Source organism: uncultured Neglectibacter sp., assembly GCA_937958185.1.
Lineage (GTDB): Bacteria > Bacillota > Clostridia > Oscillospirales > Acutalibacteraceae > Acutalibacter.
Genome location: CALFFN010000013.1, coordinates 1 through 55,522 on the forward strand (window position 1 = coordinate 1; position 55,522 = coordinate 55,522).

The 55,522-nt window shown below is 53.1% G+C and carries 59 protein-coding genes, 1 tRNA gene and 4 pseudogenes (1 of these 64 cut by a window edge); 58 read left to right on the top strand and 6 right to left on the bottom strand.

What is annotated here, in order from left to right:
- Window positions 1-138: 138 nt before the first annotated feature.
- The gene (locus tag AB8996_RS03450) at window positions 139-984 is read right to left on the bottom strand and encodes an AraC family transcriptional regulator (protein WP_369297580.1); all 846 of its coding nucleotides are present in this window, start codon (window positions 982-984) and stop codon (window positions 139-141) included.
- 132 nt (window positions 985-1,116) lie between these two features.
- Here AB8996_RS03450 and AB8996_RS03455 point away from each other — a divergent pair, with 132 nt between their 5' ends.
- The 6 genes from AB8996_RS03455 to AB8996_RS03480 all read left to right on the top strand — a co-directional run bounded on the left by AB8996_RS03455 (window position 1,117) and on the right by AB8996_RS03480 (window position 7,640).
- Window positions 1,117-2,181, top strand: coding sequence for a uroporphyrinogen decarboxylase family protein (locus tag AB8996_RS03455; protein WP_369297581.1), 1,065 nt, complete (start codon window positions 1,117-1,119; stop codon window positions 2,179-2,181).
- A gap of 88 nt (window positions 2,182-2,269) precedes the next feature.
- Window positions 2,270-2,902 carry a corrinoid protein gene (locus tag AB8996_RS03460; protein WP_369297717.1) on the top strand — a complete coding sequence of 211 codons (633 nt, stop codon included), beginning with the start codon at window positions 2,270-2,272 and terminating at the stop codon, window positions 2,900-2,902.
- Window positions 2,903-2,917: 15 nt separating this feature from the next.
- Window positions 2,918-3,910: a uroporphyrinogen decarboxylase family protein gene (locus AB8996_RS03465; RefSeq protein ID WP_369297582.1), complete on the top strand. Its 993-nt coding sequence runs from the start codon at window positions 2,918-2,920 to the stop codon at window positions 3,908-3,910.
- Between the two features lie 33 nt (window positions 3,911-3,943).
- Window positions 3,944-4,501 carry a DUF2284 domain-containing protein gene (locus tag AB8996_RS03470; protein ID WP_369297583.1) on the top strand — a complete coding sequence of 186 codons (558 nt, stop codon included), beginning with the start codon at window positions 3,944-3,946 and terminating at the stop codon, window positions 4,499-4,501.
- Complete coding sequence (locus AB8996_RS03475; RefSeq protein WP_369297584.1) at window positions 4,494-5,963, top strand: ASKHA domain-containing protein; 1,470 nt, start codon at window positions 4,494-4,496, stop codon at window positions 5,961-5,963. The genes AB8996_RS03470 and AB8996_RS03475 overlap by 8 nt, the downstream gene beginning before the upstream one ends.
- Before the next feature lie 234 nt (window positions 5,964-6,197).
- The gene (locus tag AB8996_RS03480) at window positions 6,198-7,640 is read left to right on the top strand and encodes a MerR family transcriptional regulator (protein WP_369297585.1); all 1,443 of its coding nucleotides are present in this window, start codon (window positions 6,198-6,200) and stop codon (window positions 7,638-7,640) included.
- Window positions 7,641-7,742: 102 nt separating this feature from the next.
- On the opposite strand, the gene AB8996_RS03485 is transcribed toward AB8996_RS03480, so the two are convergent.
- Window positions 7,743-8,663 (bottom strand): nucleoside hydrolase, encoded by a 921-nt coding sequence (locus tag AB8996_RS03485; protein WP_369297586.1) that lies wholly within the window; start codon window positions 8,661-8,663, stop codon window positions 7,743-7,745.
- 134 nt (window positions 8,664-8,797) lie between these two features.
- Here AB8996_RS03485 and AB8996_RS03490 point away from each other — a divergent pair, with 134 nt between their 5' ends.
- The 15 genes and pseudogenes from AB8996_RS03490 to AB8996_RS03560 form a co-directional block, all read left to right on the top strand.
- Window positions 8,798-10,150, top strand: a complete 1,353-nt coding sequence (locus AB8996_RS03490; protein ID WP_369297587.1) for an MATE family efflux transporter — start codon at window positions 8,798-8,800, stop codon at window positions 10,148-10,150.
- Window positions 10,151-10,154: 4 nt separating this feature from the next.
- On the top strand, window positions 10,155-10,736 hold the full coding sequence (locus tag AB8996_RS03495; protein WP_369297588.1) for a 4'-phosphopantetheinyl transferase superfamily protein: 582 nt from the start codon (window positions 10,155-10,157) through the stop codon (window positions 10,734-10,736).
- Window positions 10,737-10,897: 161 nt separating this feature from the next.
- On the top strand, window positions 10,898-11,554 hold the full coding sequence (locus AB8996_RS03500; RefSeq protein ID WP_369297589.1) for a DUF4830 domain-containing protein: 657 nt from the start codon (window positions 10,898-10,900) through the stop codon (window positions 11,552-11,554).
- 122 nt (window positions 11,555-11,676) lie between these two features.
- Window positions 11,677-12,411 carry a pseudouridine synthase gene (locus tag AB8996_RS03505; RefSeq protein WP_369297590.1) on the top strand — a complete coding sequence of 245 codons (735 nt, stop codon included), beginning with the start codon at window positions 11,677-11,679 and terminating at the stop codon, window positions 12,409-12,411.
- A 155-nt stretch (window positions 12,412-12,566) separates the two neighbouring features.
- Window positions 12,567-13,679: an ABC transporter ATP-binding protein gene (locus tag AB8996_RS03510; RefSeq protein WP_369297591.1), complete on the top strand. Its 1,113-nt coding sequence runs from the start codon at window positions 12,567-12,569 to the stop codon at window positions 13,677-13,679.
- A 293-nt stretch (window positions 13,680-13,972) separates the two neighbouring features.
- Window positions 13,973-15,058 carry a PucR family transcriptional regulator gene (locus AB8996_RS03515; RefSeq protein WP_369297592.1) on the top strand — a complete coding sequence of 362 codons (1,086 nt, stop codon included), beginning with the start codon at window positions 13,973-13,975 and terminating at the stop codon, window positions 15,056-15,058.
- Window positions 15,059-15,277: 219 nt separating this feature from the next.
- Window positions 15,278-15,931: pseudogene (gene ftsE, locus AB8996_RS03520) on the top strand (cell division ATP-binding protein FtsE); the annotation flags it as partial.
- A 248-nt stretch (window positions 15,932-16,179) separates the two neighbouring features.
- The gene (gene ftsX, locus AB8996_RS03525) at window positions 16,180-17,091 is read left to right on the top strand and encodes a permease-like cell division protein FtsX (RefSeq protein WP_369297593.1); all 912 of its coding nucleotides are present in this window, start codon (window positions 16,180-16,182) and stop codon (window positions 17,089-17,091) included.
- 34 nt (window positions 17,092-17,125) lie between these two features.
- Entirely contained in the window at window positions 17,126-18,238 is a 1,113-nt protein-coding gene (locus AB8996_RS03530; protein ID WP_369297594.1) for a murein hydrolase activator EnvC, read from the top strand.
- A gap of 117 nt (window positions 18,239-18,355) precedes the next feature.
- A complete protein-coding gene (gene greA / locus AB8996_RS03535; protein ID WP_369297718.1) occupies window positions 18,356-18,844 on the top strand; it encodes a transcription elongation factor GreA in 489 nt (162 codons plus the stop codon).
- 92 nt (window positions 18,845-18,936) lie between these two features.
- Window positions 18,937-20,436, top strand: a complete 1,500-nt coding sequence (gene lysS, locus AB8996_RS03540) for a lysine--tRNA ligase (protein WP_369297595.1) — start codon at window positions 18,937-18,939, stop codon at window positions 20,434-20,436.
- A gap of 606 nt (window positions 20,437-21,042) precedes the next feature.
- A pseudogene (locus AB8996_RS03545) lies at window positions 21,043-21,236 on the top strand (helix-turn-helix domain-containing protein).
- Complete coding sequence (vanR, locus tag AB8996_RS03550; RefSeq protein WP_369297596.1) at window positions 21,229-21,930, top strand: VanR-ABDEGLN family response regulator transcription factor; 702 nt, start codon at window positions 21,229-21,231, stop codon at window positions 21,928-21,930. The pseudogene AB8996_RS03545 and the gene vanR overlap by 8 nt, the downstream one beginning before the upstream one ends.
- 1 nt (window position 21,931) lies before the next feature.
- Window positions 21,932-23,044 (top strand): sensor histidine kinase, encoded by a 1,113-nt coding sequence (locus AB8996_RS03555; protein WP_369297597.1) that lies wholly within the window; start codon window positions 21,932-21,934, stop codon window positions 23,042-23,044.
- 363 nt (window positions 23,045-23,407) lie between these two features.
- Window positions 23,408-23,941, top strand: a pseudogene (locus tag AB8996_RS03560) (D-alanyl-D-alanine carboxypeptidase family protein); the annotation flags it as partial.
- A 134-nt stretch (window positions 23,942-24,075) separates the two neighbouring features.
- On the opposite strand, the gene AB8996_RS03565 reads toward AB8996_RS03560, so the two are convergent.
- The gene (locus AB8996_RS03565) at window positions 24,076-25,254 is read right to left on the bottom strand and encodes an SAM-dependent methyltransferase (protein ID WP_369297598.1); all 1,179 of its coding nucleotides are present in this window, start codon (window positions 25,252-25,254) and stop codon (window positions 24,076-24,078) included.
- A gap of 129 nt (window positions 25,255-25,383) precedes the next feature.
- On the opposite strand from AB8996_RS03565, the gene AB8996_RS03570 reads away from it, so the two are divergent.
- From AB8996_RS03570 to AB8996_RS03615, 10 genes are all read left to right on the top strand, one after another.
- Window positions 25,384-26,121 (top strand): AAA family ATPase, encoded by a 738-nt coding sequence (locus AB8996_RS03570; RefSeq protein ID WP_369297599.1) that lies wholly within the window; start codon window positions 25,384-25,386, stop codon window positions 26,119-26,121.
- Window positions 26,122-26,252: 131 nt separating this feature from the next.
- On the top strand, window positions 26,253-26,867 hold the full coding sequence (locus AB8996_RS03575) for a formate/nitrite transporter family protein (RefSeq protein WP_369297600.1): 615 nt from the start codon (window positions 26,253-26,255) through the stop codon (window positions 26,865-26,867).
- A gap of 30 nt (window positions 26,868-26,897) precedes the next feature.
- Window positions 26,898-27,665 carry a hypothetical protein gene (locus AB8996_RS03580; protein ID WP_369297601.1) on the top strand — a complete coding sequence of 256 codons (768 nt, stop codon included), beginning with the start codon at window positions 26,898-26,900 and terminating at the stop codon, window positions 27,663-27,665.
- Window positions 27,666-27,668: 3 nt separating this feature from the next.
- On the top strand, window positions 27,669-29,237 hold the full coding sequence (cimA, locus tag AB8996_RS03585; protein WP_369297602.1) for a citramalate synthase: 1,569 nt from the start codon (window positions 27,669-27,671) through the stop codon (window positions 29,235-29,237).
- Window positions 29,238-29,267: 30 nt separating this feature from the next.
- Window positions 29,268-30,527, top strand: a complete 1,260-nt coding sequence (gene leuC, locus AB8996_RS03590) for a 3-isopropylmalate dehydratase large subunit (RefSeq protein ID WP_369297603.1) — start codon at window positions 29,268-29,270, stop codon at window positions 30,525-30,527.
- 13 nt (window positions 30,528-30,540) lie between these two features.
- A complete protein-coding gene (locus tag AB8996_RS03595; RefSeq protein ID WP_369297604.1) occupies window positions 30,541-31,116 on the top strand; it encodes a hypothetical protein in 576 nt (191 codons plus the stop codon).
- 30 nt (window positions 31,117-31,146) lie between these two features.
- The gene (locus AB8996_RS03600; protein WP_369297605.1) at window positions 31,147-31,497 is read left to right on the top strand and encodes an inorganic pyrophosphatase; all 351 of its coding nucleotides are present in this window, start codon (window positions 31,147-31,149) and stop codon (window positions 31,495-31,497) included.
- Window positions 31,498-31,522: 25 nt separating this feature from the next.
- Window positions 31,523-32,248: a DUF3788 family protein gene (locus tag AB8996_RS03605; RefSeq protein ID WP_369297606.1), complete on the top strand. Its 726-nt coding sequence runs from the start codon at window positions 31,523-31,525 to the stop codon at window positions 32,246-32,248.
- A gap of 18 nt (window positions 32,249-32,266) precedes the next feature.
- The gene (leuD, locus tag AB8996_RS03610) at window positions 32,267-32,755 is read left to right on the top strand and encodes a 3-isopropylmalate dehydratase small subunit (RefSeq protein WP_369297607.1); all 489 of its coding nucleotides are present in this window, start codon (window positions 32,267-32,269) and stop codon (window positions 32,753-32,755) included.
- 229 nt (window positions 32,756-32,984) lie between these two features.
- Window positions 32,985-33,956 carry a sugar phosphate isomerase/epimerase family protein gene (locus tag AB8996_RS03615; RefSeq protein WP_369297608.1) on the top strand — a complete coding sequence of 324 codons (972 nt, stop codon included), beginning with the start codon at window positions 32,985-32,987 and terminating at the stop codon, window positions 33,954-33,956.
- A gap of 69 nt (window positions 33,957-34,025) precedes the next feature.
- Here AB8996_RS03615 and AB8996_RS03620 read toward each other — a convergent pair whose 3' ends face one another.
- A complete protein-coding gene (locus AB8996_RS03620; protein ID WP_369297609.1) occupies window positions 34,026-34,559 on the bottom strand; it encodes a helix-turn-helix domain-containing protein in 534 nt (177 codons plus the stop codon).
- 174 nt (window positions 34,560-34,733) lie between these two features.
- Between AB8996_RS03620 and AB8996_RS03625 the strand changes: the two genes are divergently transcribed.
- Window positions 34,734-36,203, top strand: coding sequence for an FAD-dependent oxidoreductase (locus tag AB8996_RS03625; RefSeq protein ID WP_369297610.1), 1,470 nt, complete (start codon window positions 34,734-34,736; stop codon window positions 36,201-36,203).
- A gap of 478 nt (window positions 36,204-36,681) precedes the next feature.
- Here the strand turns inward: AB8996_RS03625 and AB8996_RS03630 are convergent.
- A tRNA-Leu gene (locus tag AB8996_RS03630) sits at window positions 36,682-36,768 on the bottom strand.
- Window positions 36,769-36,938: 170 nt separating this feature from the next.
- On the opposite strand from AB8996_RS03630, the gene AB8996_RS03635 reads away from it, so the two are divergent.
- The 17 genes and pseudogenes from AB8996_RS03635 (at window position 36,939) to AB8996_RS03715 (ending at window position 48,995) form a co-directional block, all read left to right on the top strand.
- The gene (locus tag AB8996_RS03635; RefSeq protein WP_369297611.1) at window positions 36,939-37,898 is read left to right on the top strand and encodes an ROK family protein; all 960 of its coding nucleotides are present in this window, start codon (window positions 36,939-36,941) and stop codon (window positions 37,896-37,898) included.
- A gap of 3 nt (window positions 37,899-37,901) precedes the next feature.
- Window positions 37,902-38,945 (top strand): aldose epimerase family protein, encoded by a 1,044-nt coding sequence (locus AB8996_RS03640; protein WP_369297612.1) that lies wholly within the window; start codon window positions 37,902-37,904, stop codon window positions 38,943-38,945.
- 77 nt (window positions 38,946-39,022) lie between these two features.
- A complete protein-coding gene (locus tag AB8996_RS03645) occupies window positions 39,023-39,439 on the top strand; it encodes a bis(5'-nucleosyl)-tetraphosphatase (protein ID WP_369297613.1) in 417 nt (138 codons plus the stop codon).
- A gap of 116 nt (window positions 39,440-39,555) precedes the next feature.
- Window positions 39,556-40,431: pseudogene (locus tag AB8996_RS03650) on the top strand (stage III sporulation protein AA); the annotation flags it as partial.
- Window positions 40,432-40,492: 61 nt separating this feature from the next.
- On the top strand, window positions 40,493-40,951 hold the full coding sequence (locus tag AB8996_RS03655) for a stage III sporulation protein AB (RefSeq protein WP_369297614.1): 459 nt from the start codon (window positions 40,493-40,495) through the stop codon (window positions 40,949-40,951).
- 36 nt (window positions 40,952-40,987) lie between these two features.
- Window positions 40,988-41,182: a stage III sporulation protein AC gene (gene spoIIIAC, locus AB8996_RS03660; protein ID WP_322182743.1), complete on the top strand. Its 195-nt coding sequence runs from the start codon at window positions 40,988-40,990 to the stop codon at window positions 41,180-41,182.
- Window positions 41,183-41,184: 2 nt separating this feature from the next.
- The gene (locus AB8996_RS03665) at window positions 41,185-41,574 is read left to right on the top strand and encodes a SpoIIIAC/SpoIIIAD family protein (RefSeq protein WP_369297615.1); all 390 of its coding nucleotides are present in this window, start codon (window positions 41,185-41,187) and stop codon (window positions 41,572-41,574) included.
- Between the two features lie 25 nt (window positions 41,575-41,599).
- A complete protein-coding gene (locus AB8996_RS03670) occupies window positions 41,600-42,724 on the top strand; it encodes a hypothetical protein (protein ID WP_369297616.1) in 1,125 nt (374 codons plus the stop codon).
- The gene (locus tag AB8996_RS03675; RefSeq protein ID WP_369297617.1) at window positions 42,721-43,191 is read left to right on the top strand and encodes a hypothetical protein; all 471 of its coding nucleotides are present in this window, start codon (window positions 42,721-42,723) and stop codon (window positions 43,189-43,191) included. Before AB8996_RS03670 ends, AB8996_RS03675 begins: the two co-directional genes overlap by 4 nt.
- Window positions 43,181-43,732, top strand: a complete 552-nt coding sequence (locus tag AB8996_RS03680) for a hypothetical protein (RefSeq protein WP_369297618.1) — start codon at window positions 43,181-43,183, stop codon at window positions 43,730-43,732. The genes AB8996_RS03675 and AB8996_RS03680 overlap by 11 nt, the downstream gene beginning before the upstream one ends.
- Before the next feature lie 54 nt (window positions 43,733-43,786).
- On the top strand, window positions 43,787-44,341 hold the full coding sequence (locus AB8996_RS03685) for a SpoIIIAH-like family protein (RefSeq protein WP_369297619.1): 555 nt from the start codon (window positions 43,787-43,789) through the stop codon (window positions 44,339-44,341).
- A 175-nt stretch (window positions 44,342-44,516) separates the two neighbouring features.
- On the top strand, window positions 44,517-44,924 hold the full coding sequence (gene nusB, locus AB8996_RS03690) for a transcription antitermination factor NusB (protein ID WP_369297620.1): 408 nt from the start codon (window positions 44,517-44,519) through the stop codon (window positions 44,922-44,924).
- A gap of 3 nt (window positions 44,925-44,927) precedes the next feature.
- Window positions 44,928-46,136, top strand: a complete 1,209-nt coding sequence (xseA, locus tag AB8996_RS03695) for an exodeoxyribonuclease VII large subunit (RefSeq protein ID WP_369297621.1) — start codon at window positions 44,928-44,930, stop codon at window positions 46,134-46,136.
- A gap of 22 nt (window positions 46,137-46,158) precedes the next feature.
- Window positions 46,159-46,371 (top strand): exodeoxyribonuclease VII small subunit, encoded by a 213-nt coding sequence (gene xseB / locus AB8996_RS03700; protein ID WP_369297622.1) that lies wholly within the window; start codon window positions 46,159-46,161, stop codon window positions 46,369-46,371.
- On the top strand, window positions 46,361-47,239 hold the full coding sequence (locus AB8996_RS03705) for a polyprenyl synthetase family protein (protein ID WP_369297623.1): 879 nt from the start codon (window positions 46,361-46,363) through the stop codon (window positions 47,237-47,239). The genes xseB and AB8996_RS03705 overlap by 11 nt, the downstream gene beginning before the upstream one ends.
- Window positions 47,239-48,144: an RluA family pseudouridine synthase gene (locus AB8996_RS03710; RefSeq protein ID WP_369297624.1), complete on the top strand. Its 906-nt coding sequence runs from the start codon at window positions 47,239-47,241 to the stop codon at window positions 48,142-48,144. Before AB8996_RS03705 ends, AB8996_RS03710 begins: the two co-directional genes overlap by 1 nt.
- Window positions 48,129-48,995, top strand: a complete 867-nt coding sequence (locus tag AB8996_RS03715; protein ID WP_369297625.1) for a zinc dependent phospholipase C family protein — start codon at window positions 48,129-48,131, stop codon at window positions 48,993-48,995. The genes AB8996_RS03710 and AB8996_RS03715 overlap by 16 nt, the downstream gene beginning before the upstream one ends.
- A 143-nt stretch (window positions 48,996-49,138) precedes the next feature.
- Here AB8996_RS03715 and rpmB read toward each other — a convergent pair whose 3' ends face one another.
- The gene (gene rpmB / locus AB8996_RS03720) at window positions 49,139-49,327 is read right to left on the bottom strand and encodes a 50S ribosomal protein L28 (protein WP_369297626.1); all 189 of its coding nucleotides are present in this window, start codon (window positions 49,325-49,327) and stop codon (window positions 49,139-49,141) included.
- A gap of 171 nt (window positions 49,328-49,498) precedes the next feature.
- On the opposite strand from rpmB, the gene AB8996_RS03725 reads away from it, so the two are divergent.
- The 9 genes from AB8996_RS03725 to AB8996_RS03765 form a co-directional block, all read left to right on the top strand.
- Window positions 49,499-50,194: a site-2 protease family protein gene (locus AB8996_RS03725; RefSeq protein ID WP_369297627.1), complete on the top strand. Its 696-nt coding sequence runs from the start codon at window positions 49,499-49,501 to the stop codon at window positions 50,192-50,194.
- 3 nt (window positions 50,195-50,197) lie between these two features.
- Window positions 50,198-50,926: a ScpA family protein gene (locus tag AB8996_RS03730; RefSeq protein WP_369297628.1), complete on the top strand. Its 729-nt coding sequence runs from the start codon at window positions 50,198-50,200 to the stop codon at window positions 50,924-50,926.
- Window positions 50,926-51,474, top strand: coding sequence for an SMC-Scp complex subunit ScpB (scpB, locus tag AB8996_RS03735; RefSeq protein ID WP_369297629.1), 549 nt, complete (start codon window positions 50,926-50,928; stop codon window positions 51,472-51,474). Before AB8996_RS03730 ends, scpB begins: the two co-directional genes overlap by 1 nt.
- A 243-nt stretch (window positions 51,475-51,717) precedes the next feature.
- A complete protein-coding gene (locus tag AB8996_RS03740) occupies window positions 51,718-52,161 on the top strand; it encodes a hypothetical protein (RefSeq protein WP_369297630.1) in 444 nt (147 codons plus the stop codon).
- Window positions 52,158-52,634, top strand: coding sequence for a GerW family sporulation protein (ytfJ, locus tag AB8996_RS03745; protein WP_369297631.1), 477 nt, complete (start codon window positions 52,158-52,160; stop codon window positions 52,632-52,634). Before AB8996_RS03740 ends, ytfJ begins: the two co-directional genes overlap by 4 nt.
- A gap of 53 nt (window positions 52,635-52,687) precedes the next feature.
- Window positions 52,688-53,818 carry a D-alanyl-D-alanine carboxypeptidase family protein gene (locus AB8996_RS03750; RefSeq protein ID WP_369297632.1) on the top strand — a complete coding sequence of 377 codons (1,131 nt, stop codon included), beginning with the start codon at window positions 52,688-52,690 and terminating at the stop codon, window positions 53,816-53,818.
- Between the two features lie 41 nt (window positions 53,819-53,859).
- Window positions 53,860-54,684 carry a pseudouridine synthase gene (locus AB8996_RS03755; RefSeq protein WP_369297633.1) on the top strand — a complete coding sequence of 275 codons (825 nt, stop codon included), beginning with the start codon at window positions 53,860-53,862 and terminating at the stop codon, window positions 54,682-54,684.
- Window positions 54,602-54,988: a hypothetical protein gene (locus AB8996_RS03760; protein ID WP_369297634.1), complete on the top strand. Its 387-nt coding sequence runs from the start codon at window positions 54,602-54,604 to the stop codon at window positions 54,986-54,988. Before AB8996_RS03755 ends, AB8996_RS03760 begins: the two co-directional genes overlap by 83 nt.
- A 141-nt stretch (window positions 54,989-55,129) precedes the next feature.
- A protein-coding gene (locus AB8996_RS03765; RefSeq protein ID WP_369297635.1) for a YicC/YloC family endoribonuclease crosses the window boundary here: on the top strand, window positions 55,130-55,522 show its 5' end (the start). 486 nt of this gene lie beyond the right edge of the window; the window shows 393 of its 879 coding nt (coding positions 1-393); it begins with the start codon at window positions 55,130-55,132; the stop codon falls past the right edge of the window.

Here is a 55,522-nt window from a genome sequence, read left to right on the forward strand (position 1 = left end):
GCCCCTTCAGGGGCGAAGTCCGTAATTGCCCCTTCTAGGGGATGTGCAAACCACCAGTTCTACTGGTGGTTTTGATTATATCAGGAAGAGGGAAAAGGAAAAGCGCAGCCTTGACAGGGCACGGGGGCTTGCCGCGGGTTACTTTCCCATGGTTTGCTCCTGATATTGTACCGGCGTGCAGCCGTATCGCTTATAAAAGCTGCTGATAAAGTGGCTGGAGGAGGAAAATCCTACCAGGGAAGCGATCTCCTTGACCTGTAATTCGCTGAATTTTAGAAGCTCCGCCGCGGATAACAGCCGGTACTTCATCAGATACTGATGGGGGGTGCAGCCGTTTTCCCGTTTGAAGATACGGGTGAGGTGTGCCGTGGAAATAAACAATGACCCGGCAATGTCCTCAATGCGGAGCGGTTCGTCATAGTGCTGCTCGATATAGGAGATCACATGGTTGGAAAGAGAAACTGACTGCGGCTTTTCACAGAGGTCAAAGGCGATCAGGTGCAGCAGCTCGCTGAGCTTTTGGGAAATCGTCAGCGAACTGTCGTCCGTATGCTTCTGGCAGAGGGAAAGCAGCTTCTCCATGCGCTGGGCATAATCATGGTCAGAGTTAAATTCCCGCAGAAAGAAGCACCGGCGGGCGATGGCGTCCAGAAATTCATTGGCGACCGTTTCTCCGGGGTGCGCCCAGTAAAATTCCCACAATCCGTCCTTGGGCGTGCCGTAAGAGCAGGGGACATTGCGGGGGATAAACGCCACCGTTCCGGCGGGAAGGTCATAGTCCGTGTCTTCCAGCTTCATGTGGCCGCAGCCGCCTATCGTAATGAGGAGCAGATGGTCCTCACTTCCTTCCGGGTGGAATATCTGGTAGCGGTCGTTGCATTTGTGCCAGCCGATGGAATGCAGGGCAAATAAGCCCTTGTTCTGCAGGGTGGGGATAATGCTTGCCAGACGAACCTGACCGAAATCTCCGTTTTCATGATACATAGATTAAATCTCCAAATAACAAAAATTTGATTCCTGATATCAAAAAGCGAACAGCGTCATTTTTGGCGGTTGACTTGCGCTTTTCTGCTTGATAAGATGAAATTACAGAACGAAACTTTGGGAGGTTTTACAATGGCAATGACAACATGGGAACGCTTCAAAAGGACCTTTGAACACCGTGAAGCTGACCGCATCCCGATCACCGACGATCCCTGGTTCACTACCATTCGCCGCTGGAATCAGGAGGGAATGCCCCAAAATACGGACTGGACGGAATATTTTGATATTGATAAAGTAGTCCATATCAATATTGATATCTCACCCAGGTTCCCCAAAAAGATCATTGAAGAAAATGACCGCTATATCATTTCCACCACGCCCTGGGGCGTGACAACGAAGGAATTTAAGAACGCGGAATCCACCCCGGAGAATCTGGACTATAAGGTCGTAGACGCAGACGCGTGGGAAGAAGCCAAAGCCCTGATGACGCTGGACGACGACCGCATTCCGTGGGACATGCTGAAGAACCACTTTGACGAGTGGAGAAGCAAGGGCTACTGGATCCGCGGCAACTTCTGGTTCGGCTTTGACGTGACCCATTCCCATATGATGGGAACGGACACCACCCTCATCGCCATGATGGAGGAGCCGGAGCTGGTGCAGGACATGTTCGACACCTATCTGGACCGCTGTGAAAAGCTCTTTACCCGTATTTGGGACGCAGGCTACCACTTTGACCAGATGTGGTGGTGGGACGACATGGGCTACAAGGGAACGACCTTCTTCTCTCCCCAAATGTATCGTGACCTGCTTCAGCCCTATCATACCAGAGGCGTCAACTGGGCGCATGACCGCGGCATTTACGCGGAGCTGCATTCCTGCGGCGATGTGATGACCCTGGTGCCCGATATTGTGAAAACAGGCGTTGACGCCCTGAATCCTCTGGAAGTAAAAGCAGGCATGGATTCCCTGCAGCTCAAGAAAGAGTTTGGCGATAAGCTGGTGCTCCACGGCGGGATCAATGCCCAGCAGTGGCCCAACGCCGAGGCGGTTATCGCGGAGATCAATGAGAAAGTGCCGATCCTCAAGCAGAACGGCGGATATATCTTCTCTTCCGACCACTCCATTCCCGACGACGTCAGCCTGGAAAATATGAAGCGCATTATCGAAACGGTCAAAAAGGCCGGCAGCTATTGATGTTTTCTTACAACAGGTTCTTCCCCGGAGTTTTCCGGGTTCGTTAGACAATATACACTCTTTTACAGAAAAATTCAAGGAGGATTTTATCATGATTTTGAACGAAATTGCAGAGCTGCTGGAAAGCGGCAAGTCCAAGGCGACCAAGGAGCTGGTACAGAAGGCGATCGACGAGGGCGTGAACCCTCAGGACATTCTGAAGGACGGTCTGCTTGCCGGCATGAGCGCTATTGGCGAGAAGTTTAAGAAGAACGAGGTTTTCGTGCCTGAGGTCCTGATGGCGGCCCGCGCCATGAACCAGAGCATCGAGCTGCTGAAGCCCCTTCTGGCGGAAGCCGGAGTGGAGTCCATCGGCAAGGTCTGTATCGGCACTGTTCAGGGCGACCTGCACGACATCGGCAAGAACCTGGTCAAGATGATGCTGGAGGGCAAGGGCTTTGAAGTCATCGACCTGGGCACCGACGTTGCCCCCGAGACCTTTGTCAACGCCGCTATCGAAAACGACTGCGATATCATCTGCTGCTCCGCGCTGCTCACCACCACCATGCATGTCATGGAGGACGTGGTAAAGGCTGCCGAGGCTGCCGGTATCCACGACAGAGTGAAGATCATGATCGGCGGCGCGCCTGTCAATGAAGAATTCTGCAAGCAGATCGGCGCGGACGGTTACACCGTTGACGCCGCCAGCGCAGCCGACATGGCGCTGTCCTTTGTGCAGTGATCGGAGGATTTTCCCATGAATATCAGTAAATTTCTCTGGGACGCCGCAAAGTCGGATTCTCAGCGCGGGCTGCCGATTTTGTCTTTCCCGGCGACCCAAAAGCTGAATGTGACCGTGGAGCAGCTGGTGAAGGACGCCGAGCTCCAGGCACAGGCAATGGCTGTCATTGCCAAGGAGACCGACAATCTGGCGGCTGTCAGTTTGATGGACCTGTCCGTGGAAGCGGAGGCATTCGGCGCAAAGGTCAATTTCTCTGAGGGCGAGATCCCCGCCATCGTGGGACAGCTCGTTTCCGATGAGGAAGAAGCAAAAGCGCTGAAGGTCCCCTCGCTGGACGCCGGGCGCGCCAGGGTATGCGTCGAGGGCGTCCGTCTGGCAAAGGAGCGCATTACGGATAAGCCCCTGCTTGCCGGCATTATCGGACCTTTCTCTCTGGCAGGCCGGCTCATGGACGTGACGGAGATCATGTACATCTGTTTTGACGAGCCGGAAACCGTCCACATTGTGCTGGAAAAAGCCACGGAGTATTTGATCGAATATGGCAAAGCCATGAAAGCCGCCGGAGCGGACGGTATTATGATGGCGGAGCCTTTGACAGGAATTTTGAACCCGGAAATGGCAGAGGAATTTTCCGTGCCCTATGTGAAGCGTATCATCGACGCGTTGCAGGACGAGGAGTTCGGTATTATTTACCACAACTGCGGCAATTCCGTGCCGAAAATGCTGGACAGCATCTTCTCCCAGAACGCCGTCGCCTACCATTTCGGCAACGCTGTGAAGATGGACGAAATCCTGGCAGCCGCCCCGGCGGACGCGCTGTGCATGGGCAATGTGGATCCTGCCTCCCAGTTCGCCCAGGGTACGCCCGATTCCGTTTATGCGGCAACCAGGGAGCTGCTGGCAAAATGCGGCGGATACAAGAATTTCATTCCCTCCTCCGGCTGTGACATTCCCGCTCATTCCAGCTGGGATAATATCGACGCATTTTTCCGGGCACTGAAAGATTAAGTTTTATTCCGTCTCCGAAAGGAGGAGCTTCCAATGGAGTATGAAAAACTGATAGAAATTGCCCTTTCCGAGGGCGCGAAAAAGGCGACGATGATTTCCGCCGGGCAGATCGTGACCTCAGCCAGCTTCCGGGACGTGTGCGCTACCAATGTATGCGGCAACTACGGGCGCTGCTGGATGTGCCCGCCGGATACAGGCGACATTGACGAGCTGATTCAAACGGTCAAGAGCTTTCCCAGGGCTCTTTTGTACCAGACCATTTTTGAGCTGGAAGACAGCTTTGACATCGAGGGAATGGGGGAAAGCGCCCGGCTCCACGCGGCAATCAGCCGGAAGATCGAAAAGGCTGCAAAGCCGCTGCTGCCGGAAGGGTATCTCCACCTGATAAACGGCGGCTGCCGGTACTGCGAGACCTGTGCCAAGCAGGAAAACAAGCCCTGTGTCTCTCCTGAAAACGCACTGGCGTCTCTGGAAAGCTATGGAATCGACGTGTACAACACCACAAAGAGCACCGACTTGAAATACATAAACGGGCAGGATACCGTGACCTTTTTCAGCATGATCCTGCTCCCGGAGGACGGCAATGTTTGAACTGACGGTTTGGAAAAACAAACGCGCGCATAAAATCCCATTTGAAAATGCGACCCTTTTGGACGCTATTCTGGAGCGGGCGGGTTTTTCCCTTCCGCACCCCTGCGGCGGTCATGGGAACTGCGGCAAATGTGCCGTGGAGGTCATTGGGGCGGTTTCCGAGCCAAACGAGCTGGAAGAACGTATCGGGAAACGGTTGTCCTGCCAGACCATCGTTCTGGGGGATGCCACCGTAGTTTTGCCGGATGACGGGCTTTCCATGACGATTGAAACAGAAACGGGGACGCAAACCGCGCCCTTGTCGCCCATGCCGGGAAAATACGGCGCAGCCGTGGATATCGGCACCACCACCATCGCCGTCAAGCTTTTTGATCTGGCGACAGGCGTGTGCGTCGGCACGGCAGCGGCGCTGAACCCGCAGACAGCGGAAGCGGCGGACGTAATGGGGCGTATTGAAGCCGCCATGAACGGAAAACTTTCCGTCCTGCAGGCTCAGGTGACGGACTGTATCACAGCTCTGCTGCAGGAAGCTGGAAAAGCCTGCGGAATGCCGGATTCTCTGGTCATTACAGGCAATACGACCATGCTGTACCTGCTGACCGGGAAAGACCCGGAAAGCCTGTCCCACGCTCCGTTTCTGGCGGAAACTCTTTTTGATGTCGAAACGGAGTTTGCCGGGCGCACGGCATATTTGCCGCCCTGCATGAACGCCTTTGTGGGCGCGGACATCACCTGCGCCGTGCTGGCTTCGGGAATGTGCGGCAGCGCCGATGTTGCCCTGCTGTGCGATATCGGCACCAACGGTGAAATTGCCCTGTGGAAGGACGGCGTGCTGTATGTGACCTCCACCGCGGCGGGTCCTGCCTTTGAGGGCGCGGGGATTTCCTGCGGCTGCGGTAGCGTGACCGGCGCGATAGATAAGGTCTGGCTGGAAAACGGCAAACTTTCCGTACATACGATCGGCAACGCGGCTCCCGCAGGTATCTGCGGTTCCGGGCTGTTGGACGCCATTGCCGCCGGGCTGGAAAGCGGACAGATCGATGAAACAGGCGTGCTGGAAGAGGACGAGTTTTCCCTTGGAGAGGGAGTTTCCCTTCAGCAAAAGGATATCCGCGCGGTGCAGCTGGCAAAGGCGGCTATTGCCGCCGGGATCGACACCCTGTTGGAGACGGCCGGCATATCCGCTGAAGAAATCAAAACCCTGTACATCACCGGCGGGTTTGGCAGCCATTTGAATGTGGCAAGCGCCATCAAGATCGGTCTGCTGCCCGAAGAAATCGAAAAGCGCACTGTTGTTTTGGGCAACGCGGCGCTGGCTGGCGCGGCGGCAGTCCTGCTGGACCAGCACGCGAAAGGGGAGCTGAGCCGGATCGCCGGGCTGTCTCAGCACGTCAATCTGGGCGGCAACCCTGCTTTCAATGAAAAATATGTTTCCAATATGTTTTTTGGGGAAGGTTTATGAGAACGGAACAGCGGATAAACTAGATCCGCGCCGAATTCTCAAATACACCAAAAACCCCCGCTCCGCCGTTTGGCAGAGCGGGGGTTTTTCTTTGCTTTTTTCAGCACAAGGCGATATAATAAATCTTGATCGTGCGCGAAAGCAAAAAAATCGAAAAAATTTCAAAAAAACCTTGACTGTAAAGTCTCTTGATAGTTTACCATGCAGGCAGAACACAATGGAGGTGTCAGCCGTATGACCATCAAAGACATGGAAGCCCGCTCCGGCATGAGCCGTGCCAATATCCGCTTTTACGAATCTGAGGGGCTCTTGTCTCCTGCCAGGAGCCAGAACGGCTACCGGGACTATTCCGAAGAAGATTTGTCGATCGTAAAACGCATTAAGCTGCTTCGGTCGCTCCATGTTCCCCTGGAGGAGATCAAACAGGCGCAGTCCGGCGCGGTCAGCTTGCAGACGCTTTTGGCAAACCAGCTGCGGCGCCTGGAATCCCAGCAGGAGGACTTGCAGCACTCGCAGGAGATATGCCGGAGAATGCTGGGCGACAGTGTCCGCTTTGAGACGTTGAACGCCGGAAAATATCTGGACGATCTGGAAAGCAGGGGCGCGCCTGTCCCGGAGCTTGCCGCCGATAAAGCGCCGCGTGCCTGGATCCCCTGGCGGCGGTTCTTTGCCAGAAGGCTGGACGAGGTGCTGTACAGCGTGGGGTATCACCTGTTTTTGCTTTTCGTATTTCATGTGAATCTTGCAGACAACAGCAATCCCCTGGTGCTCACGGCAGGGATAGTTTCCCTGCTGCTGAACCTGCTGATAGAGCCGCTGCTGCTTTCCCGGTTCCGCACCACGCTGGGAAAATGGGTCTTTGGCATTCGGGTGACGGATAATGTGGGAGGTAGGCTCAGCTACCGGCAGGCTCTGGGCAGAACGCTGTCCGTGCTGTGGTACGGCGAAGGGTTTACCATTCCCATCTTTTCTCTTATTCGGCTGTGCATTTCTTATCGGCAGTACAGCAGGGAAGAGACCCTCCGCTGGGAGTACGATTCGGAAGAAACCGTCCGGGACACAAAAAACTGGCGCTGCATTCTGGCGGCGGTGCTGTTCGCTTTCCTGTCCTTCTCCTATGTTTCCGCGCTGAACCGGGCGGAATTCCCCCCGCACCGGGGAGAGCTTACCGTAGAGCAGTTTGCCGAAAACCGCAATTATTATTTGAAATACTATTCCGGCTTTTCCGTGCCGGTGGAATCCTATCTGGAAGTAGATGGGCAGTTCCAAGCCATTGTGCAGCATGGACCCGGCTCATTCTCCCTGACGGGCGACGCCCCCGTGACGTATTCTTACCGGGAGGAGAACGGGGTGATCACCGAGGTGCGCATGGAATACTCCGCGGTGGAGACCAATTCGTTGCTCTCTGCCAAAACCTATGAAAAAGAGCTTGCCCTGCGTGCCTTTTTGCTGGCGCAGCCGGAAGCGGATTGGGGAAGGAGCGGGCTGGAAGAGATTTTGAAGCGGCTGCAGGACGACCCTTTCACCGACTTTTCCGCCAGCGCTTACGGCGTGGACGTTCACAGCGAATTTACCTATTCCGGCTGTGAGCCGCTGTACGGTCTCGGCTGCCTGTCGCCCAATGAGGGAGAACTGGCGGAGGTCTCCATGGTGTTTACCATGAAAAAGGCTTCCTAAACAGGCTGGCGTTTTCACATAATATAATATAGAATAATATAAAAAATGATATGGAAAAGCCCGGAGGAGCATTTTACGCTCTTCCCGGGCTTTACAGTTTTTTCAGTCCGTTGTCAGCCGCCGGAACAGGTCGGTCATCAGCGTGTCCCGGGACAGGTTTTCCACATAACACATGGGGATATCCAGCTCCGCTTCTTCATAGCGGTGGTCATAGCCCGGCAGCCGGACGGGCACGATTTGCGAATCGAAGAATTTCCCGTCGCTGTCCAGCAGCCACGCTACGGCGGTCACGTCCCAGACCACCCGCGTCCACGGGGTCCCGGCGGCATAGCGTTCCGCTTCCTGGATCGTGTAGGTTGCCAGATAATCCGCCAGCCTGTTTTTCCCCTTGAGCCAAAGCTCCAGCTCCGCCCCTGAAACCGTGAACTGCTTTACCACGCCGTCGCAGGGAAGCTGGACAAAGGGCGCGCCGCTGCCCATGACTACCCGTGCGGCAGCGATATCCTGCATCATGTTGAACTCTTTGGTATGGGGCAAATGCCTTGCGTTCCCGCCCAGCCAGACGATCACAATGTTTTCCGCGATCTCCGGGCGCAGCAGCAGGGCGGAAGCCACGTTGGTGATGGCGCCGATCGCCACCACGTACAGCGGGCGCTCCGGGGAATATTCCATGGCAAGCTGGGTGAGGTCGTGGGCGGCGGGGGAAAGCACGGGGGTTTCCTCGTCCTGCAGGTATCGGGGCGAGCCCTGCAAAACGATTTCCTCCAAGTCCTCCCGGTCCGCCAGCCGCAGCAGGTGCAGGATCTCCTCATAGCTTTTCAGCATTCCGTCCTCCGGTCCGCTGGATTTTTCATTGTGGAAAGGCGCGGCGTAAAAGCGGACAGGGGAAAGCCGCTCCCCGGCGTGGAGCAAATAGGAGATGGCGAACTGGTCGTCGATCTCATTATAGGCGTCGGTATCCAGAACCACGTCCACTTTGCCTGTGGGCGGGGTGAGATTGCGCAAAAACTGTTCCGTTGTCATAGTGTTCCACCTTTCTGATATCATGAAGTATAAGCGATACCGGGCGGAAAGGCAAGGAAAAATTTTTCCGCCGATTGCTTTTCCTCCCATGATGTGCTATCCTGTTTGAGACAAAAATCGGAGGAGAGAGTTTTGTGGTACGAGATATGACGAAGGGCAGCCCGGTAAAGCTGCTGCTGGCTTTTGCCGCCCCGCTGCTTCTGGGAAATGTGTTCCAGCAGCTGTATTCCGTGGTGGACGCCATGGTGCTGGGGCGCGGCGTCGGGGTAAACGCTCTGGCGGCGGCAGGCGCGACGGGCTCGATCCATTTTTTCGTGTTCGGCTTTATTACAGGCTTCACCCATGGCTATTCCATTTTGATTTCTCAGAAATTTGGGGCGGAAGACCCTGCGGGCGTGCGGAAGGCTGTTGCAAATTCCGCGTATCTTGCGGTCATTTCCTCCGCCCTCATCACAGCATTGAGCTTGCTTTTCTCCCGTCCGCTGCTGGAGCTGCTCCATACCCCGGCGGACATCATGGAGGATTCCCTGCTGTACCTGCGCATTATTTTCATTGGCATTTTTGCCACGGTGTTTTACAATGTGCTGGGCAGCATTCTCCGGGCGCTGGGCGACAGCCTTTCGCCCCTTATTATCATCGTGATAAGCTCCCTTGTCAATGTGGGAATGGACTTCCTCTTTGTTATGGTATTCCGCTGGGGCGTGGCTGGTGCGGCGTGGGCAACGGTGCTGGCGCAGGTGATTTCCGGCTGTATGTGCCTTTTTGTCCTGCGGCGCATGGAACTGATGCGCTTTCAAAAGGGAGACGCCGCCGTGGATAAAAGCATGATGGCGGAGCTGCTGCGGCTGGGGGTCCCCGTAGGATTTATGAACTCCGTTACCGCCATCGGCGTAATGCTTTTACAGGGCATCGTCAACGGCTTTGGTTCGGCGGCGGTAGCGGCTTATACGGCGTCCAGTAAGATCGTTGGGCTGGTGGAGCAGCCGGGCAGTATCATCGGTCTTTCGCTGGGCACCTATGTGGGGCAGAATCTCGGCGCGGAAAAATATGACCGCATTCGCACAGGCGTGCGGAAAGCCATTTTCATGTCCCTTATCGTCAATGCCGCCATCGGCTTGGTTTTGATCTTCTTCGGGCGGGAGCTGATCGCCGCCTTTGTCACAGGCACGGAAAAAACGGTCATCGACATGGCGTATCCCTACTTATTTGCGGCAGGCATTATGGAATGGGTTCTCGGCTTGCTGTTTATCTACCGCTTTTCTCTGCAAAGCATGGGGGATACGGTCACCCCGCTGATTTCCGGCGGCGTGGAGCTGATCCTCCGCATTGGGGTGGTGCTGCTCCTGGCAAACGTCTTCCATATGGGCTTTCAGTCCGTTTATATTGCCGACGTCACCGCGTGGTTCGGCGCGGCGCTGCTGCTGTGTATCGTCTATTATATCCGTATCGGCAAACTGGTCCCGAACAGGGCTTCGGAACAGGGGTGATAGTTTGCTGTATGTTACTTCTTATACAGGCTCCTTTTCCAGCCGAAAGAAAGAAGCCGCCCATCAGCACGACCTTTCCCGAAAACTCCTTTCCTTTGCCATGGAGCAGGAGTATGGGATACCGCTTTTTTCCCTGCAAATTGAAACAGGAAAGCACGGAAAGCCTCATTTTTCCAATTGCCCGGTGCGGTTCAGCCTGTCCCACTGCAGGGGGGCAGTCTGCTGTGCTCTCAGCGATTGGGAAATCGGCGTGGACATACAGCCTCTTCGCCCTTATGACCCCCGTCTTGCCCGGCGCATCTGCACCCCCGGAGAGCTTGCTTTTTTGAAAACTGCCTGTTGTCCCGATAAAGCGCTGATTACCTTGTGGACGCTGAAAGAAAGCCTGATGAAGCTGTCAGGTCTGGGCTTTGCTTACGGCTTCCAAAACGCGGAATTTGCCTGGGAAAGCGGCAGCTTCCGCCCGGCGCGGCAGGAAATAGAGACCGCAACATTTGAACCGTTCCCCGATTTCATTCTCTCCGTCTGTACCGCGGGCGGGCTTCCTGAAAAGGTAAAAACAGTGGATATTTCCAAGTTTTCCTGAGCCGCGGGAAAGTTTGTCATATCCGCCGTCCGTTCCTCATAGGTATTGAGCAGGAAAGGCGACCGGGGCAAAAAGCCCGGCTGCCGCATAGAGAGGAACGGTGGAAGATGGTCTTATCGCTGAAAGCAAACAGAAAACGGGTGATTGCTTTTCTCATTCTTGTGGTGGTCGTCGTTGGCGCTTGTATTTTCCTGCACAACGGCAAGGGGAAAGAGGAGCAGAAGGAGTTCCCCGGCGGGACAAACGAAGAACGGGTGGCATTTTTGCAGAGCTTTGGCTGGCAGCTGGACGAAACCCCGGCGGAGACCCGGGAGGTCATGATCCCTGCCCAGTTCAACGACGTGTACACCACCTACAACGTGATGCAGAAAGCACAGGGCTTTGACCTGAAGCCCTATGCCGGAGAAACCTGTACCCAGTACCGCTACAAGATCAACAATTATCCCAACGTGACAGAGGTTTACGCCACCCTGCTGGTGTACGGCAAGCTCATCATCGGCGGCGACCTGGCGTGCGCCGAGGTGGACGGCTTCATGCACGGCTTTGCCGCCGACAGCGCCCGCTACGGGGAAACCGCCGAAAGCAGGTCGAAAGCCCCGGAGAGCAGCTCTGCCGAAAGCGCCGCGGTCAGTTCCAGCCCCAGTTCTGCTGTGGAAAGCACCGCAGCGGGAGAAGGGCAGACCGCCAGCGCGGTTTCTTCCGCTGCTTCTGCGGTAGAGGGCGACGCAGACATGGCTTCTTCCGTGCCGGAAGTGGAATCCGGCGCTACGGAAGAAACAGCCGGTGAGCCGGAGGAGGGTATCTATCCTACCGATTGACAGTCCAGAGGACACGGAAGCCCCGTGTCCTTTTTCGCAGAAGAGATTTCCCGCTGGCGCTTTTTCTCTGTTTCTGTTATACTATAAAAAGCAGAAAGAGGGCAGAAGCAGGGGGAGTGAAAATGCCGGAACGTCTTGATAAATTTTTAGCGTCTCAAAACCTGGGGAGCCGGAAAGAGGTTTCCGCCCTGATCCGCTCCGGCAGAGTGACGGTAAACGGTCTTGCCGTGACTGCCCCTGCCCAAAAGCTCTCGCCGGAAACCGATATTGTAAAGGTGGACGGGGAGAAGGTCGTTTACCAAAAGTATCTCTATCTCATGATGAATAAGCCTGCGGGCGTGCTTTCTGCAACAGAAGACAGCCGCTGTGAAACAGTGCTGGACCTGCTGCCGCCGGAGCTTTACCGCCGCGGGCTTTTCTCGGCAGGAAGATTGGACAAGGACACTACGGGGCTGCTGATTATTACCGATGATGGAGAGTTTGCCCACCGTATGCTCGCCCCTAAAAACCACGTCTATAAATTGTATGAGGCGCAGACTCTCCGCCCGGTGACAAAAGAAGACATTCTCGCCTTTGAGAAGGGCATTACAGAGGGTGGTCAAAGCTTCTCTCCGGCAAGGCTGTGGACGGAAATGCGGGGCGGCGGGGAAGTGGCGATGACTGAGATCAGAGAGGGCAAATTTCACCAGGTAAAGCGAATGTTTCAGGCGGTGGGCAATCAGGTGCTTTCCCTGAAAAGACTCAAGATAGGGGACCTTTCTTTGGACGAAACACTACCGGCTGGGGGTGTAAGGGCTTTGGAGGAAGAAGAAATCGCTTCCATTTTCCATGTCAATTTGCACAAAAACAAGAGTTGACATTTGGGTTTTATGGAAACCTCATAAACTCTCAGGGCAAAATTTGGGTAAATAATGGATATCTTTCGCCGGTTAAGTCTGATATACTAAGACCAATCTAAAACGGTATGCGGCTGATCGTTAGCGCTACCCAAAATAACAGGAGGAATATTTGAATGGCAAGTGTAACCCTGAAAAACGTGTATAAGATTTATGCAGGTGGAGTCACGGCAGTTACCGATTTCAATTTGGAGATCCAGGACAAGGAATTTATTATTCTGGTTGGTCCCTCCGGCTGCGGTAAGTCCACCACCCTGCGTATGATCGCCGGTCTGGAAGAGATCAGCAAGGGCGAGCTGTACATTGGCGACGCGCTTTCCAACGAGATCGCCCCCAAGGACAGAGATATCGCGATGGTGTTCCAGAACTACGCTCTGTATCCCCATATGACCGTGTATGACAACATGGCGTTCGGTCTGAAACTGCGCAAGACCCCCAAGGACGAGATCAAGCGCCGCGTGGAAGAAGCCGCCCGCATTCTGGACATCTCCCATCTGCTGGATCGTAAGCCCAAGGCTTTGTCCGGCGGTCAGAGACAGCGTGTTGCCCTGGGGCGTGCAATCGTTCGTGACCCCAAGGTGTTCCTGCTTGACGAGCCTCTTTCCAACCTGGACGCAAAGCTCCGTGCTCAGATGAGAACCGAGATCGCCAAGCTGCATAAGAGACTGGGCACCACCTTTATCTATGTTACCCATGACCAGACCGAGGCTATGACCATGGGCGACCGCATCGTGGTTATGAAGGACGGCTTCATTCAGCAGGTCGATACTCCTCAGAACCTGTACGAGTATCCCATCAATGAGTTTGTTGCAGGCTTCATGGGCTCTCCTCAGATGAACTTCATCGACGCCAAGCTGGGCAAGGACGGCTCCGATTACACCCTGACCTTTGGCAATTGCACCATCAAGATTCCCGCAAAGAAGGCAGAGGGCACTGCCATTGCCGATTATGTTGGAAAAGATGTTGTGTTCGGCATTCGTCCTGAGGACGTACATGACGAGCCTGAATTCATCGAGAAGGTTGGCGGCGCTCATGTGACCTGCGACGTGGAAGTTACCGAATTGATGGGTGCTGAGACCTATCTGTATCTGAATTGCGAGGGCAACGCTCTTACCGCTCGTGTAGAGCCCACCTCCACCGCTAAGTCCGGCGATAAGGCTTCCATTGCCTTTGATCTGAACAAGATGCACCTGTTCGATAAAGAGACCGAGAAGACCTTCCTGAACTAAAGTTACTACTTGCCTTTTTAAGGGATACCGCGATCGCGGTATCCCTTTTTTCGTCCCCAAAGGGCGTATGGGACAGGAAAACTCTTTTTTTACCCAGTTTCCTGTGGACTTTTCGCAAAAAATTTCCTTTTTACAGGTGAATTTTCAAAAAAAGGTTGAAATTTTGCTGTAACTTATGTAAAATAAATCTATATATCGTTTGACAATATTGCCTGACAGTATTGTCATTCACAGCCAGGACATTTCGGTAAGGAGTTTTGCTCCTGCCTTGAAAAAAGGAAAGGGGAAGTGTCATGTCCAACAGATTGTTTCAGGGAGTTATCCATCAAATGGGAGAAACCATTGACCGCACTATTGGTGTGATCGATGAATCTTCCATCATTATCGCGTGTAGTGAGCTTGGGAAAGTTGGAGAGGTCCGTGAAAGCGTCACACTGGAGGATCTGGAATCCTCGGATGTGTTCCAGGCGGACAATTACAGCTTCAAGTCCTTTGGCAACCGTCCCAGCTCCGCATATGCCGTGTTTGTGTCCGGCACTGACCCGGAGGCGCAGAAATATGCCAGAATATTGGCGGTTTCCCTGAATAACATCAAGCAGTATTATGATGAAAAGTATGACCGCGGCAATTTTATCAAGAATGTGATCCTGGACAATATTCTGCCGGGTGATATTTACCTGAAAAGCCATGAGCTCCATTTTGATTCCGATGTGAGCCGCGTCTGCATGCTCATCAAGATCACCGATAAAAACGACATTTCCGCTTATGATGTGCTGCAGAACCTGTTCCCGGACAAGAATAAGGATTTTATCATCAATATCAATGAGACGGATATCGCCCTTGTCAAGGAGATCAAGCCCAATATCGACGAAAAGGATATCAATAAGCTGGCAAGCTCTATTGTGGATACGCTGTCCGGCGAGTTTTACACCCATTGCACCGTAGGTATCGGCACAGTGGTGAGCAACATCAAGGATTTGGCGCGCTCTTTCAAGGAAGCACAGATTGCTTTAGAGGTGGGGAAGGTCTTCGATACGGAGAAGCCCATCGTCAGCTACAACCATCTGGGTATTGCCCGCCTGATCTATCAGCTGCCCACGACCTTGTGCGAAATGTTCCTGAAAGAAGTGTTCCGCCGGGGGTCCATTGATTCTCTGGACCATGAAACGCTGTTTACGATCCAGCGGTTCTTTGAAAACAACCTGAATGTGTCGGAAACCTCCCGAAAGCTTTTCGTCCACCGCAATACGCTGGTGTACCGCCTGGAAAAGATCAAGAAGATCACAGGTCTGGATCTGCGGGAATTTGAAGACGCCATTGTATTTAAGGTCGCTTTGATGGTGAAGAAGTATTTGTCGAGCAACCCCAATAAATTCTGATTTCAGGGCTAATGTCCCGGATTTTCCCGGTTTTTGTCGGCGAAAATTACAAATTGGTTACAAATAAATTCTATAAAAGAATTAAACTGTGCGCACCCATTGGTATAATACGTTATGCTGATGGGTGCTATTGTGTGGAAGCTGAGACAGAAGAAAAAAGAAAAGAATGCCGGGGCTTTTCGGCATGGCAAACGGTTTCATCTGTTTGGAGGGATAGTTTTGATAGAATTTCGCAATGTGTCAAAGGTGTACAACAACGGAACAGAAGCGCTGCATCGAATCAACCTGAAGGTGGATAAGGGCGACTTCGTATTTATCGTGGGTTCTTCCGGCGCGGGGAAAAGCACGTTTTTGAAGCTGATCACCTGCGAGGAGCGCCCCACGTCCGGGCAGATCATTGTGGACGGGCAGGACGTTTCCCATCTGCGGAAAGGGAAAATCCCCTATGTCCGGCGGAAAATGGGCATGGTGTTCCAGGACTTCCGCCTGATCGACCACATGACGGTGTACGACAACGTGGCGTTTGCCATGCGTGTGGTGGGCGCGCCCCCCAAGGCCATTAAGAAGCGTGTGCCCTATATTCTCAGCCTGGTGGGTCTGCAGCACAAGGCGAAGCACTATCCCACCGAGCTGTCCGGCGGCGAGAGGCAGAGAGTAGGCTTGGCGCGGGCGCTGGTGAACAATCCGTCCATGATCATTGCCGACGAGCCTACCGGCAACATCGACCCCGCCCTTTCCTTTGAGATCGTGGACCTGCTCAGCGAAATCAACCGCCGCGGCACCACTGTGCTGATGGTAACCCATGAACATTCCCTGGTAAAGCATTTCCATAAGCGGATCATTCAGATACATAGCGGAGAGATCGTGGCGGATACCGCCGCCATGCAGGAAAGCTATGCGCCCCCGGAGAAGTATAACGAGCCTGACCCGGCGGAGGACGACGATTACGCGGAGTACGACAATTCCGAAACCTATGACGAGCCGGAAGAAGCGGAAGACTCAGAGCCTGTAGAGGACGAGGAATATATCCCCGAATATGAAGAAGAGTACGATGGGGAATACGAAGAGGAATATGAGGACGATGAAACGGACGAATGGCAAGATGACGGGGAGGTGGAATAATGGGACTGCATAACACCGGGTACCTCTTTCGAGAGGGTATCAAAAGCCTGTGGAAAAACAGAACAATGAGTATCGCGTCCATTGCGGTCCTGATCGCCTGCCTGTTGCTGACCGGCGTCGCCGGGGCGCTGACCGTGAACCTTTCCGTGATGATGGAAGCCATTGAGGGCAATAACACCATCACCGTGTACCTGAAGGACGACCTGCCGTCTCTGACCGCCGTAAAGGTGGGCGAGGACCTGCGCGGCATTGGCAATATCGCCGAATGCACCTTTGTCCCCAAGGACGCCGCCCTGTCCGATATGATGCAGGAAATGGGCGGGGACGGCACGCTGTTCAACAGCCTGCAGGGAACCGATAACCCCCTGCCGGACGCCTACACCATTTCCATGGCGGATCTGACCCAGTATGACGAGACCGTTGCCGCCATAAAGGCGGTAGACGGGGTGGACCGCGTTTCCGATTACCGCGATATCGCCACGAAGCTCAGCAATCTGGACCGCCTGGTGCGGTATTGCAGCATTGCGCTTGTGGCGGTGCTGGGCGTGGTTTCCCTGTTCATCATTTCCAACACCGTGAAGGTCACCATGTTCTCCCGCCGCATGGAGATTTCCATTATGAAATCGGTGGGCGCCACCAACGGCTTTGTGCGGATTCCCTTTATTGTAGAAGGCTTGGTGATCGGCGTGCTGTCCGGCACGATCTCTGCCACAGTGCTGTATTTTGCCTATGACAAGATGGTGGAGATCGTCTACAACATTGCTCCTTTCCTGACCATTGTGGAGATCAAGCCCTATGTGGGCTGGGTATATTTGGCATATATTCTGGTGGGCATGCTGTTCGGTATGCTGGGCGGCGTGATCTCCATCGGGAAATATCTCAAGAAAGAAGGAGAAGATGCTGTTGTTTAACTCAAAAAAGCGGCTGCAGAGCGCTCTGTGCACAATGCTCGCGGCATTGCTGCTGATCACGTTCCCCGTCTCCGCCGAAACACTGGAGGAGCTGCGGGAAACACAGAACAGCCTGCAGTCACAGAAAGAGGAGAACGAAGCCAGACTGGAAACATTGAAACTGGATACGGAGCAGAAAAGGGCTTATCTTGACACATTGTACGGTCAAATAGATACCGTGCAGAGCCAGATAGACGTGCTCCGAAAACAAATTGCCGCGCTGGACGGGAAAATTGCCGAATCAGAGGACAGGATCGCCGAAAAGCAGAGCGATATCAACCGAAACACCGATTTGCTGAAAGAACGCATCAAGGCGCTGTACGTCACAGGGGACGCTTCCACCCTGGCGGTTATCCTGAACAGCGAAAGCATTCTGGATTTCACCCATAAGGTGCAGCTTCTGAAATCCGTTACCCAGCACGACCAGGAGCTGATCCAGCGCCTGACTTCCCAGCTTTCCGAGATAGAAACCGAGCTCGCGGAGATCAATGAGGACAAGGCGGAGCTGAGCCGGGAAAAGAAAGAACTGGATTCCAAAGGCGCAGAGCTGACGAAGCTGTATGAGGAAGCCCAGCACAGCCTGGAAAACGCGGAAAATGAGGAGCGGAGCGCCCTTGCCGATTTTGAGCTGCTGGGCTCTCAAATAGAGGAAAACGAAGCTGCCATCGCCGAATTGGAAGCGCAGCTCTATCAGCCGGGCACCAGCTCGGGAAATCTTGGCAGCGGCGGCTATGTGGGCACGGGCAATTTCATCTGGCCAATGCCGGGCTACACGTACCTGACCTGCTATTTCGGGGAAGGCGGTCACCGGGGCATTGACATTGCCGGCGGCGATATTTACGGCAAGGCTGTCATTGCCGCGGACGGCGGCACGGTTCTTTATGCCGGTTGGAACGACAGCTATGGCAACTGCGTGTTCATCGACCACGGCAACGGCTATGAGACCCGCTATGCCCATATGAGCGCCCTCGCCACGGAAACCGGCGCTGCTGTGGAGCAGGGGGAAGTCATCGGTTATGTGGGCAGCACGGGAAATTCCACGGGACCCCACCTGCATTTTGAGGTGATTTCCGGCGGCGGTCTCACCAATCCTATGGGATATTTTTAAGCGCGATGGAAAAGTAACGGCTGTTTGCAGCTTTTGCATTGACAACAGAGCGTAATTTCACTATAATAAAACACAATGCGGCCGCAAAAGCGCCGCCTGTTGATAAAGGATGGATGGATCATGGCAGAAAAGCAGTATTTTGTAACAGAGGAAGGTCTCGCTTCCCTGGAAAAAGAGCTGGAACAGTTGAAAACCGTCAAACGAAAAAGCGTGGCGGAAAAAATCAAGGTAGCCCTGTCCTTTGGCGACCTTTCTGAAAACAGCGAGTACGATGAGGCGAAAAACGAACAGGCAATCATGGAAGCCCGTATTGCCGATCTGGAGGTCATGCTCAAGGGCGCTGTAGTGATCGACGAAAGCGAGCTGACCAACGAGACGGTGCACATCGGCTCAAAAATAGAAGTGAATATCACCATGCCGGGCGGCAAAAAATCTTCCCGTGATTTCAAGATCGTCGGTTCCAATGAAGCCGATCCCAGAAACGGTAAGATTTCCGATGAATCGGCAGTGGGCAAAGCCCTTTTAGGCGCAAAGGTCGGTAAGACCGTGCAGGTGGAAACTCCCGCCGGCACTGCCAAGTATAAAATCGTGACCATTTCCCGGTAAACGTTCCCGGGAAAGAAAAAGCAGCGAAAAGGGAGCAGCACAGTACGCCGCTCCTTTTCTTGTAAGAGGAAAAGAAAGGAAGGGTATGAAATATGGCGGAAGAGAACACGAGAGAGCCGCAGCATGCGGAATTAAATGAGCTGCTGCGCGTCCGCAGGGAAAAGCTGGCAAACCTTCAGGAAGCAGGGGAAGACCCCTTTCAGGAGACCCGGTTCCTCTGGAACGCAACTTCCCAGCAGATCAAGGATCACTTTGAGGAAATGGAAGGAAAGCCGGTTCAGATCGCCGGTCGCCTGATGTCGAAAAGAGGCATGGGAAAAGTCAGCTTCTGCGATATCCAGGACCGTGACGGACGTATCCAGCTTTACGCCCGTCAGGACGAAATGGACGAAGCTGTCTATAAAAAGTTCAAGAAATTCGATATCGGCGACATTGTAGGGGCCGAGGGCGAGGTGTTCCGCACCCAGCGCGGGGAAATGAGCGTCCGCGCCAAGAATATCCTGCTGCTATCCAAGTCGCTGCTGCCGCTGCCGGAGAAATTCCACGGCTTGCAGGACAAGGACCTGAGATACCGCCAGCGTTATGTGGATTTGATCGTCAACCCGGAGGTCAAGCAGAATTTTGTGATCCGCGCGAAATTTATCAAGCATGTCCGCAATTATCTGGACGACCACGGGTTTATCGAGGTGGAAACGCCCGTGCTCAATACCATTCAGGGCGGCGCCACCGCCAGACCTTTTGTGACCCATCACAACACGCTTGATCTGAATATGTACCTCCGTATCGCCACGGAGCTGCCCTTGAAGCGGCTGATCGTGGGCGGTATGGACCGCGTCTATGATTTAGGGCGCATTTTCCGAAACGAGGGCATGGATCCCAAGCACAACCCGGAATTTACCACGGTAGAGCTGTATCAGGCTTACGCCGATTTTAACGACATGATGGACCTGTTTGAAGAATTGCTTTCTTCCGCCGCCAAGGAAATCCTGGGCACTTACGAGCTGGAATGGCTGGGGGAGAAGATCGACCTGACGCCGGGCTGGCGCCGTCTTCCCATGCACGAAGCGGTCAAGGAATACTGCGGGATCGATTTCATGTCCATTACTTCCGATGAAGAGGCGGTGGCGGCAGCAAAAAGCATCGGCGTGGAGCTGCCTGAAACAAAGGAGCCTACCTGGGGCAACGCCCTTTACGAATGCTTTGACCAGCGCGTAGAGGAAAAGCTGATCCAGCCCACCTTTATCACCATGCACCCGGTAGACGTTTCTCCTCTGGCGAAGCGTTCCGCCAAGGACCCGCGGCTCACCGAGCGGTTCGAGCTGTTTATCTGCCATTCGGAAATGGGCAACGCTTTCTCGGAACTGAACGACCCCATCGACCAGCGCCAGCGCTTCCAAAAGGAAGTGGAAGCCCGTGCCAAGGGCGATGACGAGGCAGGCATGATGGACGAGGATTTCCTGACGGCCCTGGAGTACGGTATGCCTCCCACGGGCGGTTTGGGCATCGGCATAGACCGCTGCGTCATGCTTTTGACCGGCGCAGATTCCATTCGCGACGTGATCGCCTTCCCGACAATGAAGCCAATCGACTGAGTAAGCTCGTATAAGTTCATACGCAGAGACATACAGAGGGTTATGGAGGGAGCTTACCACAGAGCTTACCACAATTTACGAAAACCGCACCACAAAAGATGCGGCGTGATTATGCAAATCTCCGCAAGTCCCCGCAGCCCTTTGTAAATCTATGTAGGTACAGAAGCCCACCGAGAAATCGGTGGGCTTTTTTTGTTACGCCCGTCGCATTCCAGAGTGGAATGTGGCGGGCGCTTTTTTCTTTTCAAGTCCTCCGAATCTGCCTGAAAAAATTTTTTTGAAAAAGTGGTTTAATTTTTCGAGCTTTTTTTGCTGTTGTGGGGTGTGAGGGAAAACACCTCACGAGTTCCTTGAAAATTGAATACACATTCATCAGGTCGTTCCTGAGCGGAGGGGAAACCCTCAGCCGTATGGAAGTGTGCCATGATCCTCCTGCCCGAAAGGGTAAATGTGGAAAGCAAGGAAGGCGGGCTATCTTATATACTTTTTGAAAGGTCTGTATATGCAGGTTAAACGTTTGCGTTTTTGTTCTTTAAGTGCTACAATAGAATTAACAAATCTGTTCGGAAGAACAAAATGAAAGTTCGCTATAATAAGCTTTGAAAATTGCTTATAGATAAAGGATTGAAAAAAGCCAATTACGAGTAGCTGTCTACGCAAGCAAAAGCACTTTTGCTAAACTTGGAAAAAACGAAAATGTTGCACTTCCTGTTTTGCTTAATATATGTGAATATCTGAAATGCGATTTTGGAAACATTATGGAAGCCGTGCCGGAAGATAAGGAGCCATATAATGAGTGAAAAAATCTTAATTGTAGATGATGAGAAAGAAATCGTTGATTTGATAGAGGTCTACCTTAAAAACGACGGATACAGCGTAAATAAGTTTTCCAACGGAGCTGAAGCGTTGACATTTGCACAGTCGAATGAAGTGGATTTAGCAATACTCGATGTCATGCTGCCTGATATAGACGGATTTCATATCTGTCAAAAGATCAGAGAAAGCTATACATATCCTATCATTATGCTGACCGCAAAAGACGAAGAAACGGATAAAATCACAGGTTTAACGCTGGGTGCGGATGATTATATCACAAAACCGTTCAAACCGCTTGAATTACTTGCACGGGTTAAATCCCAGCTGCGCAGATATAAAAAGTATAATTCCCCACAATGCGAGGAAAAAGAAAAGAATGTGATTGAGCATTCCGGTTTGGTAATGAATATTAAGACGCACCAATGCACCTTAAACGAAAAGGCAGTGGTATTAACCCCAACGGAATTTTCGATCCTGCGTATTCTCTTAGAAAACAAAGGGGATGTGGTTAGTGCCGAGGAACTTTTCCATAGTATCTGGAAAGATGAATATTACAGCAAGGCAAATAATACTATAACGGTTCACATACGGCATTTGCGGGAAAAGCTAAACGACACTTTAGATGATCCCAAGTTTATCAAAACAATATGGGGAGTCGGTTATAAAATTGAAATCTAAAATGACAGACGAATACAAAGGATTCAAACGAAAAATAATGCTGCGCTTTTTAATTACAGCGTTTATAGCTACAGGCGTTGTCTTGCTTTTCTATTTTTTAGTTTGGTATGAGCGTGTCGGTGATTGGATTATATCGGTTCTCCAATATTTTGGAATGACAAAACACGAAGCATTTGAGTTTTATCATGTTTCGCTTCGCCAAAACAAATCGGTCTTTTTTGCGATTGCAATCATACTGATTTTTATGATATTGCTCCGGTATCTCTTTGTGTGGATCGTCCGTTATTTTGATCATATTAACGGCGGTATTGACAAGCTGCTTATTGACGACAATCAACCGCTTCATCTTCTGCCTGAAATGGAACCGATGGAGAAAAAGCTCAATACAGTGAAGCAGACGCTATGGCAGCGTAAACAGGATTCACTTCTTGCGGAGCAGCGCAAAAATGAAATAGTTATGTATTTGGCGCACGATATACGAACGCCTCTTACATCTGTTATCGGATACCTGAATCTTCTGGAAGAAGATCCCGAAATGCCAATAGAACAGCGAGCAAAATATGTACATATAACATTGGATAAGGCTTGCCGTTTAGAAAAAATGATTAATGAGTTTTTTGAGATTACCCGCTATAACTCAGGGCAGATCACACTGTCTAAATCTAATATTGATTTATATTATATGCTTGTGCAATTAACGGACGAGCTTTCTCCCAGCTTTGCAGTCAGAGGAAATTCCATTGAGCTAAGCATGGAGGAAGATTTCACCATTTATGCGGACGCTGATAAAATTGCACGGGTATTCAGTAATATTTTGAGAAATGCAGCCGCATACAGCTATCCCCAAACCCCCATTGCAATATCGGCTCAAAAAACAGATAAGCACATAACGGTATTTTTCCAAAATAAGGGCAAAACGATCCCGGAAAATGACAAAAGACAGCTGTTTGATAAATTTTATCGCTCGGATAAGGCACGGGGCTCGGATAAAGGCGGAACAGGGTTAGGACTGGCGATTGCGAGAGAAATTGTGCTTTTGCATGGGGGGCAAATCCATGTTATCAGCAAAAATGATACAGTCATCTTTGCCGTAAGACTTCCTGCAACAGATTAGGAAAACAGCAATGCCATATTAGGATTTTCTTAGGAAATAAACAAATTCATATTAAAAACACAGGTACCTCTGTTCGGTATAATTATGGCTGAACAGAGGCACTTGTGCTTTTTGAAAGGAGAATCAAATATGGAACGCAGAAATGTTCAACACGATCGCAGACGCAATAGGCAGCGCAAATATACCTTGATAAGCTGCGCTTTGATTGTAACCTTATTATTCAGTGTAGTTCTTTTATGGAATTACGGAAAAGAGGCTGGGGATAAGAATATCGACAATCCGCCTATAACAATTACCAAAAGCAATACGGTAAAAAATGAAACGGATTCTAGTGAGACGCAAAGTCCTGAAGACGAAACAGATTGGAATCTGACATTGGTGAACAGACAAAATGCTGTTCCCGCCAATTATAAAGCAGATTTGGTTGAAGTCTCCGGCGGAGAGAAAGTTGACAGACGGATTTATGAGCCGCTGATGGAAATGCTAGAGGCTGCGAAAGAGGGAAATTGGGATCAGCTCCCTATGGTAGTATCCGGCTACCGAACGCAAGCAACACAGCAAAAGCTATATGATGACAAAATCTCAAAGTATAAAAAAGAAGGATATTCCGAAAGCGAAGCTATAGAACAGGCAAAGCAATGGGTGGCTGTCCCCGGTTACAGCGAACATCAGCTTGGTTTAGCGGTAGATATTAACGGGGCAACCTATGATGTTTATTTTTGGCTGCAAGAAAACAGCTATAAATATGGTTTTATTTTCCGCTATCCTGCTGGAAAGACTGATATCACAGGTACAGCCGAAGAAGTTTGGCATTACCGCTATGTTGGCGTGGAAGCTGCAACAGAGATATACGAAAGAGGAATTTGCCTGGAAGAATATTTGGAAGAAAAGCAATGAAAAAAAGATTGACGCAGATATTCCCGCTTCTGCTTCCGTTTGGAAAATGGCAAAGACGATCTTTTATTTAGAGATGTTTTCAGAAGGGAACAGATACAAAAACCGTGCAGCTTCCCGTAGAAGCCGCACGGTTTTTAATCGTTTTTACTTTCGGGAAAAATCAGCCGGTAGAGCGTGGGGGAGAAATGGAACTGCTCCATCAGCCGCAGGGTTTCTTCCAGCACCTTCCGGCGGTGCGCTTCCGGGGTGTGGTCCCGGAAAACGGCGCGGATCAAAATGTTTTTCGGCGTGTGGGAAAAGTCGATGAACTCCAGCAGCTGGGTTTTATAGCCGCAGTATTCCAGCAGGTTTGCCCGGATAGCGTCCGTTGCCAAAGCGGAGAACCGCTCCTGCACGATCCCATAGCGGGAAAGAATAGAAAGGCTTTCCGGCTGTATCTGCCGGTTCAGCTCATGCTGGCAGCAGGGGACGGAGAAAATCATTTTTGCGTTCCACTGAGTGGCGTTGAACAGGGCAAAATCTGTGGCAGTATCACAGGCGTGAAGCGTCATGACAATATCCACAGGGAAAGGGGCTTGATAGCCGTTGATATCTCCCAGCTCAAACCGCAAATTACGGTATCCATAGCGGGCAGCGGCAGCGTTGCACTTTTCAATCACGTCCTCCTTTAAGTCCAGCCCAATAATATTCGCGTGGATTCCCCGCAGCTTCGTGAGATAGTGATAGACGATGAAGGTCAGGTAGGATTTGCCGCAGCCAAAGTCTATGATATTGACCGAATCGGTTTCCAGATTCTGAATGGCGTCGTCAAGGATTTCCAGATAGCGGTTGATTTGCTTGTACTTGTCGTACATGGCATTGACGATTTTTCCCTCTTTGGTAAAGACCCCCATGTCCACAAGAGGGAGCACATCGGGGCTGGCTTCCAGAATATAATTCTTTTTTCGGTTGTGGGTCACAGAGACGGGCAGCGGGCGGGAACTGTTTACCGCCCGGCGCTGGAAGGTACAGCGCCCTTTTCGGGAAATCAGGAGCATGGATTCCCATTGGTCGTCCCAGGCGTTCAGTTGAAGGAACTGCCCCTGCATGAGCCGTTCGCAGGCTTCCGCGAAGGCGTCAACGGGGACGTTTTCGTGAAACACCTGCTTTTCCGTGTATTTGCTGAACTGGTAGCCCGCGTCCTTTCTTTCCGCAACGATTTTTTTCAGCGGCTGGCTTTTTACGACCGGCTTGCTGAGCACCGCCTTATATACATTGCCGTTTTCGGAAATCCGGCGAAGATATTCTGTCAATTCTCCCATACTGCCACCCATACCTGTTTTCGTTTTTTCTAACACGATTTTATCCTCAAACCGGCGGCTTGTCAATCAGCTGTTCCTGCCGGTTGTCTGCCGCCGTAAAATGTAGTATACTTGTGAAAAGCTGAGATTCGAGGTGTCCCCATGGAACGCTGGTACATCAAGGAAATTGAAATGTCCTGCTGTGACGATAACTCCTACATTTCCTCTTTGGCGATCGTCAAATACCTGAACCGTGTGAAACGGCTGAGCTTTTCGCAGAGCGTCACTTTTCTCGTAGGAGAAAACGGCACGGGAAAATCGACCTTGCTGGAAGCCATTGCCGTGTGTGCCGGGTATAACGCGGAGGGCGGCTCGAAGAATTTCAATTTTTCCACCAAAAACACCACCTCTAATCTGCATCAATTCCTTACGGTCGTGAAGCAGGCACGGGAGAAGGACGGCTTCTTCCTGCGGGCGGAAAGCTTCTACAATGTGGCGTCCCAGGTAGACGAGCTGGACCGCACTGTGCCGGGCAACTATCTGGACGGCTACGGCGGAAAATCCCTCCACGAGCAGTCACACGGGGAGAGCTTCCTCTCGCTGGTGCAGAACCGCTTCCGGGGGAACGGTCTGTACTTCCTGGACGAGCCGGAAGCGGCGCTGTCTCCCTTGCGGCAGCTGACGCTGCTCTCGGAGATCGACCGGCTGGTGAAGCGGGATTCTCAGTTGATTATCGCAACACATTCGCCTATTCTGCTGGCATATCCCAATGCAAGGATCTATCAGATCGCAAATGGGGAAATCGAGACCGTGGCATATGAGGAATGTGAGAATTACCAGTTGACCAAAAATTTTCTGGAAAACCCAAAGCGCTTCATGGCGTATCTCTTTGAGGAATAAAAGATAGGGCGGTCCGCCCGGCGCCGGGCTTGTTTTTTGCCTGAAACTATGGTACACTTAACATTCAAAGTTCCCGCAGCCTTTGATAAAAAATTAGGGATACGGCGCGGGTCGGAATAGGGAAATGAGTTATGGAAACATTGAAAAAAGCGATTGCCGCAGGCTTTTCTATCACCATCGGCGCCACCGTGTATCTGGTCTGTGAAAACCGGGTGGTGGGGGCGCTGCTGTTTTCTATCGGTCTGTTCGTCATTTGCGCCTTTGGCATGAATCTTTTTACCGGGAAAATCGGGTATGTGCTGGATAATAAAAACCACCCGAACTGCTTTATTATCTGGCTTGGGAACCTGCTGGGCTGTATCATCGCCTCCGGGCTTGTCCGGCTGGCAAAGCCGGCTCTGCACGAGACCGCCGCAAAGCTCGTCTCCGCAAAGCTGGAGCTGCCCTGGCATTCCGTGCTTATCCTGGGCTTCTTCTGCGGCATATTGATGTACCTTGCCGTGGAAAACTATAGAAGCAATCCCAACGACTTTGGAAAGGTCACCGGGCTTTTCCTCTGCGTTTCGGTGTTCATTTTGTGCGGATTTGAACACAGCGTTGCGGATATGTGTTATTGCGTGTTTGGGGTATCGTCTGTCAGGGAGCTACCGCGAATCTTGCTATTCCTGGTGTTGGTCTCTCTGGCAAACAGTGCGGGAGCGCTCACTGTCCGTCTGGCGACCCGGACAAGGGACGCACAGAAATAACCCCATTACTTTTTAGAAAGGCGATGTGCAATGGCAAGAGAAGGATATCTGGTCAACGCAGGAGAAGACACGATCCATGCAAATGAGATCAAAGCAGACTCCCCGCAGGAGAAAAGAAAAAACTGGTGGTATTACCACAAGGGACCGCTGATCGCTATTGTGCTGCTGGCGGCGGTGGTCGGCAGTATCCTGTATTCCATGTTCGGCGGAACGAAGCCGGACTATACCGTTGGGCTTATGACTTCGTATACCATGCCGGAAAACGGCAGGGAAGAGCTGGAGCGGGTGCTGTCCCAATACGCGGACGACCGCAACGGCGACGGGAAAACGGTAGTCGAAATAGTAGGCTATGTGTTTTCCACCACCGTTCCCTCCACCTCGGACGCTTTGCAGCAGCAGCAGGCGGCTGTCGCCCGGTTTGCGGGAGATACCCTGACCAACGAAAGCATGATTTTCCTCCACAATGAGGAAGCCTTTGCCTTTATGGAAGCCGATTTCAGCGGCTACTTCCAGTATACGGACGGTTCTCCCATGCCGGAGGACGCCACAGATTATGAAAACGCCATGCGCCCCTGGAGCGATTTCAAGGCGCTGGATTCTTTCGTTCCCGTGACAAAGGACGTTGATGCCTTTGACAGCGACGGCTTGCAGCAGCTGTATCAGCAGCTGCGGGTCTCCATACGCGCGGCGGAGGGAACTTCCATCGAAAAGGACAAAAAAGACATGGAATATTATCAGGACTGCCTTGCCTTTTACCAGCGGCTTTTGACCGGGGAGCTGCCCGGCGCAGAGGAGTGAGCCATGGGTCGTAAGATAACGATTTTTGATTCTACCCTGCGGGACGGCGCGCAGGGCAGCGGCATTGCTTTTTCATTGGAGGATAAGCTGCTGGCAGTCCGGGCGCTGGATTCCCTGGGCGTGTCATATATCGAGGCGGGGAACCCCGGCTCAAACCCAAAGGATAAAGAATTTTTCCAGCGCGGGGGAAAGCTGCCCCTGCGCCACGCAAGGCTGGTCGCCTTTGGCAGCACCAGAAGAAAGCACACAAAGCTGGAGGAGGACGAGAACCTCCTTTCCCTGCTGGAAGCGGGAACCTCCTGCTGCGCGGTGTTCGGCAAGTGCTGGAAGTTCCACGTTTTTACCGTGCTGGAAACCACGGTGGAAGAAAACCTCCTGATGATAGAGGAAAGCTGCCGCTTTTTGAAGGCTCACGGCAAAGAGGTCATCTTTGACGCGGAGCATTTCTTTGACGGCTGGAAGGACGATAAAGCCTTTGCATTTTCCGCGCTGCAGGCAGCCGTTCGCGGCGGAGCCGATCTGGTATGCCTTTGCGATACCAACGGCGGCACTTTCCCGGAGGACGCGGCAGCGGTGGTACGTGAGGTGGTTTCCCTGCTGCCTGTTCCCGTGGGCGTTCATTTCCACGATGACTGCGGACTGGCAACCGCCAACAGTATTGCCGCCGTAAAGGCTGGCGCGTCCCAGGTGCAGGGCACCATGCTGGGCTTTGGCGAACGCTGTGGTAACGCCAACCTTTCTGCCGTGATCCCCAATTTGCAGTTAAAGCTGGGGATCCCCTGCGTGCCCCCGGAATGCCTGCCGCTTCTGTCCCACGGGGTCAGGGAGCTGGCTGCGGCGGCAAATCTGGATACCCCGGCAACGCTGCCCTATGTGGGAGAAAACGCTTTTTCCCATAAGGCAGGAATGCACGCTGCCGGCGTGCTGAAGGATTCCCGGTCTTTTGAGCATATCGACCCGCTGTCCGTTGGCAACTTCCGGCGGTTCCCCGCATCGGAAATTTCCGGCAGGGCGGTGATTCTGGAAAAAATACGCCGGGTGTTCCCGGAGCAGGAAATTTCCACCGAACAGGCGCTGGCGATTTTGCAGGAGCTGAAAACGCTGGAAGCCGAGGGATACCAGTTTGAGGGGGCGGACGCTTCCTTTGAGCTGCTGGTGCGTAAGCAATTGAAGCCTTACCCGCCTTTTTTCCACCTGCTCTATTATCACATCTATACCGATTACGGCAGCGACCGGGACTGCGGCGCAAGCGCCACCGTCAAGGTGCAGGTAGGGGACGAGCTGCAATTGACGGCGGCGGAGGGGAACGGTCCCGTCAACGCGCTGGATAAGGCGCTTCGCAAGGCGCTGGAGGTGTTCTATCCCACCCTTTCCCATGTAAAGCTTACCGATTACAAGGTCCGCGTGCTGGACAGCAAAAGCGCCACGGCGGCTCGCGTCCGGGTGCTTATCACCTCCACGGACGGCAGGGAGACCTTTACCACCGTCGGGGTTTCCGAAGACGTGGTAGCCGCCAGTTGGCGGGCACTGACAGATTCCATGGAATATTTACTGCTGAAAGAAGCAACCTGACAGATTTTCAAAAAACAGGAGGAAAACCATATGGCAATGACAATGACCCAGAAAATTTTGGCGGCACACGCCGGGCTTCCCAGCGTAGAGGCGGGACAGCTGATCGAGTGCAATTTGGATTTGGTATTGGGCAACGATATCACGTCCCCGGTGGCGATCAATGAGTTTGAGCGCGCCGGCGCCACTTCCGTGTTCGACCGCAGCAAGATCGCGCTGGTGCTGGATCACTTTGTGCCCAACAAGGACATCAAGGCAGCTCAGCAATGCAAGCAGACCCGGCAGTTTGCCAATAAGTACGACATTGTGAATTTCTTTGATGTGGGCGAAATGGGCATTGAGCACGCCCTATTGCCGGAAAAGGGTCTGGTCGGTCCCGGCGACTGCGTCATCGGCGCGGATTCCCACACCTGCACTTACGGGGCGCTGGGCGCTTTTTCCACCGGCGTGGGCTCCACGGATATGGCGGCGGGGCTGATGTCCGGCAAAGCGTGGTTCAAGGTTCCCTCCGCGATCCAGGTAGTTTTGAAAAATAAGCTTCAGGGCTATGCCAGCGGCAAAGATGTGATCCTTCACCTGATTGGAAAAATCGGCGTGGACGGCGCGCTGTACCAGTCTCTGGAATTTATCGGCGAGGGCTGTTCTTCTCTCTCCATGGACGAGCGCTTTACCATTGCCAATATGGCAATTGAAGCCGGCGCGAAGAACGGGATTTTCCCTGTGGACGACAAGACGCTGGAATATTGCAGGGACCGTTATCAGGGCAGCATTTCCATCTATGAAGCCGACCCCGGCGCGGAATATACCCGCGTGGTGGAAATAGACCTTGCCACACTGCGTCCCACCGTTTCCATGCCCCATCTGCCGGAAAACACAAGGACTATCGACGAAGTGAGCGATGTAAAAATCGACCAGAGCGTGATCGGTTCCTGCACCAACGGCAGGATCGAGGATATGCGCGCCGCCGCCGCTATTCTCAAGGGCAGAAAGGTGGCAAAGGGCGTGCGCTGTATCGTGATTCCAGCCACCCAGAACGTGTACCTGCAGTGCATTCGCGAAGGGATCGCGGAGATATTCATTGAAGCGGGCGCTGTGTTCAGCACGCCTACCTGCGGTCCCTGCCTTGGCGGCTATATGGGCATTCTGGCGGAGGGGGAGCGTTCTGTCTCCACCACGAACCGCAATTTTGTGGGGCGTATGGGACACCCCGATTCCGAAGTGGTCCTGGCGTCCCCGGCAGTCGCCGCCGCCAGCGCCGTGACAGGCTACCTCACCGACCCGGAGAAGCTGTAAGGGAGGAATCTCGATGGTTTCCTACGATTGGACAATGAAACCTCAGGATATGGATTTTCTTGCGACGTTGACGCTACGACAATCGGAATTCAAAAAGGCGCGGCGGCGAGGAATGTTGATTTATGGGTTGGGTGCGGCTCTGGGCTTTCTGCTTGCTGTTTTTTATTCCCTGCTATTTTGGAATCATGGCATTGGAACATACTGGACAGCTCCTGTCATGGGCTGTCTGGGGCTGCTGTTTCTTCTGATGTGTATTTTCGTGCCAGCCAATCAGAGGCGGCGGGTTCTCCGTGCCACTCAAAAGAAGAATGCTTTTCTGCTTTCCACCATGAGTCATGTTGAATTTCGGGAGGACGGAGTGGCGGAATCCTCCGTTTTTGAAAAATCATTGACACCATGGAACTCCTTCCGTTGTTGGGGAACCGGGGATAACTACCTTTTTCTGGAGAGATTAGACAATGCATATATCCTGATTGACCGCAACGATATTCCCGAAAGCGATCTGCAGAAAATCGAGAATCTGCTCCGCTCCCAGCAGGTTCCCGTGCTGGAGTTGTCTGATTCTGCTTTGCGCCATAGGGTCAAATGAGATCAAATCTCTGAGGGGAGTACAATCGCTATGAATGAAAATGAAGCGGAGAATATAACATTGGGTGAAACTGTCACGATCAAAATGGACCGTCCCATAGGGACGGAGCACCCGAAGCACCCCGGTCTGATCTATCCCATCAATTACGGCTATGTGCCCGGCTTATTCGCCCCGGACGGCGAGGAGCAGGACGCTTACGTTCTGGGAGTAGACGAACCGCTTACGGAATTTACGGGAACGCTGATCGCCGTGATCCACCGCTTTGACGATGTGGAGGAAAAATGGGTGCTTGCCCCGGAAGGCGTCACCTTCACGAAAGAAGAAATCGCCAAAGCCGTCCATTTTCAGGAGCAATACTATCATACTGAGATCAGAATGTGATAGAAAGGGAAGGGGAAAATTTGGTATGACTGAACTGGAACAGGCAGGTCATCGGCTCATGGTGTTCATGCGGGGGAAATACCAATTGGACGAAGTGGGGGACGGCAAGGACGAATTGAAGTTCAAGCAGGGAAAAAAGACGATACTTTCCCTCTATATCAAGGAAGATCGGTTCGATGTCCTCCTGATTTATGGGAAAAAAGAGCGGGAGGTTTTTGAATCCCGGCGGCAGGAATTTTCATCGACCGTGCAGAGAATATACGACAGTTCAAAAACTTATCATGACGGGAAATGGATGATATTTGAAGTTTCCACTTTGGAGCAGGCGAAAGAGCTTGAGCCGTTGATAATGATAAAGAAAAAGCCAAACCGCAAGCCCTTTTCCAAAGAAGGGGCGATTTATGCGCAATGCGGACAGCGCTGTGATTTGTGCGTGCACTATGTGGAGCAGGACGAAGGTCGGCGGAAAGCAATGATCCCTCCGTTGACCCAAATGTATGGAATTACGGACTGGTCCATGCGCTGCGGCGGCTGCGACAGCGACAGCTGTCATTGTAAGGAGGAGCCCTGTTTTGCCAAATCCTGCGCAGTGGAAAAGCAGCTTGCCAAATGCAGCGGTTGCACCGAGCACCCATGTCTTCGCGCCACTACCTCAGACCACCTTTCCATGCCGCATACGCAGGTGCACAGCGCCGAGGAGATCACATGGGGTATTTTGCCGTATGTACCGTATCAATATGAAACCGACTGAAAGAAAGGAAGAGAAAATATGAACGCAAAAGGAACAGTACACAAGTATGGAGACGATGTGAATACCGATGTGATTATCCCTGCCCGGTATTTGAACACCGCCTCTCACAGTGAGCTTGCCGCTCACTGCATGGAGGATATTGACAAGGATTTTGTGAAGAAAGTAAAGCCCGGCGATATTGTGGTAGCCCTGAAGAATTTCGGCTGCGGTTCTTCCCGGGAGCACGCTCCCATCGCGCTGAAGGCTTCCGGGGTCTCCTGCGTGATCGCCGCCACCTTTGCCAGAATTTTCTATCGCAATTCCATCAATATCGGTCTGCCCATTCTGGAATGCCCGGAAGCGGCGGAGGGTATCTCTGCCGGAGACGTTGTTTCCGTTGATTTTGATTCCGGCGTCATCACCGATGAGACCACCGGGAAGACCTATCAGGCGCACCCGTTCCCGCCCTTTATCAAGAATATCATCGCAAGCGGCGGGCTGCTGGAATCCATTATAAAAAAGGCATAAAGCGCATATGCGCCGCTGCGCAAGGCGGACTGTCGTGCGGCAAAGCCTGATGTCTCAAGGAGCGGCTCTGGTTTCAGCGGTTTTTTTAAGCTGCGGAACGCCTGAAAAGGCGAAGAAATTTTCCAAAATTGGGATTGCTTTTTTTCGCTGCGTTCTGTATAATATAGCCAAATACAATTCCGGGTTTGGGCAATTTTTTACCAACCCGATATGCGAAGGAGTGTTTCTTATGAAATTGGGTGTACTTACCAATGTGATCGGCGGGACCCCCCTGAAGGAGGCGCTGCCGTATTTTAAGTCCCTGGGCGCGCAGATGGTAGAGCTGGGCTGCGGCGGTTATCCCGGAAAGGATCACTGCGACCCGAAAATCCTGCTCCACGACGAAGCCAAGTTCCAGGAGTTTATGAACACTATCAAGGAGTCCGGCTTGGAGGTCAGCGCGCTGAGCTGCCATGCCAACCCGATCCACCCCAACAAGGAGCTTGCAAAGCAGTTTGACGACGACCTGCACGACGCTGTCCTTATGGCGGAAAAAATGGGGATCCATCAGATCAATACCTTCTCCGGCTGTCCCGGCGACTGCCCCGAGTCCAAGAACCCCAACTGGGTGGTTTGCGCATGGCCCAACGAGTTCCAGGAGGTTGCCGAATGGCAGTGGAACGAGGTCCTGATCCCCTACTGGAAGGATTTCGTGGCTTTTGCCAAGTCCCACGGGGTAAACAAGATCGCTCTGGAAATGCATCAGGGCTTCTGCGTGTACAACCCCTACACCCTGAAGAAGCTCCGTGCCGCTGTCGGTCCTGAAATCGGCGCCAACTTTGACCCCAGCCATCTGTTCTGGCAGGGGATCGATCCTCTGGCGGCGATCCGTGATCTGGGCGGCGACGCTATCTTCCACGTACACGCCAAGGATACCAAGATCGACCCGTTCAACGCGCCCATCGACGGCACGCTGGATTACAGGACCTATGGCGATCCCCTTAATCGTACCTGGGTGTTCCGCAGCATCGGCTACGGTCACGATGAGCTGTTCTGGAAGGACTTTGTTTCCCAGCTCCGCCTGGTGGGTTACGACTATGTGCTCTCCATCGAGCATGAGGATATCCTGATGAGCCAGAACGAGGGTCTGGTCAAGGCCTGCGACATCTTGAAGCGCGCCATCACCTTTGAGGACCGCGCTACTGGTCAGCATTGGGTATGATTTAGAATAGAACGTAAAAGGGCTTCCCAATCGGGAAGTCCTTTTTTGCGTATTATTGCTTTACCGCCGTTATTTTATGCCGTATTTCTTCGCCTGCTCCGTCACGTTATTTCGCCAGTGTTCAAAGGAAAAGCTCTTCTGGATATCTGTGATGTCGATATACGCCCCGTTCATCATGCACTGAATCGCGGCTTCAGCGATCATTGCCTCACGGGTATAGGGTTGAGAAAGGTATTTTTCCATTTCGATGTTCATTTTTTGATCCACGCCTTCCATGGCGCCCAGATAGAAATAGCTGTCTTTTCCCAAAAGCTCTCCGATCCTTTCAAAGCATTCCACGCCCTCTTTTACCTGAGCCATGGATACCCGGCGGTTGTATTTCATGGTCCGCTCGCCCCCGTTTAACAGATTGTCAATGGTGGTTTCCAGGGTTTCAGCCAGATCGGGCAGAATAGCGGTGTCGGGAAGAGTTTCCCCGCGCTCCCATTTACTGACGGATTGAAACGATACGTGAAGCCGTTCGCCCAGCTCCTGCTGGGTGATGCCTTTGAGCTTTCGCAGGGACAGTATCTGCTGTCCCACTTTATTCGGATTTGCTGACATGATAGGCTCCTTCTTTTCTCAATTTTCTGGATATATCCTGCTCTTATTATACAAGCTGTCCCTGTTCCGGGCAATAACGTGCCGGGCGAAGGAATAGCCGCTGCTTTTCCCGGCAGAATAAAGATGGAAAAAGTTTTGTTTCTGACCTTTTTACCGGGTAAAGAGAGGAAAGTGATGATACAGATGGAATCTATCTGGAGAAAAACAGAGCAGATGCCCGACCGCGCTCCATTGCCGGGGAATATCACCGTGGACACGGCAGTCATCGGCGGCGGCATGGCAGGGATACTCATTGCATATGAGCTGAGAAAGAGAGGGGTAGAAGCAGTGGTATTGGAGGCGGATCAGGTGGGAAGCGGGCAGACAGGGAACACCACCGCGAAAATTACGTCACAGCATGGGTTGTGCTATCACCGTTTGCTGAAACGGTTCGGGGAAAGCAAGGCGAGGGAATATGCCCGCAAAAATGAAACTGCCATTCAGGAATACGGAAATATTGTTCGGGAGTTAAATATCGACTGTATGTTCGAGCCTGTCCCGGCTTTTCTATATACACAGCAGAGGGAGGAGGAGCTTCGGCTGGAATGTGCCGCCGCCCGCCGTTTGGGGATCGACGCGGAGCTTTGCAAAATCGAGGGGATCCCCGTGAAATATGCCAATGGGCTGCGGTTTTCTTCTCAGGCGCAGTTCCACCCGCTGAAATTCCTGTCTGCGGTTTCCCGGCAGGTCCCGGTTTACGAGCACACGCTGGTGGAACAGGTGAAAAAGCACGAAGTTCTCACAAAGCGGGGCACGGTTTCTGCCCGGAACGTGGTGTTTGCGTCCCATTTTCCTTTCCAGAATTTTCCCGGTTTCTATTTTGCCAGAATGCATCAGGAGCGCAGCTATGTGCTGGCGCTGGAAAACGCCCAGGAGCTGTCTGGAATGTATTACGGCATCGACTCCGGCGGGCTTTCCATGCGCAGTGTGGGGAAACAGCTTTTGCTGGGCGGCGGCAGCCACAGAACCGGGAAAAGCCCCCAGCTTTCCGCCTATGATACTTTGCGGGGAAAGGCGGAGGAGCTTTGGCGGGGCTGCCGCGTGACAGCCGCCTATTCCGCGCAGGATTGTATCACATCGGACGGCGTTCCCTATATCGGGCGGTTCTCCCACACCCGCCCAAACTGGTACGTGGCGACCGGCTTTGGCAAATGGGGCATGACGGGCGCGATGGTGGCAGCCCGGCAGATCGGCGAGGAAATCACCGGGGAGCATTCCCAGAACAGCAGCATTTTCTTTCCAGGCAGGCTGCCCGTCCTGCCCGCTTGGAAAAACCTCGGGAAAGATGTGCTGGAAAGCGGCAAAGGGCTTTTTAAGGAAATTCTCTATTTCCCCGGAAAAGAGTTTGACTGGCTGCCGCCAGGGCAGGGCGCGGTGATCCGCTATTGTGGGAAAAAGCGCGGCGCATATAAAGACGAAACCGGCGCGGTATATCTGGTTTCCGTTCGCTGCCCGCATTTGGGCTGTCAGCTGGAATGGAACAATGATGAAAAAAGCTGGGACTGCCCCTGCCACGGCTCCCGGTTCGACTTCCACGGCAATTTGTTGGACGACCCTGCGCAGACCGACCTTTCCCATCGAGAGGAAATCGTCAAGGGAAAATAGAAATTTTTTCAATAAAAGCGGAGTACCCAAAAAGGTATTCCGCTTTTGCATATGCTGTCAGTGGATATCTTAGGCGCGGGAACGAAAGAAAATCGCCGCAAATTCGCCTGCGGCGTGATGAACCTTGCCGACAAGGCACTCTGCCCAACGGTCAGGTCTCGCCTGTCGGCTCGGGTGCAAAGCCCCGGTGGGGCTTGTCCTACACCGACTGAAGCGACAGATGAGAACAGCGCTGGACGATCTCCACCGGAAATCAGCACCCCAACTGGTTCGCCCCCGGTTTCTGCCACAAAATAGATATTCCTTGCCCTTATAACCGTGAAAGATTGGTAGCGACCAAATCGGCGTTAAAAATCCGCGCTTGCAAGGATTTAGCCGATGGGAGCGTGATCTTTCGCGGGGAGGAGCGGCAATCCGAACGATGAAGCCGTGATTTTTGAATAAAAATCGCGGCGAATCACAAGGATTCGCCGCGACGTGGTGCCGCTAACCGGGGTCGAACCGGTACGGTGTTGCCACCGAGGGATTTTAAGTCCCTTGCGTCTGCCAGTTCCGCCATAGCGGCTTTTCAATAACCAGTTCATTTTAGCATACAAAGAAAACAAAATCAAGAGAATGGTTTTGAAAAAAATCGGTGAAAATTTTACAGAAAGCGTTTACTTTTGTGGGACAAATATAGTATACTGAGAATCAGATTGGGGAGACCCGAAAATACTATTTGAAGGAGTTATCGTTATGTATTATCTTGGAATCGACTTGGGCGGCACCAATATCGCCGTCGGCATCGTCGATGAGAACCATCAGATCATCGCCCGCGCTTCCGCCAAAACTCAGGTGGACACCGCAGAGCAGGTGGCGGACGCCATGGCGGAAACCGCCAGAGCCGCTTTGCAGAGCGCAGGTTTGACCCTGGACGATGTTCCGTGGATCGGCGTCGGCTCTCCCGGCACGGTGAACCGCGCTACGGGAATCATCGAATTTGCCAATAACCTGCCCTTCCGCAACACCCCCATGGTGCAGATGCTGTCCGACCGTCTGAGCGGCAAGAAAGTCATCATGGAAAATGACGCCAATGCCGCTGCATTCGGTGAGTACATGGCAGGCGCCTTGAAGGGCGCCAACGACGCGATCGCCATCACCCTAGGCACTGGCGTTGGCGGCGGCGTTATCATTGACGGCAAAATTTATTCCGGCAGCAACTTTGCCGGCGCCGAGCTGGGGCATACCGTCATCGTGGTGAACGGCCGTCCCTGCACCTGCGGGCGCCATGGCTGCTGGGAAACCTACGCTTCCGCTACCGGGCTGATCAAGACCACCAAGGAATACATGGCGGATGCTCCCAAGGATTCCCCTTTGTGGACATTGGTGGAGGGAGATATCGACCGCGTTAACGGACGCACTGCTTTTGACGCTATGCGCAAGGGCGACCCCATTGGTCAGAAGATCGTGGACGAGTATATCTTGTATCTCAGCGAAGGCATTGTGGATATGATAAACATTTTCCAGCCTGACATTCTCTGCATCGGCGGCGGCATTTCCAACGAGCGGGAAACCCTGCTTGCTCCTGTCCGCGCTTTTGTGGAGAAGCAGCAGTATGCCATGAATTCCGCGAAGAAGACGGTCGTTTGCCGTGCTGAGCTTGGCAATGACGCGGGTATCATCGGCGCCGCCCTGCTGGGCATGATGGGGGAATAAGCCATGTCCTTGCAGACAGAAAGCTTCGGCAGGCTGCCCGACGGGCGTGAAGTGACTGCTTTCACCCTGAAAAATGCCGATGGCATGACGCTGAAAACGACCAATTACGGTTGCCGTATCATCAGCCTTTTGACGAAAGACAAAAACGGCGATTTCGGCGACGTGGTGCTGGGGCACCGTACGCTGGAGGAATATTTCGGGGCAAATTATCAGGGCGCCTTTGTGGGCAGATACGCGAACCGTATCGGCAACGCGGAATTTACCCTGAACGGCACGACCTGCTATCTGTCGAAAAACGACGGCAGGAATACGCTGCATGGCGGACCCGGAGGATATCATCAAATTCTCTGGAACGCTCAACCTCAAGATGGGAAAGAACCCAGCATCGTTTTTACCCATACCAGTCCCGACGGTGACGAGGGCTATCCGGGCACGCTGAAAATGACGGTGACCTACACCCTCACAAAGGACAACGAGCTGGTGTTGGAATATCAGGGGGTCAGCGACAAAGAAACGCCCTTTAACCCCACCAATCATTCCTTCTTCAACCTGTCAGGCGATCCGCAGAAAACAGTCCTCGACACCCAGTTGACGTTATATGCCGGCGCTGTTACCAACGTGTCCGACGATCTGATCCCCGATGGCACTTTGCAGCCTGTAAAGGGCACGCCCTTAGACTTTACAACGGGAAAGCCGCTGGGGCAGGATATGTTTGCGGAAGACCACCTGATCCAGCTCTGCGGCGGGTTCGACCACAATTTTTGTGTGGACGGCGAGGGCTTCCGCAAGCATGGAGAAGCCTATGAGCCGGACAGCGGGCGGCTGATGGAGGTCTATTCCGATATGCCCGGCGTACAGCTGTACACCTTTAATTCCGTGGAGGGATTAGTGGGGAAAGACGGGAAACCCATGCAGCCCCATACCGCATTTTGCCTGGAAACGCAGTTTTACCCGGATTCGGTGAACCACCCAGAGTTCCCTTTCCGCTTCCTGCAGCCGGGGGAACCGTTCTCCACCAGGACGGTGTATCGTTTTTCTGCAAAATAAAACAACGACAGAGGGTTCGCAATACCTGCGGACTCTCTGCTGCTTTCGGGAAAAGAATCGGAAAAGGAGAAAAGCACATGAAAAAAGAAAAATCCTGCGGAGCGGTGGTGTACCGAAACGCAGGAGACGAAATGGAGATTTTGCTGATCCGCCATAAAAATGGCGGTCACTGGGCGTTCCCGAAAGGGCATGTGGAAAACCATGAAACCGAAGCGGAGACCGCGCTCCGGGAGATCCGGGAGGAAACGGGCCTTCAGGTGGAGCTGGACACAGGCTTTCGGAAGACTGTAACTTTTTCACCCATGCCCAATGTGATGAAGGACGTGGTCTATTTTTCGGCGAAGGCTCAGCCGGACGCAGAGGTGGCGGCGCAGGAAGGCGAAGTGGTGGATATTCGCTGGGAAAAAGCCGAGCAGGCGGTGAAACGCACAACATTCGGCAACGACAAGGGCGTATTGAGAGCCTTTCTGAAATATCAGGAGAAAAAAGCCTGAGTTAATATCAAAATCAGGAAAAAGCAGGACAAGGAGCGGCAGCGTTCCCTGTCCTGCTTTTTTGCGGTTCTATTTCCCGGCTTGTCTCCATAGATATGAAGCAAAGGAGTGAGAGCATGGACACGGTTCAGTATGATGAGCTGGCACGGTATATCCCGCTATATGGAAATAAGCTGTTGCAGGTCCCGGCTGAAATTCGGGAGCAGGCGTTTGATATCCACCTGAAAGCGGGACAGCCCCTGTCTGTCTGCGGCAGGGAGGGCGTGTTTTTTCTCCGGGGTTCCGGCGGTGTTACCCGTGCTTTGACAGACGACCTGCTGTGTGTTTCCCAAGAGGAAATGCAGGAAATTTTCGTGAAGATATGCGCCCACTCCGTATTTAGCCACGAGCGGGAAATTCAAAACGGCTATGTGCTGGTGCAGTCCCAATACCGTGTAGGTATTTGCGGGACAGCGGTGACAGATCAAGAAGGGGTAAAGGGCTTCCGGGATATCTCCGCCATGGTGTTTCGTATCCCCAGAGAAGTAAGGGGCTGCGGGGACAGGCTGTTTCTGGACAGTGTGGATTTGACCCGTGGCGTGCTCTTATTGGGAGAGCCAAGCAGCGGCAAGACCACCCTGCTGCGGGATATTGCCCGTTCCTTATCCACAGGAAAATTTTCTCCATCCCGGCGGGTTGCTGTGCTAGACGAGCGGGGAGAGATCGAGGGCGGCTTTGATCTGGGTCCCTGCGCCGATGTGATACGGGGCTGCCCTAAAGCAAAGGCTTTCGATGTCGCATTGCGAATGCTGTCCCCGGAATTTCTCGTCTGCGATGAGCTTTCCACCGATGATCTGGACGCGGTAAAGCAGTCTGTCTTTGCAGGGGTGCCGCTCCTTGCTTCTGTTCACGGCAGGAAAGAAGACCTCCAGCGCCGCCCGCTATGCAAAAGCCTGCTGGAAACAGGTGCGTTTGGAACGGTGGTTTCCCTTGCCGGACGAGAAAACCCCGGAGAGATCAGCTGTATGGAAATGAGACAAGCAGGTGACACGCATGAAGGTTTTGGGGGCATTGATGATTTTGCTGAGCGGTCTGTGCCTGGGGCTGCAACAGTCGAGAAAGCTGGCAAAACGGGAAGAGGCGCTGCTCGACCTCAAAGGTCTGATCCAGAGATTTCGTACAGAAATGCACTACAGTACCCGCCCGTTGAACGAGCTGATTTCCGGCAATCAGGATTCCCGGTTCTGCTGTATCGCGGCAAATGACCCGGATTTCCTCCTGTTTCCAAAAGAAGCGCTGAAACGGTCTGGAGAACGTCTATTCTATGAAACGTCGGATTTAGAATTATATCACGGGTTTGTAAAAGGTTTGGGAGAGAGCGACGTGCAGGGTCAGATAGAGCATTTGGCGCTGTATGAAAATCTTCTGGAAGCCCACCTTTTTCAGGCGCGGGAAAACAGGGAGAAAAAATCACGGCTGTATGTCTGCTTCGGGCTGTTCGGAGGGATAACCCTTTGTCTGCTGCTGTGGTAGGCAGATGAAGCAGGCAGGGAAAGGAAGGAAACGTCATTGGAAGTGGATTTGATTTTCAAAATAGCCGCCATCGGTATCATCGTTGCCGTGCTGAACCAGCTTTTGATCCGCTCCGGCAGGGAGGAGCAGGCGATGATGACCACGCTGGCAGGGCTTATTGTGGTACTGATGATGATTATCAATGAGATAGACGCGCTGTTTCAGGCAATCAAGTCTATCTTCCAGCTGTGAATATGACGGTGTTTACTGTGAGCGTCTGCGCGCTGTGCGTAGTGCTTTTTGGGGCGCTTATCAAACGGAGCAATAAAGAATACGCGCTGCTCGCCGCTGTTGCCGCCTGTGCTTTGATCGTAACAGCGGTGCTGGGACAGATAGCGCCTGTGCTGTCTCAAATCCGGGAGGTTACTCAGAGCAGTGAATTTTCCGGCGATATCCTCCCCATCTTGCTGAAGGCTGTGGGGATCGCGGTGCTGGGGCAGCTTGTTTCCCACATCTGCAAGGACGCGGGGGAGTCCGCCCTGGCATACGCGGTAGGCTTGTTTTCCAAAGCGGCTATCCTTACCGTGTCCCTGCCGATTTTTACAAAAATTTTCGGGTGTCTGGAGGAAATCGTTCGGCTGTGATCAATTTCATGCCGGCAAAAAAGCCATGAAACGAAAAAAGTATCTGCCGCTCCTGCTTTGCGCGATTTTTCCCTTGCTTTTGTGGAGCGCGCCCGCGGCGGCGGCTGAAGAACAGGATACTCTGCGAGAGCAGGAGATTTTAGAAAAAAGCGGCTCAGAGGAAATGTACAACAGCCTCAGTGATGAGACGAAAGACATACTGTCCCAATTGGGAGTAGAAGGCGCAGGAGAACGGTCAACAGAGCAGAACTGGTTTTCGGTGCTGTCCGGGCTGTTCCGGGAAAAGCTGTCGGCGCCCTTAAAGGCTTTGGCGGCGCTGCTGGCGGTGGTGATCCTTTGCAGGCTGGCAAATTGCTTTGAGTCCCCCGAAATCGGCAGTATTGCCAATTTTGCCGGCGCCCTTGCCTGTGCCCTGATCGTCGTGACGCCGCTGCTGGAGCTGATGCGGTCCGCTCAAAAAACAGTAGAAGGCGCTTCGGTATTCCTTCTGGCGTCTGTTCCCGCCTATGGGGCGCTGATGGCGGCTTCCGGCAGCCCAACGGCAGGGACAACCTACAGCGCGCTGACCCTAATGGTTGGAAATGCCATTCCCGTGCTTTCCGTAACGCTCATTTTCCCACTGTTCCATATGTTTTTGGCGCTTGCCCTGACCACCGCGGTCTCTCAAATGAAGCTGGAACGGGTAACGGGCTCGGTATATGGCTTTGCAAAATGGCTGCTTGTTCTGGCAGTGACGGTTTTTTCCGGGATACTATCCATTCAGACCACATTGAACGCTCAGGTAGACGCCGCAGCCAACAAGGCGGCAAAGCTGATCGCATCTTCTGCCGTTCCCATTGTGGGAGGCGCGTTTGGCGACGCGATCGCCGCCATTCAAAACAGTGTACATATTGTGAAATCCGGCGTGGGGGCGTTTGGAATATTGGCGGCTGCCTGCATTTTTGCCCCGGCGGTGCTGGAAGCAGTGGCGTGGATCATCGTTTGTTCGGTGGGGCAGATCGCCGGGGATTTATTTGAGCTGCCGAAGATCGGCTCTTTTCTGGGGCTGTGCGCTTCGGCGGCGAAAATGCTGCTGGCAGCGCTTGCCGCCGTCTGTGCCGTTTTGATCGTCAGCGCCGCCATCGTGCTATTTGTGAAAGGAAGCTTATGAATACGGTATTGCAGGATACGGCGGCGATCTGTGTGGTGCTGATCGCCGCAGAAGCAGTGGAAAGGCTTTGCTCAGAAGACGCTATGGTGCATTTTGTCAGGGGGCTGGCGGTACTGGCGCTGCTATCCTCGCTGGTTGCTTCCGCTCTTTCCTGTGACTGGCCGCTTTCCCTGCCGGATAGCAGCGTGGAGAATACGAAAACAGAGCTTTCCGGGTATCTTGAGGAACAGACAGAATGGGCGGTGCAGGAGGAAACGGAGCGTTATCTGCAGGGGCTTTTCGCCGCGGCGGGACTGGAAGCAGAAAAAATTGAAGCTTTTACAGATATCCGGGAAGGCTCCGGCATAGTATTAACAAAGGTAAGCGTTGCCTTTGCCTATGAAACGGATACGGAAAGAGCGCGGGCGCTGCTTCGCAGCACGCTGGGAGACGAAATTGAGCTGGAGGTACAAACCAATGGACGTTGAGAAATGGAAGGAGGCGGTAAAAAAAGCGCTTTCCAAAGAAAAGAGCACAAAAATCCTGCTGGTATTGGGGGTTTGCGGGATACTTCTCATCTATCTTTCCACGCTGTTTTCTTCCGGCAAAAAGCAGGACATCGAGCCGGCTCAGGAAACCGTTTCCGATTCAGCGGCAAGCTATGAGAAGCGTTTGGAGCAGGAGCTTTCCCGCATCGTCAGCGCCATCACGGGGGAACCTGACCCGGCGGTGATGGTGACGCTGAAAAACGGCAGCCGGTATATTTATGCGGCGGATGAGAAGGGGGCTTCCCAAACGGAACAGGCTGGAACTGTAGCAGAGGAACGGGAAACGAAATATGTCGTTTTGAAAAATTCTCAGGGCGCGCAGCAGGCGCTGCCCATTACCGAAATACAGCCAAAGGTAAAAGGGGTGATAATCGTGAGCAGGTATGCGGGTGACCCGGAGGTCAGGGAAAAGCTGACGGAAGCGGCGAAAACTGTGCTGGATATTTCTTCGGCAAGGATCTGCGTGACAGACAGCGGATAGCCCGCAGCGCTCATAAATCGGCACGGAATAAAACAATTTGTGGAGGTTTTTACAATGAAATTTGGCAAAAAGCAATTGGTCCTGGCTTCCATGGTCCTGGCTCTGGGAGCGGCTGTGTATTTGAACTGGCAGTTTGCCGGGGTCAATAAGCTCCCTGTACAGGACACTTCCAGCACGGTCAGCGAGCTGGGCGCGGCGCAGCTGGTAAATAACGCTTACATGGAAACGGTTTCCGACAATCTGAAGCAGCCTGCGTCTTCCGGCGCCACCAGCCTGTCTGAAGCAAGATTGAAGCGTCAAAACGCCAGAGACGAAGCAATGGAAATGCTGGACGATGTGCTGACCAGCGTGGAAGCGGACGCAGACGCGAAAAAGGAAGCGGTAGAGCAGGCTTCCGTCATTGCCCAGAGCATTCTGAAGGAAACCAATGTGGAAAACCTGTTACAGGCAAAGGGATTTTCAGAAACGATGGCAAGCCTGAGCGACGACCAGTGCAGCGTAACGGTGGCAGGCAAGCTGAAAGCGGAGGACACCCTGATCATTCAGGAGGTGGTCATGGACCAGACCGGGCTCAGCGCCGACAAAATCACCATCATTGGGACAGAATAAAAAAGTTTCCCCGGAAAGCGGCGGTTTTTTCTTGCATTGCCTGCAAATTATGCTATAATAGCTTCATAGTGTCGGACATTCCGGCGGTGAAGCTTGAAAATTACAGGATCGTTTTGCTTTTCAAAAGCTCACCAACGGCATTGGTGAGCTTTTTTGTATGGAAAGAGGAGTGCGCATGAAAAGAAAAGAGGCACGGGAACAGGCTTTTTGCATTCTGTTTGAACACGCCGTAACAGGGGAGACCATGGACGAAATTCTCCACGCCGCGGCAGAAGCGCGGGATTTTATCCCCAATTCCTTTGCGGAAGAGGAAGCTTTCGGCGTAGAGGAAAATTTGGAGCAGATCGACAGCATCATCAGCAAAAACATTCGCGGCTGGAATATGCAGCGTATCTCCAAGGTGACGCTGGCGCTGTTGCGTTTGTCGGTTTATGAAATTTTGTTCGATGATACCATTCCTGCCGGGGTTTCCGCCAACGAAGCGGTGGAGCTTGCCAAAAAGTACGGCGGAAAGGACGACGCCCCTTATATCAACGGCGTTTTATCTTCCGTTATTAAGGCGTTCCCGGCAGAAGGAGAGTAAGCTATGGCGGCAACTGTGCTTACGGTATCCCAGATAAATTTTTATCTGAAATCTTTGCTGGAAAGCGATTCCCGGCTTCAGAATGTGCTGATTGCCGGGGAAATTTCCAATTTTACCGACCATTACCGCTCCGGGCATTTGTATTTTTCCCTGAAAGATGAAAAGTCCGTATTGAAAGCGGTAATGTTTGCCGGTTCAGCCAAATTTTTGAAATTTAAGCCTGCGGACGGTATGCGGGTCATCGTCCGGGGCAGGATATCTCTATATGAAGCCTCCGGGCAGTATCAGCTGTATGCCGAAGAAATGCAGCCCGATGGCATTGGCGCTTTGAGCATTGCCTACGAGCAGCTCAAGGCAAAGCTGGAAGCGGAAGGGCTGTTTGACCCCGGGCATAAAAGAAGCCTTCCCCAATATCCCCGGCGTATCGGCGTGATCACTTCTCCCACGGGGGCGGCGGTACAGGACATTTTGCAGATCACCGCCCGCCGCTGGTCCGTGGCGGAGATCGTTTTTGCCCCGGTGCTGGTGCAGGGAGAGGGCGCGCCGGCACAGATCGTCAAAGCTTTGCGGGAAATGAATGAGCTGCACGCCTGCGATGTGATCTTGTTGGGGCGCGGCGGCGGTTCTTTGGAAGACTTATGGGCGTTTAACGATGAAAATGTGGCGCGGGCTGTGTATGCGTCGGAAATTCCCGTGGTTTCCGCAGTGGGACACGAAACGGATTTTACCATCTGTGACTTTGTGGCAGACCTGCGTGCCCCGACCCCCAGCGCGGCGGCGGAGCTTTCCACCCCGGATATTCGGGAGGAGCTTCAGCGCTGCCGGGCATTTTCAGCATGTTTTCAAGACAAATCAAAAAGCACCATAGAATATCTTCGCCAGAGTGTGGACATACTGGCGCAGGATTCCCCCCTCGGCAGACCGGGACAGCTTCTGGCTCCCGCACAGCAGAAGCTGGGCGTTCTGTTCGGGCAAATGGCAGGAGCCATCGGAGAAGCGGTGGAAAAAAGACAGCAGGAGTTGTCATTGCTTGCCGGAAGTCTGGACGCGCTGAGCCCATTGAAAGTATTGCAGCGGGGCTACGCTGTGGCGGTAAATGCAGATGGACAAGTATTGCGTAGCGTAAAAGATTTTGCGCCGGGCAGACAGTTTTCCTTAAGGCTGTCTGACGGTACGGTACAGGCGGAAGTTGCGGCAGACAAAGAAGTATAAAGTCCCGTGGGAGGAAACCAAAATGGCAGAAAAGCTGAATTTTGAAGAAGCTATGGCACGGCTGCAGGAGATCGTGGCAAAGCTGGAAAGCGGCGAGGAGTCTCTGGAAAGCTCCATGAAGCTTTTTGAAGAGGGCGCGAAGCTTTCCGCGCTGTGCTATGACACGTTGAACAAAGCGGAGCAGAGGATCACCGAGCTGACAAAGCTCCGGGAGGGCACAGAAGATGTGGACTGAAAAGCTGACCCAATATCAGAAAATGACGGAATCAGCGCTGCAAAAATACCTGCCGGAGGCAGCCCCGGGCGATTTGGCGGCAAAGGTCACGGAAGCCATGCGGTACAGCCTGCTGTGCGGCGGCAAACGCATTCGCCCTGTGCTGGTGCTGGCATTTTGCGAGCTGTGCGGCGGAGATATCACACAGGCGCTGCCTTTTGCCTGTGCACTGGAAATGGTGCACACCTACTCGCTGGTGCATGACGATATGCCCTGCATGGACAATGATGATCTGCGCCGCGGGAAGCCCACCAATCATAAAGTATATGGGGAAGATATGGCGCTGCTTGCCGGGGACGGGCTGCTGACGAAAGCCTTTGAAACGGCGCTCAGCGCGGAAAATAAAACTGCGGCAGCCGATGCCGCGCTTGTTCTGGCGCAATGCGCCGGAGAAAAGGGCATGGTAGGCGGACAGTGTATCGACCTGCAGTCCGAAGGGAAGCAGGTCGATTTGCCCCTGCTTCTCGCTATGGATATGGGGAAGACCGTTGCCCTTATCGCAGCGGCTTGCCGCATGGGCTGCATTGCCGCCGGCGCCGGCGGGACCCTGCAGCAGGCGGCGGAACAGTATGCCACTGGGCTGGGAATGGCGTTTCAGATACGGGACGATATTCTGGACGTGGAGGGCGACCCGCAGAAGCTCGGCAAAAATGTGGGCATGGACACCGTTCTGGAAAAGCGTAATTATGTATCTCTTCTGGGCGCTGAACAGGCACAGAAGCTGGTAGAAGACTACACCGGGCAAGCGATCAGTGCACTGGGGAACTTTCCTGGTGACACAGGGTTTTTGACAGAGCTTGCCAAAAGCCTGGAACGGCGGGAAACCTGATGCGGGAGCTGAAATATGTGGTCCCGCCGGATTGCCACGGCATGACGGTAAAGGATTTTGCCAGAAACCGTTTGGGCTTTTCCGCCAGAATGCTTACCAGGCAGAAGCAGCAGGAGCGCGGTATTCTCAAAAATGGGGATTTCTGCCGCACGGTGGATATCCTTTCGGCGGGAGATATTCTTGTGTTTTCCCTGCCGGAGGAGGGGCGCAGTTACCAGCCGGAGCCCGTCCCGCTGTCCGTCCTGTGGGAAACGGAGGACTACCTTGCCGTGGAAAAGCCGCCGGGTATGCCCGTTCACCCCTCTCCGGGGCACGACCGGGACAGCCTGCTAAACGCTGTGGCGTATTATTATGAAACGACCGGGCAGATACATTTATTTCGCCCGCTGTACCGGCTGGACAGGGATACCAGCGGGATCGTCCTCCTTGGAAAGCACCGCGCCGCCGTTTCTTCCGCAGTGGTAGAGAAGCGCTATTATGGGGTCTGTGAGGGAGTTTTGTCAGGAGAGGGTACGATAGATATTCCCATCGGCTTGCAGCCCGGCAGCAAAATCGTCCGCACCTGCGGAACGGGAAAGTCTGCCGTGACCCATTGGAAGGCTCTGAAATCCCGGGATAATCACACGCTGCTTTCCTTTCGGCTGGATACCGGGCGTACCCATCAGATCCGCGCCCATATGGCATATCTGCACCACCCGCTGGCAGGGGACGACCTGTACGGCGGCAGCCGGAAAATCATTGCCAGACAGGCGCTTCACTGCGGCTGGGTCTCGCTAAAGAATCCCGCGCTTGCGGTGAAGCTGGAAATTATTTCAGAATTTTCTTCGGATATTCGGGCGGCGTTTCCATGGCTGCCGGAGCTTCGGGGAGAGAAAAGGGAGGAGCCCGTATGCCCGCTTGTTTAACCCATTATCTTTTTGCACAAAATGTCCTGTCCGACCTTTCGGAAAAAGACGATTTGAACCTGTGCGCCTATTTTTGGGGCGCACAGGGACCCGATTTCCTGTTCTGCCACCGCTATTTTCCGTGGATGAAGGGGAAATCTCTGAAAACCTACGGCAGCAAGCTTCACGAAACGCCGCCGTCTGCCACGCTTTCCGCCATGCGGGATTTTGTAAAGCACCATGACGACCCGGCATACCGTTCCTATGTCTATGGCTTTTTGTGCCACTATTCCCTGGATTCCACCGCCCACCCCTATATCAATTCTCTGGCGGCGCGGCTGGCGGAAGCCCGCCCAAATGAGACCACCGGCACCATGCACGGGGAGATCGAAGCGGCGCTGGACGCCATTGTGCTCCGCAGTGAAACGGGGAAATTGCCGTCGGAGATGCCGTTGGGGAAGATGTTCCCCAAAAATGAGCCGGTACAGCGGCGCATTGCCAAGCTGTACCGGGAGGTGCTGTTTCAGGTGTACGGCGCGGACGCCGCGGAGGAGGAGCTGCTCCGCGCAACAAAGGACGCCCATTTTGTTTTTTCCCTGTTGACAGACAGGACCGGGGCAAAAAAGCGTGTCTTTGATTTGGTGGAAAAGGGCAGAGCCAGCACTGTTTCCTCCCATATCGTGCCGCTGATAGAGCGGGACGATGTGGATTACGCCAATTTGCAGCAGGAGGAATGGACCGCCAGCGGACAAACCTCTCACCAGAGCTTTTTTGAGCTGATGGGGGAAGCCATGGGTGTGGCAGAGACTTTGATCTCTAGCTTTGATGAGGGAGATTTTGCCGCCCTGACCAAAGAAAAGCCTTTTGGATAAAAAAGAAAACGCAGGGAAAAACGGGGCGAAAAAATTTTTCGCCCCGTTTAGGCATATTGGGAAATCAAAGATTTCTCAAACTGAAAAATGCAAAAGAAAAAGAGCCTTGCGGCTCTTACTTCTTTCTGTGTTACCGAATCCAATCAAACAGCACGGGTCACTTTGCCGGAACGCAAGCAACGGGTGCAGGCGTACACACGCTTCGGGGTACCGTTTACAACAGCCTTAACGCGCTTGATGTTCGGCTTCCAAGTCCTGTTGGAGCGACGGTGAGAGTGGGACACTCTGATACCGAAAGAAACATCCTTGCCGCAGAATTCACATTTTGCCATATCTGCACCTCCTTAAAATGGGCGAATCTCAAAATTGCAACAACTAGAATTATAACAGCCCCCCTGCTAAAATGCAAGTTTTTTTTCAAAAGAATTTCAAGAAGTCAAGGAAAACCTTGTGTTTTTCCCCGGAATAGTTTATAATCCCAATATAAGTTAGGAGGTTTTCCCATGCTTTTCAGTGTTCTCAGAAGCCTTTTTGCCGGACAGCACGTGGATATCTGGTCCGTGCTTGCGCAGGCTCTTTCTGTTTTGTTTATTATTTTCTGCATTTTGCCTTTGCACGAATTTGCCCATGGCTGGGTCGCCAATAAATTGGGGGACCCCACCGCCAAACTGGACGGGCGGCTGACGCTGAACCCATTGGCAAGCGTTGACCCTGTGGGCGCGTTTGCGCTTTTGGCAATCGGCTTTGGCTGGGCGAAGCCCGTGCCGGTGGATCCCCGGTATTTCAAAAAGCCCAAGCGCGATATGGCGATCACCGCTTTGGCGGGTCCCGTGTCCAACCTGCTGGCGGCGCTGGTGGGGGCGATACTCGTTGTGGTTTTTGAAGCATTTGTCCCCTATAACGGTGTGACCTTTTTCATTTATAATGTGCTGTACTATTATGTGGTGGTCAATATTTCTCTGGCAGTATTTAACCTGATCCCTGTCCCGCCGCTGGACGGCTCCCGGATCATCGGCGCCTTTTTGAGCGACCGCGCCCTTGCCACTTATTACCGCTATCAGAATATGTTTGTCATGGTTCTGCTTTTACTGATGATGACCGGCGCTTTTTCAGGACCTCTCTACACGGCACAGAACTTTTTTGCAAACCTGATCTTTACCATCGCACGGTTTCCTTTCCATCTGGCAGGGGTACTGTAAGCCATGGAAAAGCTGCAATATAAGCTGAATGTTTTTGAAGGTCCGCTGGACCTGCTTCTGGTGCTGATCGCCAAGAACAAGCTGAATATTTATGATATTCCCATAGCGGAGCTGCTGGACCAGTACATGGAGCAGATAGACCTGATGCGGGAAGAAAATATGGACATTGCCAGCGAGTTCCTGGAAATGGCGGCCAGATTGGTGCAGATCAAGTCCGCTTCTCTGCTGCCGCGTCAGGAAGAAGAGGAGGACCCCCGCCTGGAGCTGACCGGGCAGCTGCTGGAATACCAGCAGTGCAAGCAGGCGGCTGCTGCCTTACAGGAGCGCTCCTCTTTCGATACGGTGGTTCGGGAAGCTGAAAAGCTCCCGATGGATCTGACCTATAAGCGCGTCCATGAGCCAAGGGAGATCATGCAGGCGCTCGTTTCCGCGTGGGGCAAGGGGAAGCGCCTGCTGCCGCCCAAGCCGGAAAGCTTTTCCGCGCTGGTGACGAGAAAAATTGTCTCGGTAGCTTCTCAGGTGGTTTTTGTACTGAGAAAGCTGTGGAAACAAAAGAGAATTTCCTTTCAGACCCTGTTTGCGGACAAGCGTGACCGCTCCGAGCGGGTCGCCGCATTTTTAGCGGTACTGGAGCTGGTGAAAAGCCGCCGGATACGCGTGGAGGGCGAAGGTGGCGATTGTGAAGTGAAGCTTTTGGAAAAGGGGGAGCACCGTTGGAAAGAGAAGAATTGATGGGCAAAACGGAAGCCATTCTTTTTGCCGGCGGTGAGCCGGTAGCGCTGGACAGGATCGCCCAGGTGCTGGGCGTGAGGACTTACGCCATTGAGGAGATCATAGACGCTTTGAAGGAAAAGTACAACACCCCCCAAAGCGGCATTCACCTGCTGCGGTTGGAAAACACCGCCCAGCTCTGCACGAACCCGGCGTATATCCAGCCGGTGCGTGAGGTTCTGGATTTGAAGCGCAACACGCCGCTGTCTCAGGCAGCCATGGAGGTGCTGGCAGTGGTGGCGTACAACCAGCCGGTGACAAAGGCTTTTGTGGAGCAGGTGCGCGGTGTGGACTGCTCCGGCGTCATCGGCAGCCTGGTACAAAAGGAGCTGTTGGAGGAGCGGGGAAGGCTGGAGCTTCCCGGCAGACCGCTGCTGTACGGCACGACGGAAAATTTCCTGCGCTGCTTTCAGCTTGCTTCCATTGACGATCTGCCCCCGCCGCCGACGGGCGATGAAGAAAACGAAGGAGTTCCCGGCGATGACGAGCTTGAAACTATGGAACTGTAGGATTGAGGGCGATATGCCATGACAGTGTTGTGGATCATCTGCGGCGTGCTGCTTTTTCTGTTCCTGCTGACATTGATCCCCCTGCGGGTAGATACAGCCTTTCAGCAGGAATTTTCTCTGACGCTGCGCTATCTTTTTTTCCGATTCCACCTGCTTCCAGGCAAGGAAGAAGAGGAAGAGGTAAAAGAAGAGACAGAGGAAGAAGCAGAGAAACCTGAAAAAAAGCTGGATATCAAAAAGATTTTGAAGCGGCAGGGGATTTCCGGCTTTTTGAAATCACTTTTTGAGCTGGTACAGCTTGCAGCCTCCGCGTCCAAACGGCTGATCTCTCATGTGAAGCTGAAAAATTTTGATTTGTATTTATGCCTTGCCGGGGCGGAGGACGCGGCTGCTGCTGCTATCCAGTACGGGCAGGTTTCGGCAGGTGTTTATTCCGCCTGCGGGGTATTGTTCGGTCTGATGGATTGCAAAAAGAAAGCAGTGACCGTCGATTTGAATTACCGGCTCGAAGAGAGCGCCGTGGATTTCTCCGCCAAAATCTCCATCCTTCCATTGTTTCTGCTGAGAGAAGCATTTTCTCTGCTGATACACGGTTTCCCAATTGTCAGAAGGCTGTTGGGAACTGATACACGCACCAAACATCAAACAGAAAGGGTTTCGCAAATGCGAAAAGGTGAGCAGCAATGAGCGACAATAAAGTGAACAACCTGATGGACGTGACCATGGATAAGATCAAAAACATGGTGGACGTAAACACCATCATCGGCGACCCCATTACCACGCCGGACGGCACTACCGTGATCCCCATTTCCCGGGTGAGCTACGGCTTTGCTTCCGGCGGCTCCGACCTGCCCTCCAAGGCGCAGCCGGCTTCCGGCTTGTTTGCCGGCGGCAGCGGGGCGGGGATCACTATTATTCCCATTGCGTTCCTTGCCATTTCTCACGGCAATGTGCGCGTCCTGCAAATTGAGCCTTATATGGGTCCCGTTGACCGGGCGCTGGAAAAAATCCCGGAGATGGTGGATAAGATCACCGCCTTGTTCCACAAGGACAGCAGGGAAGAAGCTTCAAGCGAAACGGCGCCCTCCCAGCCGGTGGAGACAAAGCCTGCGATCACCGAGCCTGTGGAAACGCCGCTGCCGGATACCGGCAACGCCTGAGCGCATACAAGCACCTCATACCTGCATATTCATGTGCAGAGGCGGGTGATGAGATGAAAAAATTTTTTTGGCGGCTCTCAGGGGTGTTTTGCGCTTTTTTCCTGTTTGCATTCGGAAGCCTTGGAACAGCGGGCGCGGAGGAGCTTTCCGTGTCGGCGCAAAGCGCGGTGCTGATTTCTGGGGACACCTCAACAGTGCTCTATGAAAAAAATTCCCGGCAGCAGATGTCCATGGCGAGCACCACAAAAATCATGACGGCGCTGCTGGCGCTGGAAGAAGCGGCACGCGCCGACGATCCTGTGGTTTCCATCACAGAGGAAATGGTGGCGGTGGAGGGCTCTTCCATGGGCTTGCAGGCTGGCGACGAGCTGACACTGACAAACCTTGCGGCAGGAATGCTTCTGGCTTCCGGCAACGACGCCGCCAACGCGGCGGCGCTGTACCTTTCTGGTACACAGGAAAAATTTGCCGACAGGATGAACCGCAGGGCGGCAGAGATCGGCATGGAAAACACCCACTTTGTCACGCCCTCCGGCTTGGACGACGAGGAGCATTTTTCCACTGCCTATGACATGGCGCTGCTTGCTGAAGAAGCGCTGAAAAACGAAGAATTCCGGCGGCTCTGTTCCAGCTCCACCTATCAGGTGACCTTCAAGAACCCGGAAAAGAAGGTTTCCTACACCAACCACAATAAGCTGCTGCGCCTGTATGAGGGCTGTATCGGCGTGAAGACCGGGTTCACAAAGAAATCCGGCAGATGTCTTGTTTCCGCCGCCCAGAGGGACGGCATTACGCTGATCGCCGTAACGCTCAACGCCCCGGACGACTGGAACGACCACATGGCGCTGCTGGATTACGGCTTTTCAAAAATGGAATGCGTTTCTTTTGACGGGAGCAGCTTTTCTGCAAGCGTCCCCGTTGTGGGAGCGGAGCAGCATAATTTTCAGGTGCGCGGCGGAGCGGGCGGGCAGGTGCCCCTGCCGATAGAAGAAGCGGATCAGGTGACCTGCCGGGTATTGCTTCCCACCTTTTGTTACGCGCCGATCAGCGAAGGCGACCCGATCGGCAGGCTGCAATACTATTTGGGAAACTCCCCGGTGTACAGCGTGCCGGTTTTTGCGGCTGAAAGCGTTGCCATACAGCCGAAAAAGCAAAAATTCTGGGAGAAATGGTTCTCCCGCTGAGACGGTAAACAGGCGAACGCCGCTCAAAGGAGAGCACTGTCATGATTGAAAAAAGCAGACTGCAAAAAATATTGGCGTCCTGCGGGGTCGCGTCCCGCCGGAAAGCGGAAGAAATGATCCTCTCAGGGCGGGTCGCCGTCAACGGCAGGACCGCAAAATTGGGCGACAGCGCCGTTGCTGGAAAAGATTTGATCACAGTGGACGGTGAGCGCCTGACTTTATCTGAAAACAGATATTATCTGGCGCTCCACAAGCCCCGGGGATTTGTGACCACCATGAGCGACGAAAAGGACCGCCGCTGCGTGGCAATGCTGGTGGAGGATATCGGTGAACGTGTCTATCCAGTCGGTCGCCTGGATAAGGATTCCGAAGGGCTTCTTTTGATGACTAACGACGGGGAATTTGCCAACACGGTGGCGCACCCGAAAAAGCATATCGCGAAGACTTACCGTGTCACAGTGCGTCCGGCTGTTACTGAAGACCAACTTGCCCGGATCGCCACAGGGATCGTGATTGATGGCAAAAAAACCGCTCCCGCCAAGGTTCGTGTGCTGGAGCAGCAGCCGGGGCGGGTAGTGCTGGAAATCATTTTGTACGAGGGCAGGAACCGGGAGATCCGCAAAATGTGTGAAGCGCTGGGGCTGGAGGTGGCGCGGCTCAAACGCATTGCCGTTGGACCCGTTCGGCTGGGTATGCTGCCCCAGGGAAAGTACCGGGAACTGACCAAGGAAGAAATCAGAGGGCTTCTGGCAGAAGCAAAAAAGGAAGGAAGCGGAAAGGTTCATGATAGAAATACTTCCCATGGAGGACAGGGAACGGGAAAGAGCCCTGCTTCGCAAGGTAGAAGCGGCAGGGGAAAACGCTAGGATACTTGCCATGACCGAGAGAGGGGAAACCCTGGGCTGGGTCGCAGTGGAGCTGAGAGGAGCTGTGCTGCATATTTTGCGGCTTTCCGCCGGCGCTTATGATTTTACAGCGCCGCCCACAATGGAGGAAAGCTTTGTGTTGGACACCCTGGTGCGTTCTGCGGCTTCCTACGGCGAAAATTTCGGCGCGGCTGCCATCGAGACGGCTTTCCCGGATTTTTACCGCTTTTTTGCGGCAAGGGGATTTTCCACAGACGAGGCACATGTGTTCACCCCCATGTCCACGATTGTGAAATATGAGTAAATTTTAGCGGACATTTGTCCGCTTTTTTTCTTAATAATCTTTGAAATCTTGGGAAATCGGTTGCAATGAAATCCGAAAAATGGTAAAATACTAATTTGGTAAAGCGTGACTATTTTATGCTTTTTGATTGGGATGAGAAAAATGCTGAGAAGTATGACCGGCTACGGACGCAGTGAGAATATCATAGACGGCAGGCATATCATTTTTGAAATAAAGTCTGTCAATCACAAGTTTTTTGAATGCAATGCCAGGCTGCCCAGAAGCTGTATGTTTTTGGAGGACAAGTTAAAGACATTGGTGCAGGGTAAGATTTCCCGTGGCAAGGTGGACGTGTTCCTTCAGCTGGAAACGCTGGAAAGCACCGACACGGAGGTGCTGGTGAACCATTCGCTGGCAAGCGCCTATGTAAAAGCGCTGCGGGAGCTGAAAGAGGAATACAGCCTGCCCGATGAGGTGTCCCTTTCCCTGCTTGCCGGATGTCCCGACCTGCTTTCCGTTCGCAAGGCGCAGGAGGACGAAGACGCTCTTTGGGCT

Bases quoted from the DNA above. Each gene is read 5' to 3' on its own strand.
- scpB (WP_369297629.1), top strand. From the start codon at position 50,926: ATGGGCAAAACGGAAGCCATTCTTTTTGCCGGCGGTGAGCCGGTAGCG.
- AB8996_RS03470 (WP_369297583.1), top strand. From the start codon at position 3,944: ATGGAGTATGAAAAACTGATAGAAATTGCCCTTTCCGAGGGCGCGAAA.
- AB8996_RS03710 (WP_369297624.1), top strand. From the start codon at position 47,239: ATGCGGGAGCTGAAATATGTGGTCCCGCCGGATTGCCACGGCATGACG.
- AB8996_RS03635 (WP_369297611.1), top strand. From the start codon at position 36,939: ATGTATTATCTTGGAATCGACTTGGGCGGCACCAATATCGCCGTCGGC.
- AB8996_RS03485 (WP_369297586.1), bottom strand. From the start codon at position 8,663: ATGACAACGGAACAGTTTTTGCGCAATCTCACCCCGCCCACAGGCAAA.
- AB8996_RS03725 (WP_369297627.1), top strand. From the start codon at position 49,499: ATGCTTTTCAGTGTTCTCAGAAGCCTTTTTGCCGGACAGCACGTGGAT.
- AB8996_RS03475 (WP_369297584.1), top strand. From the start codon at position 4,494: ATGTTTGAACTGACGGTTTGGAAAAACAAACGCGCGCATAAAATCCCA.
- AB8996_RS03515 (WP_369297592.1), top strand. From the start codon at position 13,973: ATGTCCAACAGATTGTTTCAGGGAGTTATCCATCAAATGGGAGAAACC.
- leuC (WP_369297603.1), top strand. From the start codon at position 29,268: ATGGCAATGACAATGACCCAGAAAATTTTGGCGGCACACGCCGGGCTT.
- AB8996_RS03760 (WP_369297634.1), top strand. From the start codon at position 54,602: ATGATAGAAATACTTCCCATGGAGGACAGGGAACGGGAAAGAGCCCTG.
- AB8996_RS03750 (WP_369297632.1), top strand. From the start codon at position 52,688: ATGAAAAAATTTTTTTGGCGGCTCTCAGGGGTGTTTTGCGCTTTTTTC.
- ftsX (WP_369297593.1), top strand. From the start codon at position 16,180: ATGGGACTGCATAACACCGGGTACCTCTTTCGAGAGGGTATCAAAAGC.
- AB8996_RS03450 (WP_369297580.1), bottom strand. From the start codon at position 984: ATGTATCATGAAAACGGAGATTTCGGTCAGGTTCGTCTGGCAAGCATT.
- AB8996_RS03530 (WP_369297594.1), top strand. From the start codon at position 17,126: ATGCTCGCGGCATTGCTGCTGATCACGTTCCCCGTCTCCGCCGAAACA.
- AB8996_RS03510 (WP_369297591.1), top strand. From the start codon at position 12,567: ATGGCAAGTGTAACCCTGAAAAACGTGTATAAGATTTATGCAGGTGGA.
- cimA (WP_369297602.1), top strand. From the start codon at position 27,669: ATGGGTCGTAAGATAACGATTTTTGATTCTACCCTGCGGGACGGCGCG.
- AB8996_RS03620 (WP_369297609.1), bottom strand. From the start codon at position 34,559: ATGTCAGCAAATCCGAATAAAGTGGGACAGCAGATACTGTCCCTGCGA.
- AB8996_RS03605 (WP_369297606.1), top strand. From the start codon at position 31,523: ATGACTGAACTGGAACAGGCAGGTCATCGGCTCATGGTGTTCATGCGG.
- AB8996_RS03640 (WP_369297612.1), top strand. From the start codon at position 37,902: ATGTCCTTGCAGACAGAAAGCTTCGGCAGGCTGCCCGACGGGCGTGAA.
- lysS (WP_369297595.1), top strand. From the start codon at position 18,937: ATGGCGGAAGAGAACACGAGAGAGCCGCAGCATGCGGAATTAAATGAG.
- AB8996_RS03705 (WP_369297623.1), top strand. From the start codon at position 46,361: ATGTGGACTGAAAAGCTGACCCAATATCAGAAAATGACGGAATCAGCG.
- AB8996_RS03645 (WP_369297613.1), top strand. From the start codon at position 39,023: ATGAAAAAAGAAAAATCCTGCGGAGCGGTGGTGTACCGAAACGCAGGA.
- AB8996_RS03465 (WP_369297582.1), top strand. From the start codon at position 2,918: ATGAATATCAGTAAATTTCTCTGGGACGCCGCAAAGTCGGATTCTCAG.
- AB8996_RS03570 (WP_369297599.1), top strand. From the start codon at position 25,384: ATGGAACGCTGGTACATCAAGGAAATTGAAATGTCCTGCTGTGACGAT.
- AB8996_RS03565 (WP_369297598.1), bottom strand. From the start codon at position 25,254: ATGGGTGGCAGTATGGGAGAATTGACAGAATATCTTCGCCGGATTTCC.
- nusB (WP_369297620.1), top strand. From the start codon at position 44,517: ATGAAAAGAAAAGAGGCACGGGAACAGGCTTTTTGCATTCTGTTTGAA.
- AB8996_RS03580 (WP_369297601.1), top strand. From the start codon at position 26,898: ATGGCAAGAGAAGGATATCTGGTCAACGCAGGAGAAGACACGATCCAT.
- AB8996_RS03480 (WP_369297585.1), top strand. From the start codon at position 6,198: ATGACCATCAAAGACATGGAAGCCCGCTCCGGCATGAGCCGTGCCAAT.
- AB8996_RS03680 (WP_369297618.1), top strand. From the start codon at position 43,181: ATGGACGTTGAGAAATGGAAGGAGGCGGTAAAAAAAGCGCTTTCCAAA.
- AB8996_RS03625 (WP_369297610.1), top strand. From the start codon at position 34,734: ATGATACAGATGGAATCTATCTGGAGAAAAACAGAGCAGATGCCCGAC.
- AB8996_RS03675 (WP_369297617.1), top strand. From the start codon at position 42,721: ATGAATACGGTATTGCAGGATACGGCGGCGATCTGTGTGGTGCTGATC.
- rpmB (WP_369297626.1), bottom strand. From the start codon at position 49,327: ATGGCAAAATGTGAATTCTGCGGCAAGGATGTTTCTTTCGGTATCAGA.
- ytfJ (WP_369297631.1), top strand. From the start codon at position 52,158: ATGAGCGACAATAAAGTGAACAACCTGATGGACGTGACCATGGATAAG.
- AB8996_RS03595 (WP_369297604.1), top strand. From the start codon at position 30,541: ATGGTTTCCTACGATTGGACAATGAAACCTCAGGATATGGATTTTCTT.
- AB8996_RS03730 (WP_369297628.1), top strand. From the start codon at position 50,198: ATGGAAAAGCTGCAATATAAGCTGAATGTTTTTGAAGGTCCGCTGGAC.
- AB8996_RS03715 (WP_369297625.1), top strand. From the start codon at position 48,129: ATGCCCGCTTGTTTAACCCATTATCTTTTTGCACAAAATGTCCTGTCC.
- AB8996_RS03455 (WP_369297581.1), top strand. From the start codon at position 1,117: ATGGCAATGACAACATGGGAACGCTTCAAAAGGACCTTTGAACACCGT.
- AB8996_RS03655 (WP_369297614.1), top strand. From the start codon at position 40,493: ATGATTTTGCTGAGCGGTCTGTGCCTGGGGCTGCAACAGTCGAGAAAG.
- AB8996_RS03555 (WP_369297597.1), top strand. From the start codon at position 21,932: ATGACAGACGAATACAAAGGATTCAAACGAAAAATAATGCTGCGCTTT.
- AB8996_RS03665 (WP_369297615.1), top strand. From the start codon at position 41,185: ATGACGGTGTTTACTGTGAGCGTCTGCGCGCTGTGCGTAGTGCTTTTT.
- AB8996_RS03670 (WP_369297616.1), top strand. From the start codon at position 41,600: ATGAAACGAAAAAAGTATCTGCCGCTCCTGCTTTGCGCGATTTTTCCC.
- xseB (WP_369297622.1), top strand. From the start codon at position 46,159: ATGGCAGAAAAGCTGAATTTTGAAGAAGCTATGGCACGGCTGCAGGAG.
- AB8996_RS03615 (WP_369297608.1), top strand. From the start codon at position 32,985: ATGAAATTGGGTGTACTTACCAATGTGATCGGCGGGACCCCCCTGAAG.
- AB8996_RS03685 (WP_369297619.1), top strand. From the start codon at position 43,787: ATGAAATTTGGCAAAAAGCAATTGGTCCTGGCTTCCATGGTCCTGGCT.
- AB8996_RS03600 (WP_369297605.1), top strand. From the start codon at position 31,147: ATGAATGAAAATGAAGCGGAGAATATAACATTGGGTGAAACTGTCACG.
- vanR (WP_369297596.1), top strand. From the start codon at position 21,229: ATGAGTGAAAAAATCTTAATTGTAGATGATGAGAAAGAAATCGTTGAT.
- leuD (WP_369297607.1), top strand. From the start codon at position 32,267: ATGAACGCAAAAGGAACAGTACACAAGTATGGAGACGATGTGAATACC.
- AB8996_RS03575 (WP_369297600.1), top strand. From the start codon at position 26,253: ATGGAAACATTGAAAAAAGCGATTGCCGCAGGCTTTTCTATCACCATC.
- AB8996_RS03755 (WP_369297633.1), top strand. From the start codon at position 53,860: ATGATTGAAAAAAGCAGACTGCAAAAAATATTGGCGTCCTGCGGGGTC.
- xseA (WP_369297621.1), top strand. From the start codon at position 44,928: ATGGCGGCAACTGTGCTTACGGTATCCCAGATAAATTTTTATCTGAAA.
- AB8996_RS03505 (WP_369297590.1), top strand. From the start codon at position 11,677: ATGCCGGAACGTCTTGATAAATTTTTAGCGTCTCAAAACCTGGGGAGC.